This is a genomic window from Streptomyces ardesiacus (assembly GCF_003112575.1).
GTDB lineage: Bacteria > Actinomycetota > Actinomycetes > Streptomycetales > Streptomycetaceae > Streptomyces > Streptomyces ardesiacus.
On the sequence record NZ_BEWC01000010.1, the window covers coordinates 392648 to 448587 of the forward strand.

At 73.5% G+C, this 55940-nt stretch carries 56 protein-coding genes (2 of these 56 running past the window's edge); 39 read left to right on the forward strand and 17 right to left on the reverse strand.

The window, feature by feature from the left end:
• The 3 genes from Sdi02f_RS31720 to Sdi02f_RS31730 form a co-directional block, all read right to left on the reverse strand.
• On the reverse strand, positions 1-133 hold the start of the coding sequence (locus Sdi02f_RS31720) for a sensor histidine kinase (protein WP_031185911.1). The gene continues 1097 nt to the left of window position 1, outside the view; the window shows 133 of its 1230 coding nt (coding positions 1-133); it begins with the start codon at positions 131-133; its stop codon lies beyond the left edge, outside the window.
• A 151-nt stretch (positions 134-284) separates the two neighbouring features.
• The gene (pspAA, locus tag Sdi02f_RS31725) at positions 285-569 is read right to left on the reverse strand and encodes a PspA-associated protein PspAA (RefSeq protein ID WP_030405037.1); all 285 of its coding nucleotides are present in this window, start codon (positions 567-569) and stop codon (positions 285-287) included.
• Between the two features lie 21 nt (positions 570-590).
• On the reverse strand, positions 591-1388 hold the full coding sequence (locus tag Sdi02f_RS31730) for a PspA/IM30 family protein (RefSeq protein ID WP_267717258.1): 798 nt from the start codon (positions 1386-1388) through the stop codon (positions 591-593).
• Between the two features lie 284 nt (positions 1389-1672).
• On the opposite strand from Sdi02f_RS31730, the gene Sdi02f_RS31735 reads away from it, so the two are divergent.
• The 3 genes from Sdi02f_RS31735 (at position 1673) to Sdi02f_RS31745 (ending at position 4260) form a co-directional block, all read left to right on the forward strand.
• Complete coding sequence (locus Sdi02f_RS31735) at positions 1673-2311, forward strand: DUF3043 domain-containing protein (RefSeq protein WP_063788236.1); 639 nt, start codon at positions 1673-1675, stop codon at positions 2309-2311.
• 83 nt (positions 2312-2394) lie between these two features.
• Positions 2395-3096, forward strand: a complete 702-nt coding sequence (locus tag Sdi02f_RS31740; protein ID WP_030405034.1) for a class I SAM-dependent methyltransferase — start codon at positions 2395-2397, stop codon at positions 3094-3096.
• A 75-nt stretch (positions 3097-3171) separates the two neighbouring features.
• Positions 3172-4260 (forward strand): S1C family serine protease, encoded by a 1089-nt coding sequence (locus Sdi02f_RS31745; RefSeq protein ID WP_055467796.1) that lies wholly within the window; start codon positions 3172-3174, stop codon positions 4258-4260.
• 37 nt (positions 4261-4297) lie between these two features.
• Here Sdi02f_RS31745 and Sdi02f_RS31750 read toward each other — a convergent pair whose 3' ends face one another.
• Entirely contained in the window at positions 4298-4528 is a 231-nt protein-coding gene (locus Sdi02f_RS31750; protein ID WP_030405032.1) for a hypothetical protein, read from the reverse strand.
• A 174-nt stretch (positions 4529-4702) separates the two neighbouring features.
• Between Sdi02f_RS31750 and Sdi02f_RS31755 the strand changes: the two genes are divergently transcribed.
• On the forward strand, positions 4703-5902 hold the full coding sequence (locus tag Sdi02f_RS31755) for a bifunctional adenosylcobinamide kinase/adenosylcobinamide-phosphate guanylyltransferase (protein WP_030405031.1): 1200 nt from the start codon (positions 4703-4705) through the stop codon (positions 5900-5902).
• Here Sdi02f_RS31755 and Sdi02f_RS31760 read toward each other — a convergent pair.
• Complete coding sequence (locus Sdi02f_RS31760) at positions 5891-6610, reverse strand: class I SAM-dependent methyltransferase (protein ID WP_167458287.1); 720 nt, start codon at positions 6608-6610, stop codon at positions 5891-5893. The two genes, Sdi02f_RS31755 and Sdi02f_RS31760, sit on opposite strands and share 12 nt — an antisense overlap.
• Before the next feature lie 173 nt (positions 6611-6783).
• Between Sdi02f_RS31760 and cobT the strand changes: the two genes are divergently transcribed.
• Positions 6784-7842 carry a nicotinate-nucleotide--dimethylbenzimidazole phosphoribosyltransferase gene (gene cobT / locus Sdi02f_RS31765; protein ID WP_030405029.1) on the forward strand — a complete coding sequence of 353 codons (1059 nt, stop codon included), beginning with the start codon at positions 6784-6786 and terminating at the stop codon, positions 7840-7842.
• A gap of 467 nt (positions 7843-8309) precedes the next feature.
• Here the strand turns inward: cobT and Sdi02f_RS31770 are convergent, their stop codons facing one another.
• Positions 8310-9050 (reverse strand): hypothetical protein, encoded by a 741-nt coding sequence (locus tag Sdi02f_RS31770; RefSeq protein ID WP_031088029.1) that lies wholly within the window; start codon positions 9048-9050, stop codon positions 8310-8312.
• Positions 9051-9110: 60 nt separating this feature from the next.
• On the opposite strand from Sdi02f_RS31770, the gene Sdi02f_RS31775 reads away from it, so the two are divergent.
• A complete protein-coding gene (locus Sdi02f_RS31775; RefSeq protein WP_108934446.1) occupies positions 9111-9896 on the forward strand; it encodes an adenosylcobinamide-GDP ribazoletransferase in 786 nt (261 codons plus the stop codon).
• Between the two features lie 49 nt (positions 9897-9945).
• On the opposite strand, the gene Sdi02f_RS31780 is transcribed toward Sdi02f_RS31775, so the two are convergent.
• The gene (locus tag Sdi02f_RS31780; protein ID WP_030405176.1) at positions 9946-10767 is read right to left on the reverse strand and encodes an endo alpha-1,4 polygalactosaminidase; all 822 of its coding nucleotides are present in this window, start codon (positions 10765-10767) and stop codon (positions 9946-9948) included.
• Positions 10768-11018: 251 nt separating this feature from the next.
• Here Sdi02f_RS31780 and Sdi02f_RS31785 point away from each other — a divergent pair, with 251 nt between their 5' ends.
• The 7 genes from Sdi02f_RS31785 (at position 11019) to Sdi02f_RS31820 (ending at position 22000) form a co-directional block, all read left to right on the forward strand.
• Positions 11019-12560, forward strand: coding sequence for a leucyl aminopeptidase (locus Sdi02f_RS31785; protein WP_030405175.1), 1542 nt, complete (start codon positions 11019-11021; stop codon positions 12558-12560).
• A gap of 488 nt (positions 12561-13048) precedes the next feature.
• Positions 13049-14437 (forward strand): dihydrolipoyl dehydrogenase, encoded by a 1389-nt coding sequence (gene lpdA / locus Sdi02f_RS31790; protein ID WP_030405174.1) that lies wholly within the window; start codon positions 13049-13051, stop codon positions 14435-14437.
• Between the two features lie 63 nt (positions 14438-14500).
• Positions 14501-16243 carry a 2-oxoglutarate dehydrogenase, E2 component, dihydrolipoamide succinyltransferase gene (gene sucB, locus Sdi02f_RS31795; protein WP_108934447.1) on the forward strand — a complete coding sequence of 581 codons (1743 nt, stop codon included), beginning with the start codon at positions 14501-14503 and terminating at the stop codon, positions 16241-16243.
• 211 nt (positions 16244-16454) lie between these two features.
• Positions 16455-17078, forward strand: a complete 624-nt coding sequence (locus tag Sdi02f_RS31800) for a GntR family transcriptional regulator (RefSeq protein ID WP_030405172.1) — start codon at positions 16455-16457, stop codon at positions 17076-17078.
• A gap of 254 nt (positions 17079-17332) precedes the next feature.
• The gene (gene aceE / locus Sdi02f_RS31805; RefSeq protein WP_030405171.1) at positions 17333-20032 is read left to right on the forward strand and encodes a pyruvate dehydrogenase (acetyl-transferring), homodimeric type; all 2700 of its coding nucleotides are present in this window, start codon (positions 17333-17335) and stop codon (positions 20030-20032) included.
• 64 nt (positions 20033-20096) lie between these two features.
• The gene (locus Sdi02f_RS31810) at positions 20097-21107 is read left to right on the forward strand and encodes a helix-turn-helix transcriptional regulator (RefSeq protein WP_108934448.1); all 1011 of its coding nucleotides are present in this window, start codon (positions 20097-20099) and stop codon (positions 21105-21107) included.
• A gap of 371 nt (positions 21108-21478) precedes the next feature.
• Positions 21479-22000: a DUF4240 domain-containing protein gene (locus tag Sdi02f_RS31820; protein ID WP_108934461.1), complete on the forward strand. Its 522-nt coding sequence runs from the start codon at positions 21479-21481 to the stop codon at positions 21998-22000.
• A 23-nt stretch (positions 22001-22023) separates the two neighbouring features.
• Here the strand turns inward: Sdi02f_RS31820 and Sdi02f_RS31825 are convergent, their stop codons facing one another.
• Positions 22024-22905, reverse strand: coding sequence for a peptidoglycan recognition protein family protein (locus tag Sdi02f_RS31825; RefSeq protein WP_174843424.1), 882 nt, complete (start codon positions 22903-22905; stop codon positions 22024-22026).
• 65 nt (positions 22906-22970) lie between these two features.
• Here Sdi02f_RS31825 and Sdi02f_RS31830 point away from each other — a divergent pair, with 65 nt between their 5' ends.
• On the forward strand, positions 22971-24155 hold the full coding sequence (locus Sdi02f_RS31830) for a MarP family serine protease (protein WP_031087214.1): 1185 nt from the start codon (positions 22971-22973) through the stop codon (positions 24153-24155).
• Here the strand turns inward: Sdi02f_RS31830 and Sdi02f_RS31835 are convergent.
• The gene (locus Sdi02f_RS31835) at positions 24145-24678 is read right to left on the reverse strand and encodes a GNAT family N-acetyltransferase (RefSeq protein ID WP_174843422.1); all 534 of its coding nucleotides are present in this window, start codon (positions 24676-24678) and stop codon (positions 24145-24147) included. The genes Sdi02f_RS31830 and Sdi02f_RS31835 overlap by 11 nt on opposite strands.
• A gap of 72 nt (positions 24679-24750) precedes the next feature.
• Between Sdi02f_RS31835 and Sdi02f_RS31840 the strand changes: the two genes are divergently transcribed.
• Positions 24751-25695: a TIGR01777 family oxidoreductase gene (locus Sdi02f_RS31840; protein ID WP_051909031.1), complete on the forward strand. Its 945-nt coding sequence runs from the start codon at positions 24751-24753 to the stop codon at positions 25693-25695.
• 215 nt (positions 25696-25910) lie between these two features.
• Positions 25911-27314, forward strand: a complete 1404-nt coding sequence (locus Sdi02f_RS31845; RefSeq protein ID WP_053639180.1) for an NAD(P)/FAD-dependent oxidoreductase — start codon at positions 25911-25913, stop codon at positions 27312-27314.
• Between the two features lie 30 nt (positions 27315-27344).
• Here Sdi02f_RS31845 and Sdi02f_RS31850 read toward each other — a convergent pair whose 3' ends face one another.
• A complete protein-coding gene (locus Sdi02f_RS31850) occupies positions 27345-28811 on the reverse strand; it encodes an NsdA family TPR-like regulatory protein (protein WP_030403930.1) in 1467 nt (488 codons plus the stop codon).
• 234 nt (positions 28812-29045) lie between these two features.
• Between Sdi02f_RS31850 and lipB the strand changes: the two genes are divergently transcribed.
• The 4 genes from lipB to Sdi02f_RS31870 all read left to right on the forward strand — a co-directional run bounded on the left by lipB (position 29046) and on the right by Sdi02f_RS31870 (position 32238).
• Complete coding sequence (gene lipB / locus Sdi02f_RS31855) at positions 29046-29846, forward strand: lipoyl(octanoyl) transferase LipB (protein ID WP_030403931.1); 801 nt, start codon at positions 29046-29048, stop codon at positions 29844-29846.
• Between the two features lie 191 nt (positions 29847-30037).
• The gene (gene lipA / locus Sdi02f_RS31860; protein WP_030403932.1) at positions 30038-30991 is read left to right on the forward strand and encodes a lipoyl synthase; all 954 of its coding nucleotides are present in this window, start codon (positions 30038-30040) and stop codon (positions 30989-30991) included.
• Between the two features lie 244 nt (positions 30992-31235).
• Positions 31236-31451, forward strand: coding sequence for an SCO2195 family GlnR-regulated protein (locus Sdi02f_RS31865; RefSeq protein WP_030403933.1), 216 nt, complete (start codon positions 31236-31238; stop codon positions 31449-31451).
• Positions 31452-31533: 82 nt separating this feature from the next.
• The gene (locus Sdi02f_RS31870; RefSeq protein ID WP_030403934.1) at positions 31534-32238 is read left to right on the forward strand and encodes a DUF4191 domain-containing protein; all 705 of its coding nucleotides are present in this window, start codon (positions 31534-31536) and stop codon (positions 32236-32238) included.
• A 125-nt stretch (positions 32239-32363) separates the two neighbouring features.
• Here the strand turns inward: Sdi02f_RS31870 and Sdi02f_RS31875 are convergent, their stop codons facing one another.
• Complete coding sequence (locus Sdi02f_RS31875; protein ID WP_030403935.1) at positions 32364-32831, reverse strand: RDD family protein; 468 nt, start codon at positions 32829-32831, stop codon at positions 32364-32366.
• A gap of 220 nt (positions 32832-33051) precedes the next feature.
• Between Sdi02f_RS31875 and glnA the strand changes: the two genes are divergently transcribed.
• Positions 33052-34461: a type I glutamate--ammonia ligase gene (glnA, locus tag Sdi02f_RS31880; RefSeq protein WP_007388370.1), complete on the forward strand. Its 1410-nt coding sequence runs from the start codon at positions 33052-33054 to the stop codon at positions 34459-34461.
• Between the two features lie 185 nt (positions 34462-34646).
• Positions 34647-34907: an SCO2583/SCO2584 N-terminal domain-containing protein gene (locus Sdi02f_RS31885; protein WP_174843423.1), complete on the forward strand. Its 261-nt coding sequence runs from the start codon at positions 34647-34649 to the stop codon at positions 34905-34907.
• 77 nt (positions 34908-34984) lie between these two features.
• On the opposite strand, the gene Sdi02f_RS31890 is transcribed toward Sdi02f_RS31885, so the two are convergent.
• Positions 34985-35824 (reverse strand): SDR family oxidoreductase, encoded by an 840-nt coding sequence (locus Sdi02f_RS31890; RefSeq protein ID WP_053639181.1) that lies wholly within the window; start codon positions 35822-35824, stop codon positions 34985-34987.
• Positions 35825-35917: 93 nt separating this feature from the next.
• On the opposite strand from Sdi02f_RS31890, the gene Sdi02f_RS31895 reads away from it, so the two are divergent.
• From Sdi02f_RS31895 to pspAB, 3 genes are all read left to right on the forward strand, one after another.
• Positions 35918-36286: a winged helix-turn-helix transcriptional regulator gene (locus tag Sdi02f_RS31895; protein ID WP_030403938.1), complete on the forward strand. Its 369-nt coding sequence runs from the start codon at positions 35918-35920 to the stop codon at positions 36284-36286.
• A 66-nt stretch (positions 36287-36352) separates the two neighbouring features.
• Positions 36353-37267: a zinc metalloprotease HtpX gene (gene htpX, locus Sdi02f_RS31900; RefSeq protein ID WP_030403939.1), complete on the forward strand. Its 915-nt coding sequence runs from the start codon at positions 36353-36355 to the stop codon at positions 37265-37267.
• 37 nt (positions 37268-37304) lie between these two features.
• Positions 37305-37883: a PspA-associated protein PspAB gene (gene pspAB / locus Sdi02f_RS31905; RefSeq protein ID WP_030403940.1), complete on the forward strand. Its 579-nt coding sequence runs from the start codon at positions 37305-37307 to the stop codon at positions 37881-37883.
• A gap of 70 nt (positions 37884-37953) precedes the next feature.
• On the opposite strand, the gene Sdi02f_RS31910 is transcribed toward pspAB, so the two are convergent.
• The gene (locus tag Sdi02f_RS31910; RefSeq protein WP_030403941.1) at positions 37954-38268 is read right to left on the reverse strand and encodes a hypothetical protein; all 315 of its coding nucleotides are present in this window, start codon (positions 38266-38268) and stop codon (positions 37954-37956) included.
• A 174-nt stretch (positions 38269-38442) separates the two neighbouring features.
• Between Sdi02f_RS31910 and Sdi02f_RS31915 the strand changes: the two genes are divergently transcribed.
• Positions 38443-38802, forward strand: a complete 360-nt coding sequence (locus Sdi02f_RS31915) for an arsenate reductase family protein (RefSeq protein WP_031087227.1) — start codon at positions 38443-38445, stop codon at positions 38800-38802.
• Positions 38803-38830: 28 nt separating this feature from the next.
• Here the strand turns inward: Sdi02f_RS31915 and Sdi02f_RS31920 are convergent, their stop codons facing one another.
• Positions 38831-39703, reverse strand: coding sequence for an alpha/beta fold hydrolase (locus Sdi02f_RS31920; RefSeq protein ID WP_031087228.1), 873 nt, complete (start codon positions 39701-39703; stop codon positions 38831-38833).
• 109 nt (positions 39704-39812) lie between these two features.
• Between Sdi02f_RS31920 and Sdi02f_RS31925 the strand changes: the two genes are divergently transcribed.
• From Sdi02f_RS31925 to Sdi02f_RS31965, 8 genes are all read left to right on the forward strand, one after another.
• Complete coding sequence (locus Sdi02f_RS31925; RefSeq protein ID WP_037799960.1) at positions 39813-40289, forward strand: MarR family transcriptional regulator; 477 nt, start codon at positions 39813-39815, stop codon at positions 40287-40289.
• A gap of 132 nt (positions 40290-40421) precedes the next feature.
• Positions 40422-41453: a glutamine synthetase gene (glnII, locus tag Sdi02f_RS31930; RefSeq protein ID WP_030403945.1), complete on the forward strand. Its 1032-nt coding sequence runs from the start codon at positions 40422-40424 to the stop codon at positions 41451-41453.
• Between the two features lie 71 nt (positions 41454-41524).
• Positions 41525-42466, forward strand: coding sequence for a DUF6891 domain-containing protein (locus tag Sdi02f_RS31935; protein WP_108934452.1), 942 nt, complete (start codon positions 41525-41527; stop codon positions 42464-42466).
• Between the two features lie 340 nt (positions 42467-42806).
• Entirely contained in the window at positions 42807-43394 is a 588-nt protein-coding gene (locus Sdi02f_RS31945) for a winged helix-turn-helix domain-containing protein (protein ID WP_108934453.1), read from the forward strand.
• 85 nt (positions 43395-43479) lie between these two features.
• On the forward strand, positions 43480-44511 hold the full coding sequence (locus Sdi02f_RS31950; protein WP_108934454.1) for an NAD-dependent epimerase/dehydratase family protein: 1032 nt from the start codon (positions 43480-43482) through the stop codon (positions 44509-44511).
• Between the two features lie 52 nt (positions 44512-44563).
• Complete coding sequence (locus tag Sdi02f_RS31955) at positions 44564-45853, forward strand: sensor histidine kinase (protein WP_108934455.1); 1290 nt, start codon at positions 44564-44566, stop codon at positions 45851-45853.
• The gene (locus tag Sdi02f_RS31960; protein WP_030403950.1) at positions 45838-46491 is read left to right on the forward strand and encodes a response regulator; all 654 of its coding nucleotides are present in this window, start codon (positions 45838-45840) and stop codon (positions 46489-46491) included. The genes Sdi02f_RS31955 and Sdi02f_RS31960 overlap by 16 nt, the downstream gene beginning before the upstream one ends.
• 163 nt (positions 46492-46654) lie before the next feature.
• A complete protein-coding gene (locus Sdi02f_RS31965) occupies positions 46655-48118 on the forward strand; it encodes a DUF1996 domain-containing protein (RefSeq protein WP_031087235.1) in 1464 nt (487 codons plus the stop codon).
• 77 nt (positions 48119-48195) lie between these two features.
• Here the strand turns inward: Sdi02f_RS31965 and Sdi02f_RS31970 are convergent, their stop codons facing one another.
• On the reverse strand, positions 48196-48618 hold the full coding sequence (locus tag Sdi02f_RS31970; protein WP_053639185.1) for a hypothetical protein: 423 nt from the start codon (positions 48616-48618) through the stop codon (positions 48196-48198).
• A 135-nt stretch (positions 48619-48753) separates the two neighbouring features.
• On the opposite strand from Sdi02f_RS31970, the gene Sdi02f_RS31975 reads away from it, so the two are divergent.
• The 5 genes from Sdi02f_RS31975 to Sdi02f_RS31995 all read left to right on the forward strand — a co-directional run bounded on the left by Sdi02f_RS31975 (position 48754) and on the right by Sdi02f_RS31995 (position 53662).
• Complete coding sequence (locus Sdi02f_RS31975) at positions 48754-49272, forward strand: tetratricopeptide repeat protein (RefSeq protein ID WP_030403953.1); 519 nt, start codon at positions 48754-48756, stop codon at positions 49270-49272.
• Between the two features lie 68 nt (positions 49273-49340).
• The gene (locus Sdi02f_RS31980; RefSeq protein WP_031087239.1) at positions 49341-51272 is read left to right on the forward strand and encodes an amino acid adenylation domain-containing protein; all 1932 of its coding nucleotides are present in this window, start codon (positions 49341-49343) and stop codon (positions 51270-51272) included.
• A gap of 121 nt (positions 51273-51393) precedes the next feature.
• Positions 51394-52482 (forward strand): PDR/VanB family oxidoreductase, encoded by a 1089-nt coding sequence (locus Sdi02f_RS31985; protein WP_030403955.1) that lies wholly within the window; start codon positions 51394-51396, stop codon positions 52480-52482.
• A 56-nt stretch (positions 52483-52538) separates the two neighbouring features.
• A complete protein-coding gene (locus tag Sdi02f_RS31990) occupies positions 52539-53231 on the forward strand; it encodes a TetR/AcrR family transcriptional regulator (RefSeq protein WP_063829938.1) in 693 nt (230 codons plus the stop codon).
• The gene (locus Sdi02f_RS31995) at positions 53228-53662 is read left to right on the forward strand and encodes a hypothetical protein (RefSeq protein WP_108934456.1); all 435 of its coding nucleotides are present in this window, start codon (positions 53228-53230) and stop codon (positions 53660-53662) included. The genes Sdi02f_RS31990 and Sdi02f_RS31995 overlap by 4 nt, the downstream gene beginning before the upstream one ends.
• A gap of 10 nt (positions 53663-53672) precedes the next feature.
• Here the strand turns inward: Sdi02f_RS31995 and Sdi02f_RS32000 are convergent, their stop codons facing one another.
• Both Sdi02f_RS32000 and pulA read right to left on the reverse strand, forming a co-directional pair.
• Positions 53673-54032 carry a 5-carboxymethyl-2-hydroxymuconate Delta-isomerase gene (locus tag Sdi02f_RS32000; RefSeq protein ID WP_031087244.1) on the reverse strand — a complete coding sequence of 120 codons (360 nt, stop codon included), beginning with the start codon at positions 54030-54032 and terminating at the stop codon, positions 53673-53675.
• Positions 54033-54087: 55 nt separating this feature from the next.
• Positions 54088-55940, reverse strand: partial view of a pullulanase-type alpha-1,6-glucosidase gene (gene pulA, locus Sdi02f_RS32005; RefSeq protein WP_167458288.1) — the end only. 3562 nt of this gene lie beyond the right edge of the window; the window shows 1853 of its 5415 coding nt (coding positions 3563-5415); the start codon falls outside the window, past its right edge; its stop codon occupies positions 54088-54090.

The window sequence follows — 55940 nt, forward strand, 5'->3', positions numbered from 1 at the left end:
TCACGCCCTCGGGGCCGTGCGGGTCCACGAAGGAGCCCGCGACCATGCAGATCAGGACGGCCGCGGCGAGGGCGGTGTCCAGGGCGGAGGGGTGGGCGCCGATGGTGCAGCGGGCTCTCGCGAGGGTGCTCACGGTTTTTTACGGTAGCCGGAGTGGGGTGCCGTACGAGGGCCCCTCGTACGGCAAACGCCCTGCCCGGGGGCTGCGCCTCCGGCAGCCCCCACTGCGGCCCTCAACGGGCCTCGTCCTCAAGCGCCGGAGGGGCCGGGTGGGCCGGCCCGGGTCACGCGCCGTCCGGGATCAGGCCGTCGTCGCTCAGCAGCTCCCGTACCTCCTCCAGGGTCGCGTCCGGGGACGGGAGGATGAGGTCCGAGGGCTCCAGGGAGTCTTCGGGGAGCGGCTCGCCCAGTTCGCGGACCTTGGCCAGGAGGGCCTGGAGGGTCGCGCGGAAGCCCGGGCCGTCGCCGTTCTCCATCTCGGCCAGGAGTTCGTCGTCCAGCTCGTTGAGCTGCGTGAGCCGGCCGTCGGCCAGTCTCAGCTGTCCCTCCCCCATGATCCGTACGATCATGTCGGCCCTCCTAGGCGTGGGCTACTGCTTGTCGAAGCGCGGGGTGTCCTGCGGCTGCTGCTGGGACTGCGAGGAGGTCTGGCCCTGCCCCTGGCCGCCCTCGATGGCCTGGCGGTCGGAGCTGCTGCCCCCGGCCAGCTCGGCCTTCATGCGCTGCAGTTCCAGCTCTACATCCGTACCACCGGAGAGGCGGTCCAGCTCGGCCTGGATGTCGTCCTTGTGCATGCCGGACTGGTCGTCGAGGGCGCCGGAGGCGAGCAGTTCGTCGATGGCGCCGGCCCGGGCCTGGAGCTGGGCGGTCTTGTCCTCGGCCCGCTGGATGGCCAGGCCGACGTCGCCCATCTCCTCGGAGATGCCGGAGAACGCCTCGCCGATGCGGGTCTGCGCCTGGGCCGCCGTGTAGGTGGCCTTGATGGTCTCCTTCTTGGTGCGGAAGGCGTCCACCTTGGCCTGGAGGCGTTGGGCCGCGAGGGTGAGCTTCTCCTCCTCGCCCTGCAGCGTGGAGTGCTGGGTCTCCAGGTCGGTGACCTGCTGCTGGAGCGCGGCGCGCCGGGAGAGCGCCTCGCGGGCCAGGTCCTCGCGGCCCAGCGCGAGCGCCTTGCGGCCCTGGTCCTCCAGCTTGCCGGACTGGGACTGGAGCTGGTTGAGCTGGAGCTCCAGGCGCTTGCGGCTGGTGGCCACGTCGGCGACGCCGCGGCGCACCTTCTGGAGCAGCTCCAGCTGTTTCTGGTACGAGTAATCGAGGGTCTCGCGCGGGTCCTCGGCCCGGTCAAGGGCCTTGTTGGCCTTCGCGCGGAAGATCATCCCCATACGCTTCATGACACCGCTCATGGGCTTCGCGCGCCCCCTTCTGACCGACTCCAGCTCCAGCGACTGCAACAGAACCCACAGTACGGGCCCTACCTCCATTACCGCACTGTTCGGGGACGGATGCGCTCATCCCCAAGGACGACTGTGCGCGTTCCCCGTCCGGCGCAGGGAGTAGGTGCTTCCCGGGGTTGTCCGGAAATTACCGGTGTCCGGGCCCCTGCCCACCGACCGCTCCGTACTTCCGCTCTGTCCCCTTACAGACGTCCGGCGTTGCCGGATCGTTCCCCACCGGGCTGGGGTCCACACCCCGGTACCCCGTACCCTTGGGTTTTGTGTTCCGTAGCCGTGCCAAGGATGAGAAGGCCCAGAGCGCCGTCAGTGCGCAGGTGACCGACTCCAAGCAGCCCCGTGACCCGCAGGCCCCCAAGGGCAGGCCCACACCGAAGCGCAGTGTGGCCCAGTCCCAGCGCCGCAGCGTCGCCCATACGCCGATGACGCGCAAGGACGCCGCCAAGCGGCAGCGCGAGGAGCGGCGGATCGCGATGGCGCGGCAGCGCGAGGCGCTGGCGAAGGGCGACGAGCGGTACCTGCCGGCCCGCGACAAGGGCCCGGTCCGCAGGTTCGCGCGCGACTTCATCGACTCGCGGTTCAACATCGCGGAGTACTTCCTGCCGATGGCCGTGGTCATCCTCGTGCTGAGCATGATCCGGGTGGCCTCGCTGCAGAACATCGCACTGCTGCTGTGGCTGGTCGTGATCGTGCTGATCGTGCTGGACTCGATCGTCACCGGCTTCCGGCTCAGGAAGCGGCTCGCCGAGCGCTTCCCGGACGAGCGCAGGCGCGGCGCGGTCGCCTACGCGCTGATGCGTTCGCTGCAGATGCGCCGCCTCCGGCTGCCGAAGCCCCAGGTCAAGCGCGGGGAGCGGCCCTGAGCACGACGCCGTTCACCGGGGACGCGGCCGAGGCCCGGACGGCAGCACTGTCCGGGCTTCGCAACGTCGTACGGCAGGAGCTGGTGGCCCGGCAGTTGGACGAGCAGATAGCCGGGCGCTTCGCCGTGGGCAGGCGGCTGCGCGTGCTCGACGTCGGGATGGGCCAGGGCACCCAGGCGCTGCGGCTGGCCCGGGCCGGGCACCAGGTGACCGGCGTGGAGCGGGACCCCGCGGTGATCGCGGTCGCGCGTGAGGCGCTGGCCGGCCAGCCGGAGGGCATCCGGGAGCGGATGCGGATCGTGGAGGGCGACGGCCGGGACACCGGCGTGCACTTCCTGCCGGGCAGCTTCGACGTGGTGCTGTGCCACGGGGTGCTGATGTACGTCGAGGAGCCCGACCCGCTGCTCGCGGGGCTGGCGCGGATGCTGGCGCCCGGCGGCCTGCTGTCGCTGGTGGTGCGCAACGGCGACGCGCTCGCGCTGCGCCCCGCTCTGCACGGCGACTGGGCGGGCGCGCTGGCCGCCTTCGACACCACCGACTACCGCAACCGCCTGGGCCTCGACGTCCGCGCGGACCGGCTGTCGACGCTGACGGCGAAGCTCGCGGGCATCGGCGCCCCGCTGCACACCTGGTACGGCGTGCGGGTCTTCACGGACACGGCCCCCGACGGCACCACGCCGCCCGACGACCTCGAGACCCTGCTGGCCGCCGAGGAACGGGCCGGCCGGACCGACCCGTACCGCTCGGTGGCGGCGCTGCTCCACCTGTGCGGGGTGCGCGGCTGACGGGCGCCGTGCGGGCCTCGCCCGTCCGGGTGTTCACGAGGGGCCGGTTGCCCGGGGCGCGGTGAGACTCGGGGCATGGACACTTCCCGCGCCCGTCTGCCCCGGCTGCTCGCTCCGCTCGCCGTCCTGACCTGCTCCCTGCTGCTGCTCGGCGGCTGTTCCGACGCCGGTTCGGGGACCGGCCGGGCCTCGGGGAGCGCGCGGGAGGGCGACACCGCGCAGGCCGCGGCGCCGCGCGCGGCCGGCGATCTGCAGGCCGACTACGAACGGGTGATCAAGGACGTCCTGCCGTCGGTGGTCCAGATCCAGGCGGGCGACTCGCTGGGGTCGGGGGTCGTGTACGACGACCAGGGCCATGTCGTGACCAACGCGCACGTCGTCGGGAAGAGCAAGTCCTTCCGCGTGACGACGGCCCGCAACGAGGGCGTCCTGGGTGCGAAGCTCGTCTCCTCCTACCCGGAGCAGGACCTGGCCGTGATCAAGCTGGACCGGGTGCCCGACGGGACGAAGGCGGCCCGCTTCGGGGATTCCGCGAAGGTCGAGGTCGGCCAGATCGTGCTGGCGATGGGGTCGCCGCTCGGCCTGTCCTCCAGCGTGACGCAGGGCATCGTGTCGGCGACGGGGCGGACCGTCACGGAGGGCAGCAGCGGGGGCGGCACGGGCGCGACCATCGCCAACATGGTGCAGACGTCGGCGGCCATCAACCCCGGCAACAGCGGGGGCGCCCTGGTGAACCTGGACGGGCAGGTGATCGGCATCCCGACGCTGGCGGCGACCGACCCGGGCCTCGGCGACAGCGCGGCGCCCGGCATCGGGTTCGCGATCCCGGCGTCGATGGTGACGACGGTGGCCGGTCAGATCGTCAGGGACGGCAAGGTCACCGACTCGGGCCGGGCCGCGCTGGGCATCACCGCCCGGACGGTCGTCGACGAGACGTACCGGCCGGCCGGTGTGGCCGTCGTCGAGGTGCGCAAGGGCGGGCCCGCCGCCGACGCGGGACTGCGCGCCGGGGACATCGTGGTGAGGCTCGGGGACACCGACATCACCACCGTCACCTCACTGTCCGAGGCCCTGGCGTCGATGCGGCCGGGCGACCGGACGAAGGTGACCTACACCCGCAACGGCGCCGAGCACACCGCCGAGGTGACGCTGGGCGAGCAGTGACGGGGAACCGACCGCCCCCGCCCGCCCGGCCCCCGCGTCAGGCCTCGGCCTCGGCCTCCGCCTCCTCGGCGTGCAGGCTCATCGGGCCGTAGATCTCCGTGGTGTCCTCGAAGAGCCGCACCTGGTCGGCGCCGCCCGCCCGGAGGTCCTTCCAGTGCTCCCCGATCCAGGACTCGGCGTCCCCCTGCGTGGTGAACTCCTCGGGCTGCACCGCGGGCTGGACCTCCGTCCCGCCGGCCGTCTCGAACCGCCACGTCCATGCCGCCATGTACGCCTCCCAGATGTGAGCACATGCAGAGCGGAAGCCGGATTCCTGGTCCGGCCCCCGCCCGCAGCCTATGCGCTGAAGCGGGCCCGCCGTAGAAGGTCCCCGGACGCGCGGGGTGCGCTCGTGTGGGGGCTCGGGCGCGCACGTCGCCGGGCGACCGGTGAAAATCGGTGCGTGGACGTGACTCTGCTCGGCACCGGTGCCCCCGCGGGACTGCCCCGCCCCGACTGTCCCTGCGCGGCCTGTGCCGCGGCTCAGGGCGAGGACACGCGCGCGGCGACCGCGCTGCTGGTGGACGGGGCGCTGCTGCTCGACCTGACGCCGGGCGCGGCGTTCGCCGCCGCCCGGGCCGGGCACTCCCTGGCCGGGGTGCGGCAGGTGCTGCTCTCGCACCCGCACGACGGTCCCGCCGTGGAGGTGCCGGCCGGGCTGCCGCAGCCGGGCCGGGTGCCGGACGGGCGGGAACTGGCGCTGCTGACCGGGCACCGGGTGCGCGCGGTGGCGCTGGACGCGCCGGGCACCGGGTACGCGGTGACGGGCCCGGACGGCGGGCGGCTGCTGTACGTGCCGCCGGGCGGCGCCCCGGCCGGTCTGGAAGCGCCCGCGGAGCCCTACGACCTGGTCCTCGCGGACGTCGTGGGGCGGCCGGACGCGCTGGCGAGGCTGCGGGCGGTGGGCGCGGCGGGACCGACGACGGACGTCGTCGCCGTCCACCTGGACCACGACGTGCCGCCCGGCCGGGAGCTGGCGCGGCGGCTCGCGGCGGCCGGGGCGCGGGCGGTGCCGGACGGGACGACGCTGGCGGTGGGCTCGTACGAGGACGTGCCCGACGTACCCCGGCGCACCCTCGTGCTGGGCGGCGCCCGGTCGGGCAAGTCGGTGGAGGCGGAACGCCGGCTGGAGTCCTTCCCCGACGTCCTCTACGTCGCCACCGGCGGCTCCCGCGGCGGCGACACCGAATGGGCGGCCCGGGTCGGTGCGCACCGGGAACGCCGCCCCGGCACCTGGCGGACCGCCGAGACCTGCGACCTGGTCCCCCTCCTGAAGGACGAGGGCCCGCCCCTCCTGATCGACTGCCTGTCCCTGTGGCTGACGGACGCGATGGACGCGGTCGGGGCGTGGGACGACGCGGAGTGGGCGGACGGCGGCGAACGGGCGCTCAGGGACCGGGTGCGGGAGCTGACGGAGGCGGTCCGCACCACCCGGCGCACGCTGGTGGCGGTGTCGAACGAGGTCGGCTCGGGCATCGTCCCGGCCACCGCGTCCGGCCGCCGCTACCGCGACGAACTCGGCCGCCTGAACGCGGCGTTCGCCGCCGAGTGCGAGCAGGTGCTGCTCGTGGTGGCGGGCCAGGCGCTGGTGCTACGCGGCTGAGGCGTCCTTGCGGGCGACGACGCGGTGGGCGCGGGTGCCGGTGAGCACGGTGCAGCCCTGGGCCACGAGTTCGGCGTTCAGTCCGACGGGATGGACGGGGAACAGGCGACGCGGGTCGGCCACGTCGATGAGCAGGTACCCGCCGGGCCGCAGCACCCGCAGCGCGCCCCGCAGTTCGGCGCGCGGGTCCGCGACCTGCTCCAGGTATTCGAAGAGGCTGACGACGTCGTAGCGCTCCCGCAGCCGCGCGATGATGTGATGATCCGTCAGCCGCCCGACGAACGCCTCCTCCACCCGTTCCCCGGCGCGGGCCCGCAGCACGCGGTGGGTGGGGTCGAGGCCGTCGAAGGAGGTGTACGGGAAGTGCGCCCGGGCGGCCAGCGGGAAGTCGGCGTCCCCGGTGCCGACGTCCAGCCAGCTCTCGGGGTCGGGACAGCGGCGGAGCATCGCACGGGCGGCCAGCCCGTGCCTGAGCCGGACACCGGCCCGGACCACGGGGTGCCGGGCGGCGGACGTGAGCGGCGGGTTGCGGAAGACGTGCCGGCAGTCCGCACACCGTTCGATCGACGACCGGCGGGGCGCGCCCTGGCGCGGCCCGTCACCACGCGGCCGCGCACGCAGCCGCCGCGAGCCGCACCAGGGGCAGTCCTGGCGGTACGGCCCGTACGGCGGGACGGGAGGCACCGAGGGGGCGGAGGGTCCGGACACGGGCGGCTCCCGACACGAGACGAGGGTGTACGAGGGGACGTACACGAGGGACCTACGACAATCCAGTCAAAACGTTACGTAGGTGATCGCCGTACCGGGCGCAACGACGCAGCCCGGGCGCGCTGCTCACGGGCCCTCCTTCGGGTTCGGCCGGGGCCGGTACTGTTCGGCGAATGAGCTCGCTGAATCTCGACGACTTCACCGACCTGATCGAGCGCCCCGACGGCGGGGTCCGCCGCGACGCGGAGGCGCGCCGGGAGCGTCAGGCCGTCCCGCCCGGGACCCTGGGCCGCCTGGACGACCTGGGCGAGTGGCTGGCGGCGGCCCAGTCCGCCGTACCGGTACGGCCCGTCGTACGGCCCCGGGTGGTGCTCTTCGCCGGTGACCACAAGGTCGCCGAGCTGGGAGTCTCGGCGCGGCCCGCGGGCGGCGCCGGCGAGCTGGTGCGCGAGGTGCTGGCGGGGAACCGGCCGGTGTCGGTGCTCGCCGGGCGCCTGGACGTGCCCGTACGCGTCGTCGACATGGCCCTGGACTGCGACCCGGAGTCCCTGCCGGCCGAGGTGGCGGGGCACCGGGTGCGGCGCGGCGGCGGACGCATCGACGTCGAGGACGCGCTGACGCCGGAGGAGGCGGAGGCCGCCTTCCGGGCCGGGATGGCGGTGGCCGACGAGGAGGCCGACTCGGGCACGGACCTGGTGGTGCTCGGCGACCTGAGCGTGGGCGGTACCACGGCGGCGGGCGTCCTGGTCGCGGCCCTGTGCGGAACGGACGCGTCGGTCGTCACCGGCCGGGGCGGGCTGCCGATCGACGACCTGGCGTGGATGCGCAAGTGCGCGGCGATCCGCGACGCGTTGCGGCGCGCGCGGCCGGTCCTCGGCGACCAGTTGCAGCTCCTCGCCACGGTCGGCGGCGCGGACCTCACCGCAATGACGGGCTTCCTGCTGCAGAGCGCGGTGCGCAAGACGCCGGTGATCCTGGACGGCGTCGTGACGGCCGCGTGCGCGCTGGTCGGGCAGCGGGTCGCCTTCCGGGCGCCGGACTGGTGGCTGGCCGCGCACGACAGCGGGGAGCCGGGGCAGGCGAAGGCGCTGGACCGGATGGCGCTGGAGCCGCTGCTGACGCAGGGCGTGAAGGTGGGCGAGGGGGTGGGCGGACTGCTGGCCCTGCCCCTGGTGCAGGCGGCGGCGTCGCTGGCGGCGGAGCTGCCGGAGGTCTCCGACGGGAGCGAGTGAACCCCGGTTCAGGTGAACGGGGTTCGGTGAACCGGGGATTCTTGGTTGCCCGGGGGTGGGCCACGGGGCCCGGCGTTGACCGGTGCCCGGGGGGTGTGCGGGCGCGGGGTCGGATCGCGAGCCCGGCGCAGCGGGGTGCCGCTGCGCCCACCCGTGCCGCCCCAGCGGCACGACTGCCCGCAGCTGGGGGGGGCGTGGCGACTGCCCGCAGCTGGGGGGGCTACGGTCGGCAGCCGCGTACGGCGAGAAGGGGACGTGTCGGGGGGTGTCCGCCCGCAGCGGTTGGCGCGTCAACGGAGTCCACTTCTGTGGCCGACCGATTCCGCGCCGTTCCGAGGACGGACACCCCCCGACGCGGCCCCGACCCACAACGCACCCCACCGCGCACCGCGCACCCCCACCGAACCCGCACAGGCGCCGCAGGCACCCGCACCCCCACCCACCCCGCACAGGCGCCGCAGGCATCGTCACCGCGGATCCGGACGACCGCCGATCCAGTCCTGGACGATGCGGCGCGGGCCGGACCAGCGGCGGTCGTGGCGGTAGGCGCGCAGGCGGGCCTTCGCGCGGGCGCGCGGGCGGTGGGCGTAGAAGCGGCGGGCCCACGGGGAGCCCGGCCGGGCCAGGCGGACCGCTCCGATCAGGGCGATCACGGGCACGATCACCCCGAAGACCGCCAGCCGCGCCTTGCCCTTGGCCAGGGCGAGGAGGGAGAAAAGGAAGTTGCCCGCGACCGTCAGGATGACGTTTATGCGGTCCTGCGACTCGCCCTGGGACACGCCGTCCACACCGAAGGGCGTGAAGCCGGCGAGAACCAGCCCGACCAGGGCCGCGGTGAGCACCACGACCTCCACGCTCTGGCGCCCCGCCTCGGACCAGTAGACGTCGTCGAGGTGCAGGATCAGCGCGAACTCGTCGAGGACGAGCCCCGCCCCGATGCCGAAGACCACCGCCGCGAGCGCCGGCCCGAACCCCTGCCGGCCTCCCGCGACCGCGGCGAAGCCGCCGATGACGGTGAGCACCACGCCGGGGACCACGTGATGGATGTGCACCCCGCCCGCCTCGACGTTCCCGAAGGGCCCCTTCCCCGCCCGGATCAGACGGGTGACGACCCGGGTGACCACGAACGTCAGCACGAACGCCGTCAGCGCGAGGAGCAGCGGCAGCTTGCCCGGTTCCACGATGTTGCGCTGCCACCACTCTCCCATATGCGCACTTTATCCCCGGGGCCCGTCAACGCCCCGGCGTCCGCCGGGTAGTCTGCGCCGGTGTTCAGGACCCCCTCCCCCGACGGCCTCCGTTTCGCCTTCGGCACCCTCACCGTGCTCCCGGTCAAGGTGACCCGCTGGGACCGGGCCGCCGCGCGCGGCGGCATGCTGTGCGCGCCGCTGGCCGGGCTGACCGTGGGGGTCCTCGCCGCGTGCGCCGGGCTGCTGCTGCTCGCGCTGGGCGCCGGGGGCCTGCTCGCCGCGGTCGCCACCGCCGCCGTACCCGCCGTACTCACGCGGGGACTGCACCTGGACGGGCTCGCCGACACCGCCGACGGACTGGGCAGCGGCAAGCCCGCCGAGGACGCCCTGCGGATCATGAAGCAGTCGGACATCGGGCCGTTCGGCGTGCTCGCCCTCCTGTTCACGCTCCTGGCCCAGGTGGCCGCCCTCGCCCAGGCCTACGACGCTTCGTGGACGCGCGGCGCGCTCGCCGCCGTGGTGTCGGCGACCGCCGCCCGGCTGGCGCTGACGACGGCGGCCCGGGCCGGAGTGCCCGCCGCCCGCCCGGAGGGACTGGGCGCGGCGGTCGCCGGGGTCGTCCCGGCCGGCCGGGCGTCGGCCGTGGCGGCGACGGTCGTCGTCCTGGCCGCGGCGGTGGCGGGTGCGTGCCTGGGCCCCTACGACGCCCTGCGCACGGCGCTCGCCGTCGTGGGCGCGGTCGCCCTCGCCGAACTGCTGCTGCGGCACTGTGTCCGCCGCTTCGGCGGCGTCACGGGCGACGTCTTCGGCGGGGTGGCGGAGACGGCGGCCACGACCGCGCTGGTGATCCTGGCTCTGGCCTGACGAGCGGCGACGCCCGGGGCCCGCCGTCCGGGGGCCGCCGGGGCGCCGCTCAACAGGCCTCGCGCCACGCGTCCAGTTCGTACTTCTTCAGCATCGAACTGAGCCGCAGCTCACGGGAGTCGGCGCAGAAGCGTTCCGTCGGCAGTTCGTACTCGACGTGGAAGACGGCCTTGTCCGCGTCGACGAACGGCCGGTTGTCGGCGCACTCGCCGTACTGGGCGCACTGCTCGTTGACGGCGAAGTCGAAGTCGTCCACCAGCTCCGGTATCTGGTCCAGGTCGTTCTTCAGGCCGACGGCCATCCCGCGGTCGTGGGCGAGCTTCGCGACCAACCGGTTGTAGCGGAGCTGGTCGTCGGCGGTGAGCGGGAAGCCGGTGTCGTTCTTGTAGCCGTCCATGTTGTCCGGCTCGACGGCGTCGAAGCCCTTGTCGCGGCACATGTCGAGGCGCTCGGCCATCAGCGGCTCCAGGACGTCCGTGGCACGGATGTCCAGCCACCGCTCGCCCTCCCAGCCGTTGCCCTTGCCCAGCACCTCGGCCGGGAAGTCGTCGGCGTCGGGCCGGAAGTCCTCCCAGGCGCCGGTGGAGACGTAGCAGATGACCTTGCGCCCGTCCTCGTGCAGACCGGCGACCGTCGCCTTGTCGTGGTCGAAGCCGTCGATGTCGTAGACCGGTACGTCCACGGACGTGTCCAGTTTGCCGCTGAGCTGCCACTGCCAGGCGGTGCCCGGCGTGGGCCGCCAGCGCCCGCCGGCCCCGCCGTCGGCGCTGTCGGCAACGTCGGCGCTGTCGGCACCGCTGTCGCCGGGTGCCGAGGTGCACCCCGCGAGCAGCAGCAGGAGGAGGGCTGTCGACAGGACCGGGCGTCTCACGGGGGGTGCTCCAGAGTGCGGTTGGGGTGGGCGGCGTGCCCCCGCAATGATCTCCCATCCGCGGTCCGGCGCGGAAACCGCGGCCCCGCGGGAGGGAGCGCGGCCGGGGTCGAGCGTAGGCTCGTGCCGAGTGTTCGCCTGCCCAGGCGAGGACCGCAACGCAGGAGGGATCTAGGGTCGGATGTCGGGCCCGGTCGACCCACCCGCATTCGGCCACACCAGACTTCATACGGAAGCGAGATTTCACCACCGTGACTGCTCTCACTCTCTCCACCGCCGCGGCGCCCGGCCTCCGGGCCGACGCGATCGTGATCGGTGTCGCCAAGGGCTCGAACGGCCCGTCCGTCGCACCGGGCGCCGAGGCCGTGGACAAGGCGTACGACGGCCGGCTCGCCGGCGTCCTGGAGACCCTCGGTGCCTCGGGCGCCGAGGGCGAGGTGACGAAGCTGCCCGCGCCGTCCGGCTTCAAGGCGCCCGTCGTCGTGGCGGTGGGCCTCGGTGCCGAGCCCGACAAGGACGCCGGCTTCGACGGGGAGGCGCTGCGGCGGGCCGCCGGCGCGGCCGCCCGTGCCCTGGCCGGCGCCAAGAAGGCCGCCTTCGCCCTGCCGCTCGCCGAGGCCGCCGACGCCGGCGCCGTCGCCGAGGGCGTGCTGCTCGGCGCGTACGCCTTCGACGCGTACAAGGAGTCCGCGAAGGAGACCAAGGGTGCCAAGGGCGCCAAGGGCAACGGCAAGGCCCCGCTGGCGGAGGCCGCGCTGCTCGGCGGCAAGCCCCGCGACAAGGCGTACAAGGCCGCGATCGAGCGTGCGGCGGCCGTCTCCGAGGAGCTGAACCGCGCCCGCGACCTGGTCAACACCCCGCCGAACGACCTCGACCCGGAGGCGTTCGCGGCGGTGGCGCAGACCGCCGCCAAGGAGCACGGCATCAAGGTGCAGGTGCTCGACGAGAAGGCGCTCACCAAGGGCGGCTACGGCGGCATCCTCGGCGTCGGCGCCGGTTCGGCGTCGGGTCCGCGGCTGGTGAAGCTGTCGTACACCTCGCCCAAGGCCAAGAAGTCCCTCGCCTTCGTCGGCAAGGGCATCACCTACGACTCGGGCGGCATCTCGCTGAAGCCGGCCGGCCACAACGAGACGATGAAGTGCGACATGGCCGGCGCCGCCGCCGTGTTCGCCGCGGTCGTCGCCGCCGCGCGGCTCGGCCTGGAGGTCAACGTGACCGGCTGGCTGGCGCTGGCCGAGAACATGCCGTCCGGTTCCGCGACGCGTCCGGGCGACGTGCTGCGCATGTACAGCGGCAAGACGGTGGAGGTGCTCAACACCGACGCCGAGGGCCGGCTCGTGCTCGCCGACGCGCTGTGGGCGGCCTCGCAGGAGAAGCCGGACGCGATCATCGACGTGGCGACCCTGACCGGCGCGATGATGCTGGCGCTGGGCAGCCGGACGTACGGCGTCATGGCGAACGACGACGCGTTCCGCTCCGCGGTGTACGAGGCGGCCGAGGAGGTCGGCGAGCCGGCGTGGCCGATGCCGATGCCGGAGCACCTGCGCAAGGGCCTCGACTCGGCGACCGCCGACATGGCGAACATGGGTGAGCGGATGGGCGGCGGTCTGGTGGCCGGTCTGTTCCTGCGGGAGTTCGTCGGCGAGGGCATCGCCTGGGCCCACCTGGACATCGCGGGTCCGGCCTTCAACGAGGGCGCGCCGTTCGGGTACACGCCGAAGGGCGGTACGGGAACGGCGGTGCGGACGCTGGTGCGGGTTGCCGAGCTGGCGGCCGCGGGTGAGCTGGGCTAAGGACGCCTGAGGGGTGCCGGGCGCGGGCGACTGCGCGGCTGCGGGTCCGTCGTGGCCGGTCGCGCAGTTCCCCGCGCCCCTTTGGCCGGTCCTCCGGGCACCGCCCGCGGAGGCACCGCACGCCACCGCGCCCACGCGCCCCAGCCGCAGATCGACACAGCCCCGCGCCCCTCGGCCGGCCCTCCGGGCACCGGCCGCAAAGGCACCGCACACCGCAGCGGCCACCCTGCCCAGCCGCAGATCAGCACAGTCCCGCGCGCCCGGCGGGGTCGTGCCGCCCTCGGTGGCACGTTCCGCCCGCTGCTCCGCTCACATGAACGTGGGGTGTCTCACACCCCGGCCCGGCGTCTCGTTCGGCTCTCACAAGTGCGAAGATGGAGCCCGGCAGGACAGGGCCCACCCAAGGGCCGAGAACAAAGAGCGGCCGGACACCAGCCGCCGACCGGTCACTGGAGACCGGCGTGGCGCACATGCATGGAGGACGTGACGTGGCGAACGACGCCAGCACCGTTTTCGACCTAGTGATCCTCGGCGGTGGCAGCGGTGGTTACGCCGCGGCCCTGCGCGGGGCTCAGCTGGGCCTGGACGTCGCCCTGATCGAGAAGAACAAGCTTGGCGGCACCTGCCTGCACAACGGCTGCATCCCCACCAAGGCCCTGCTCCACGCGGGCGAGGTCGCCGACCAGTCCCGCGAGAGCGAGCAGTTCGGCGTCAAGACGTCCTTCGAGGGCGTCGACATGGCGGGCGTGCACAAGTACAAGGACGAGGTGATCGCCGGTCTGTACAAGGGCCTGCAGGGTCTGGTCGCCTCCCGCAAGATCACCTACATCGAGGGCGAGGGCCGGCTCTCCTCCCCCACCTCCGTCGATGTCAACGGTCAGCGCGTCGAGGGCCGCCACGTCCTGCTCGCCACCGGCTCCGTGCCGAAGACGCTGCCGGGCCTGGAGATCGACGGCAACCGGATCATCTCCTCGGACCACGCCCTCACGCTCGACCGCGTGCCGAAGTCCGCGATCGTGCTGGGCGGCGGCGTCATCGGCGTCGAGTTCGCCTCCGCGTGGAAGTCCTTCGGTTCCGAGGTCACCGTCATCGAGGGCCTCAAGCACCTGGTCCCGGTCGAGGACGAGAACAGCTCCAAGCTCCTGGAGCGCGCCTTCCGCAAGCGGGGCATCAAGTTCAACCTGGGCACCTTCTTCCAGAAGGCCGAGTACACCCAGGACGGCGTCAAGGTCACCCTCGCCGACGGCAAGGAGTTCGAGGCCGAGGTCCTGCTCGTCGCCATCGGCCGCGGACCGGTCTCGCAGGGCCTGGGCTACGAGGAGAACGGCGTCGCGATGGACCGCGGCTTCGTCCTCGTCGACGAGTACATGCGGACCAACGTCCCGACCATCTCCGCCGTCGGTGACCTCGTCCCCACCCTCCAGCTCGCGCACGTCGGCTTCGCCGAGGGCATCCTGGTGGCGGAGCGGCTCGCCGGTCTGAAGACCGTTCCGGTCGACTACGACGGCGTGCCGCGGGTGACGTACTGCCACCCGGAGGTCGCCTCCGTCGGTCTCACCGAGGCCAAGGCGAAGGAGGTCTACGGCGCGGACAAGGTCGTCTCGATCAAGTTCCCGCTCGGTGGCAACGGCAAGAGCCGCATCCTGAAGACCGCGGGCGAGATCAAGCTCGTCCAGGTCAAGGACGGCGCCGTGGTCGGCGTCCACATGGTCGGTGACCGCATGGGCGAGCAGGTCGGCGAGGCGCAGCTCATCTACAACTGGGAGGCGCTGCCGGCCGAGGTGGCCCAGCTCATCCACGCCCACCCGACGCAGAACGAGGCGCTCGGCGAGGCCCACCTGGCGCTGGCCGGCAAGCCGCTCCACATGCACGACTGACCGCATCGGTCTTCGGGCGCGACGACACAGACTTCCGCACTTTCGTAAGGAGCAACCGAAACCATGGCGGTTTCCGTAACCCTTCCGGCGCTCGGCGAGAGCGTCACCGAGGGCACCGTCACCCGTTGGCTGAAGGCCGAGGGTGAGCGCGTCGAGGCCGACGAGCCGTTGCTCGAGGTCTCGACGGACAAGGTCGACACCGAGATCCCGGCGCCCGCCTCCGGCGTGCTGTCCTCCATCAAGGTCGCCGAGGACGAGACCGTCGAGGTCGGTGCCGAGCTGGCGCTGATCGACGACGGCAGCGGCGCCCCCGCCGCCGCCCCGGCCCCGCAGGCCGAGCCGGTCGCCGAGCCGGCCCCGGAGCCCGCTCCGGCCGCCCCCTCCACCGAGCAGGCCGCCCCGGCTCCCGCTCCCACGGCCGACGCCTCCGCCGGTGGCGGTTCCGCCGAGGGCACGGACGTCGTCCTGCCCGCGCTCGGCGAGTCCGTCACCGAGGGCACCGTCACCCGCTGGCTGAAGTCGGTCGGTGACAGCGTCGAGGAGGACGAGCCGCTGCTGGAGGTCTCGACCGACAAGGTCGACACCGAGATCCCGGCGCCCGCCTCCGGCACCCTGCTGGAGATCGTGGTCGGCGAGGACGAGACCGCGGAGGTCGGCGCCAAGCTCGCCGTCATCGGTGCGGCGGGTGCCGCTCCGGCCGCGGCCCCGGCGGCCCCCGCCGCCCCGGCGCAGCCCGAGCCCACCCCGGCTCCCGCCCCGGCGGCTCCGGCCGCTCCGGCTCCCGCCCCGCAGGCTCCGGCGGCTCCCGCCCCGGCCCCTGCCGCGGCTCCGGCCCCGGCCGCACCGGCCGCACCGGCCGCCGCGCAGCCGGTGGACGACGGCGCCTACGTCACCCCGCTGGTGCGCAAGCTCGCCGCCGAGAACGGCGTCGACCTGTCCACCGTCAAGGGCACCGGCGTCGGCGGCCGTATCCGCAAGCAGGACGTGGTCGCCGCCGCCGAGGCCGCGAAGGCTGCCCCGGCTCCGGCTGCCGCCGCCCCCGCCGCGCCCGCCGCGAAGAAGGCCCCCGTCCTGGAGGCCTCCCCGCTGCGTGGCCAGACCGTCAAGATGCCGCGCATCCGCAAGGTCATCGGCGACAACATGGTCAAGGCGCTGCACGAGCAGGCCCAGCTGTCGTCGGTCGTCGAGGTCGACGTCACCCGCCTGATGAAGCTGCGCGCCCGTGCCAAGGACGCGTTCGCCGCGCGTGAGGGCGTCAAGCTCTCGCCGATGCCGTTCTTCGTCAAGGCCGCGGCCCAGGCGCTGAAGGCGCACGCGCCGATCAACGCCAAGATCAACGAGGCCGAGGGGACCATCACCTACTTCGACACCGAGAACATCGGTATCGCGGTGGACTCCGAGAAGGGCCTGATGACCCCGGTCATCAAGAACGCCGGTGACCTCAACCTGGCCGGCATCGCCAAGGCGACCGCCGACCTGGCGGGCAAGGTGCGGGCCAGCAAGATCAGCCCGGACGAGCTGGCCGGTGCGACCTTCACCATCTCCAACACCGGTTCGCGCGGCGCGCTGTTCGACACGATCATCGTGCCGCCGGGCCAGGTCGCCATCCTCGGCATCGGTGCCACGGTCAAGCGTCCGGCCGTCATCGAGACGGAGGAGGGCACGGTCATCGGCGTCCGCGACATGACGTACCTGACCCTGTCCTACGACCACCGTCTGGTGGACGGCGCCGACGCCGCCCGCTACCTGACGGCGGTCAAGGCGATCCTGGAGGCGGGCGAGTTCGAGGTCGAGCTCGGCCTGTAGTCCTCCCCCGCCAGTGGGCCCGTACGGAGCCCCCGCCCGGAACCTTCCGGGACGGGGGCTCCGTCGTGTTCCGGGCGTGGCACGCTGTGTAAGTCTCGTCTCACCTGCGTAAAAGCGCGCCCATGCGCCCTTCCCGCCCGCCGTGACGGCCGTATTGTCTAAACGTCAGCCGCCCCAGGGTCCGAAAGGGGACCCTCTCGAAGGAGCTCCCATGACCGCGCCCGTCGTCCACTCGCTGCGCGAACAGATCCGCGAGCACATCCTGGAAGGGATCATCAGCGGACGCTGGCAGCCGGGCGAGCGGATCGTGGAGCGCAGGATCGCCACCGAGCTGGAGGTCAGCCAGACGCCGGTGCGGGAGGCGCTGCGGGAGCTGGAGTCGCTGCGGCTGATCGAGTCGGCGCCGAACAAGGGCGTACGGGTGCGGAACCTGACCGCCGCCGACCTGGAGGAGAGCTACCCGGTCCGGGCCGGCCTGGAGGCCATCGCGGCGGAGCTGGCGGCGGACCGGCTCGCCGTGGACTGCTCGGCCCTGGAGCCGCACGTCGCCGCGCTGTACGAGGCCGACCGCGTCTCCGACGGCACGGGCCAGGTGCGGCACACGGTGGGCTTCCACCGCGAGCTGGTGCGGGCCGCGGGGAACTCGGTGCTGCTGCACACGTGGGAGGGGCTGGGGATCGAGGTGTTCACGGCGCTGTCGATACGGTGGCTGGGGACGGTGCAGCAGTCGTACGCGGAGGAGCACGAGGAACTGGTGGCGGCCTTCCGGCGCCGGGACCCGCGGATCGCGGAGATCGTCAAGTCCCATGTCCTGGGCTGCGCCCCGCGCCCCTGACGAACGAGCCGCACCCCGCTCACCTGCAGAAACCTCCGTGAACAAGGTCACCCCGTGCCACCGCCGGAGGCACCCCGTGCCGACTTTCTCGTGATCAAGAGGTTTTGCTTCTCAACCCTTTGATCGATCATCGATCAGGGAGTTACAGTCACGCTTGGACTCCCACCGGAGCCCAGCCCTGTCCTGCCAAAGACCTAGGGCACCCCGAACCCTTGCCGATGAGGGAACCCCCTTCGACTGAGGAAGGCGGCGACATGACGACCGACCCGAAAGCCATCCAGCCGAGCGAGCTCGACCAGCTCCCGGACCGCGACCCCGAGGAGACCGCCGAGTGGCAGGCCTCCCTGGACGCCGTCACCAAGGCGGCCGGGCCGCACCGTGCCGCGTACCTGATGCGCCGCACGCTGGAGCGCGCCGAGGGCGCCGGCCTCGCGCTGCCCAAGCTGCTGGAGACGGACTACGTCAACACCATCCCCACCTCCGCCGAGCCCACCGTGGACGGCGACGAGGCGATGGAGCAGCGGATCACCGCCTGGAACCGCTGGAACGCGGCGGCGATGGTGACGCGCGGCAGCAAGTACGGCGTCGGCGGCCACATCGCCACCTTCGCCTCCGCCGCCTGGCTCTACGAGACCGGCTTCAACCACTTCTTCAAGGGCAAGGAGGGGGACGGCTCCGGCGACCAGCTCTACGTCCAGGGCCACGCCTCCCCCGGCATCTACGCCCGGGCCTTCCTCGACGGCCGCCTGTCCGAGGAGCACCTGGACAACTTCCGCCGCGAGGCCGGCGGCAACGGCCTGCCGTCCTACCCGCACCCGCGCCGGCTGCCCTGGCTGTGGGAGTTCCCCACCGTCTCCATGGGGCTCGGCCCGATCTCCGCGATCTACCAGGCGCGGTTCAACCGCTACCTGACCAGCCGCGGCATCAAGGACCTCACCAACTCCCACGTGTGGGCGTTCCTCGGTGACGGCGAGATGGACGAGCCGGAGTCCACCACCGCGCTCACCCTCGCCTCCCGCGAGGGCCTGGACAACCTGACCTTCGTCATCAACTGCAACCTGCAGCGCCTCGACGGTCCGGTCCGCGCCAACTTCAAGATCGTGCAGGAGCTGGAGGCCCAGTTCCGCGGCGCCGGCTGGAACGTCATCAAGTCGCTGTGGGGCACGGCCTGGGACGAGCTGTTCCAGCTCGACACCACCGGCGCGCTCGTACGCCGGCTGCGCGAGGTACCGGACGCGCAGGTGCAGACGTACCAGACGCGCGACGCCGCCTACATCCGCGAGGACTTCTTCGGCAAGGACCCGCAGCTCGCCGAGATGGCGAAGCTCCTGTCCGACGACAAGATCCTCGAGTGCTTCCACTTCTCGCGCGGCGGCCACGAGTCCCGCAAGGTGTACGCCGCGTACAAGGCCGCGCTCGCCCACAAGGGCGCGCCGACCGTGATCCTGGCCCAGACGGTCAAGGGGCACACCCTCGGCACCGGCTTCGCGTCGAAGAACGCCAACCACCAGATGAAGAAGCTCTCGGTGGACGAGTTCAAGGACATGCGCGACCTGCTCGGCCTGCCGATCGCGGACAGCGCCTTCGTCGACGGCGTGGTCCCCTACGCCCACCCGGGCGCCGACTCCCCCGAGGTCCGCTACCTCCAGGAGCGCCGCGCGGCCCTCGGCGGTCCGGCCCCGGCCCGCCGCGTGCACCCGCTGGCTCCGCTGCCCGCGCCCGCCGACAAGGCGTTCGCGGCCTTCGACAAGGGTTCCGGCTCGCAGAGCGTGGCCACCACGATGGCCTTCGTCCGCCTGGTCAAGGACCTGGTCCGCGACAAGGAGACCGGCAAGCGCTGGGTGCCGATCGTCCCGGACGAGGCGCGCACCTTCGGCATGGAGAGCCTCTTCCCGTCCCTGGGCATCTACTCGCCCAAGGGCCAGACGTACGAGCCGGTCGACCGCGACCAGCTGATGTACTACAAGGAAGCCAAGAACGGCCAGATCCTCAACGAGGGCATCACCGAGGCCGGTTCGATGGCCGACTTCATCGCCGCGTCCACCGCGTACGCGACGCACGGCGAGGCGATGATCCCGTTCTACATCTTCTACTCGATGTTCGGCTGGCAGCGCACGGCCGACCAGATGTGGCAGCTCGGCGACCAGCTCGGCCGCGGCTTCCTGGTCGGCGCGACGGCCGGCCGCACCACCCTGACCGGTGAGGGCCTCCAGCACGCCGACGGCCACTCCCCGGCCATCGCGGCGACCAACCCCGCCGCCGTCACCTACGACCCGGCGTTCGCGTACGAGATCGCGGCGATCGTCAAGGACGGCCTGCGCCGCATGTACGGCGAGGCGGCCCCGGGCGAGGACCCGAACGTCTTCTACTACCTGACGGTCTACAACGAGCCGATGCCGCAGCCGGCCAAGCCGTCCGGCGTGGACGAGGGCATCGTCAAGGGCCTGTACCGCTTCAACACGGCGGAGACGGCGGGCCTGACCCCGGCCGCGAACGCCCCGCGCATCCAGCTCCTGGGCTCCGGCACGGCGATCCACTGGACGCTCAAGGCACAGCGGCTGCTCGCCGAGGAGTGGGGCGTGGCCGCCGACGTGTGGTCCGCGACCTCCTGGACGGAGCTGCGCCGGGACGCCATGGACGCCGACGCGGCGCTGCTGCGCGGCGAGGAGCGGGTGCCGTACCTCCGCCGGGCGCTCCAGGGCGCCGAGGGTCCGGTCCTGGCGGTCTCCGACTACATGCGTCAGGTCCCGGACCAGATCGCGCAGTGGGTCGAGCAGGACTACTCGTCGCTCGGTGCCGACGGCTTCGGCCTGTCGGACACCCGGGACGCCGCCCGCCGCCACTTCGGCGTGGACGCGGAGTCCATCGTGGTCGCGGCCCTGGCCCAGCTCGCCAAGCGCGGCGAGGTCAAGGCGACGGCCGTGAAGGAGGCGCGCGAGCGCTACGGCCTGTAGTCCCAGTGAGAGGAGGCCCCCGCCGCGGCGGGGGCCTCCTTGCGTTCTCCTGCATGATGTGGGGATGCGTGCTGCCCGCCTGATCAAGATGGTGCTGCTCCTCCAGTCCCGCCCGGCCATGACCGCCGCGGAGCTGGCCCGGGAGCTGGAGGTGTCGGAGCGGACCGTGACGCGGGACGCGCAGGCGCTGTCGGAGGCGGGCGTGCCGGTGTACGCGGAGCGGGGCCGGGTCGGCGGGTACCGCCTCGTCGGCGGCTACCGCACCCGGCTGACCGGGCTGGCGCGGGGCGAGGCGGAGGCGCTGTTCCTGTCCGGGGTCCCCGGGGCGCTGCGGGAGATGGGCCTGGAGGACGCGGCCTCGGCGGCCCGCCTGAAGGTGTCGGCGGCCCTGCTCCCCTCCCTGCGGGACGCCTCGCGTACGGCGGCCCAGCGGTTCCACCTGGACGCGCCGAGCTGGTTCCGCGAGCCCGAGACGCCCGAGCTGCTGCCCGCGGTGGCGGACGCGGTCTGGGACGACCGGCGGGTCGCCGCGCGGTACCGGCGCGGGGAGGAGGAGGTCGTACGGGAGCTGGAGCCGTACGGGCTCGTGCTGAAGGCCGGCGTCTGGTACCTGTGCGCGAGGGTCGCGGGGACGTCGGACGGGCCGTTCCGCGTCTACCGCGTCGACCGTTTCACGGCGGTGGAGGCGGGCGGGGAGCGCTTCGGCCGGGACGAGGACTTCGACCTGCCCGCGTTCTGGGCGGAGCGGGCGGAGCAGTTCGCGCGGTCGATCCTGCGGGCCGAGGTCGTGGTGCGGCTGTCGCCCCGGGGCGTACGGGAGCTGCCCCGCGCCGTCGACGCGCCGACCGCCCGGGAGGCGCTGGAGGGGGCGGGGGCGGCGGACGCGGACGGGTGGGTGACGGTGACGCTGCCGGTGGAGTCGGAGGAGGTCGCGCACGCGCAGCTCAGGGGTCTCGGGCCGGAGGTGGAGGTGTTGTCCCCGGCACCCCTGCGGGAGCGCTTCGCTCGGGATGCGCGGAGGTTGGCCGAGCTGTACGGGGGTGACGGTTCGGCCGGGGGTACGGCCCCGCGTTGACCGGTGCCCGGGGGGCGCGGGGTCGGATCGCGAGCCCGGCGTAGCGGGGTGCCGCTGCGCCCACCCGTGCCGCCCCAGCGGCACGACTGCCCGCAGCTGGGGGGGGGCGACGCGGCGGGGCAGCCGCGTACGGCGAGAAGGGGACGTGTCGGGGGGTGTCCGCCCGCAGCGGTTGGCGCGTCAACGGAGTCCACTTCTGTGGCCCACCGATTCCGCGCCGTTCCGAGGACGGACACCCCCCGACGCGGCCCCGACCCACAACGCACCCCACCGCGCACCCCCACCCACCCCGCACAGGCGCCGCAGGCAAACGCACCCCGGCCCCCACTCCACGTGCGCCGCCCGCGTGCAGGGACGATGCTGGAGCCGTGATGGACGAGACGGAGTTCTGGGAGCTGATCGACGCCACCCGGGAGGGTGCGGACGGGGACGCCGAGGAGCAGGCCGACCTGCTCGTGGAGCGGCTGCTCGGCATGGACCCGGACCTCGTGCTCGACTTCGCCCGTCACTTCGAGGCCCGCTACAACCGCGCCTGCGCCTGGGACCTGTGGGCCGCCGCGTGGGTACTGCTCGGCGGGGCCAGTGACGACGCCTTCGACTTCTTCCGCTGCTGGCTGATCGGCCAGGGCCGCGAGGTGTACGAGGGCGCGGTGCACGACCCCGACTCGCTCGCCGAGCTGCTCGACGACTTCGACGACGAGCTGGACGGCGACGGCGAGGAGCTGGGCTACGCGGCCGACGAGGCCTACGAGCAGCTCACCGGCACGGTCGCCCCGGACCTGGGCATCGCGCCCGCCCCCGCGGAGCCGCTCGGCACCCCGGTCGACCTGGAGGACGACCGCGCCTTGGCCGAGCGCCTGCCCCGCCTGTGGGCCAGGTTCGGACCGGAGTGACGCGCACCGCCCGCCCCCGGCGGTCAGGCGCGCCCCTGGAGACGGGCCGCCGTCTCCCTGATGTCCCCGAGGCGGGCCGCGAGGGCCGCTCCCGGGCAGCTCGTCGCGTAGCCGTCGTCGTGCCCCGCGACGGCGGGCAGCATGGCGGTGGCGCCCGCGGCGAACCGGCTGAGCCCGTTGCTGGAGACCAGCGCGACCTTCGCGCGCGGGTCGGTGCCGCTCTCGCCGAGTTTCCAGGCGGCCACGGCGGCGATCGCGTCGGTCAGCTCGTCGGGCACGGGCACGCCCGCGGTGTAGGTGCCCAGGGCCGCGATCCCGGTGGTGCGGTGGTTGAAGCCCTGGGTGTGGGCGCCGGTCACCGCGCGGTCGATGCCGCCGGCGCGGCCCTCGTAGACGGTGCCGCAGCGGTCGATGACGAAGTTGTAGCCGATGTCGTCCCAGTCCCGGGCGCCGGTCTGCCCCTGGTACACGCCGCGCAGGATGGCCGGCACGTCGGCGCAGTCGTAGCCGTTGGGCGTGTCCGTGTGGTGGACGAAGACGGCGACGACCTCGTCGTCGTAGCGGGGCGCGGGCTGGGCGCGGGCGGCGCCGCCCAGCCAGACCGACCGGGGCACGATGTCGGGCCGGGGCGCGGTGTGCCGGCCGGTGGCGGCGGCCGGAGCGGCGGACTGCTCGTCGGCCGCCCGTTCCACGCCGCCCGCGCACAGGAAGAGCGCGGCGACGGCGGCCAGCCCGGGCAGGGCGCCGAGCAGCGCCCGTGCCGCAGCCGGCAGGTGCGCGGCGCCGGGTATGCGGGAGGTACGGCGCTCCCGGGCCCGGCGCGGTCCTCGCAAGACTGGCATGGTCCTACTGTCCGGCGGATCCGGTCTGTCCGCGATGTGTGGTGTGCCACCCGGTGGAACCATCGTCCCGGTGCACGACGTTTTCACGGTTGACCGCACACGTGCGCTCCGGCAGAAAGGCGGTTCGCGTGGACCTGCTCGACCTCGTGCTGGCGCTGGTGGTGCTGGCCTACGCGGCGTCCGGATACCGGCGCGGGCTGGTGGCCGGCTGTGTGTCGCTGGCCGGCTTCGTCGGCGGCGCGGTGCTCGGCGTGTGGCTGCTGCCGTGGGTGACGGACCAGGTGGAGCGCGGCTCGACCGGGGCGACGGTGGCCGCAGTGGTCACGGTGCTGCTGCCGGCGATGGTGGGACACGAACTCGCGGGACGCCTCGCGCTGCGGCTGCGCAGGGAGCTGGACGCCGGCCCGCTCCGGGTGGCCGACGGCGTCGGCGGGGCGGTGGCGAACGCGGCGGCGGCGCTGATCGTGGCGTGGGTGGCGGCGAGCGTGCTGGCGGCCTCCTCGTCCACGCTGCTCACCTCGGCGATCCGGGAGTCGAGCGTGCTGGGCGCGGTGCACCGGGCGATGCCGGCCACCACCCCCGCGTGGTTCTCCCGGGCGACGACCGCGCTGGCCGACGCCGGCTTCCCGCAGGTCTTCAACCCGTTCGAGCAGGAATCGGCCGCCGAGGTGGCCGAGCCCTCCGGCGACAGCGTCACGCCCGCGGCCACCCGGGCGGCCAAGCGCAGCACGGTGAAGGTGGAGGGCGTGACCGGCACCCAGGGCCGGGAGGGCAGCGGCTTCGTGTACGCGCCGGAGCACGTGATGACCAACGCCCACGTGGTGGCCGGCATCGACGCCCCGAGCGTCCGGGTCGGCGGTGTGGGCCCGGCGTACGAGGCGCGGGTGGTGCTGTTCGACCCGGACAAGGACGTGGCGGTGCTGTACGTCCCCGGTCTGAAGGCGCCGGTGCTGCGGTTCGACGAGGACGCCGCGCGCGGCGACGCGGCGGTGGTCGCGGGCTATCCGCAGGACGGCGCCCTGGACCTGCGGGCGGCGACGGTGGCGAACCGGATCCGTGCCACCGGCCAGAACATCTACAACGACGCGAGCGTGACCCGGGAGATCTACTCGGTCCGTTCCACGGTCCGCCCCGGCAACTCGGGCGGACCGCTGCTGACCACGGACGGCCGGGTGTACGGCGTGGTGTTCGCCCGTTCCACCTCCGACCCGGAGACCGGCTACGTGCTGACGGCCGCCGAGGTGGCCCCGCAGGCGCGCGAGGCGGCGGACGCCACGCGGGCGGTGGACACCGGCGCGCCGGTCACGTCGTGAGCGCGGCCCCGGCCGGACCGTCCGGCCCGCCCGGACCGGTCAGCATCCTTCCCATCAGCACGTCGTCGACGTACCGCCCGTCGAGGTGGAACTCCTCGGGCTGCACGCCCTCGACGACGAAGCCCTCCGACTCGTAGAGCTTCCGGGCGGCCGTGTTGTGGCCGAGGACCCGCAGGGTGATGCGGCGGAAGCCCTTGTGCCGGGCGTCTTCGACGGCGGCCCGGACCAGGGCCCGCCCCACGCCGTGGCCGCGGGCGGCGCCGGAGACGGCGAGGCCGCGGATCTGGCGGACGTGGGTGTTGGAGGCCAACGGGGTGGGGAAGCCGAGGCGGACGTAGCCGACGACGGCGCCGTCGAGTTCGGCGACCAGGTGGGCGTCGGGTCCGCAGGTGTCGCGGAAGAAGGGGTCGTCCGGCGCCGGCGGGGGCGAGACGGCGTGCAGGTAGGACCAGGTCTCGAGGTCGATCGCGTGCAGCGGCTGCTCGTCCTCGGGCCTGGCGGGGCGTATGTACGGCGCTGGCATGACGGTCACTGTACGACGCGGTGCCGGGGACCGTTCCGTGGTTTTCGCCCGCCCACCCGGCAGGATGGGCCCATGAACGACGTACGCGTGGACGGCTGGCACGAGGACGGACGCTCCGGCACGGGACGTTCCCGCATCGCGGTGGCCGGCGCGTCCGGTCTCATCGGCGGGGCGCTGGCGCGGTCCCTGACCGCCGACGGGCACGAGGTGGTGCGCCTGGTGCGGCACGCGCCCGGCGGCCCGCACGAGGTCCGCTGGGACCCCGAGAACGGGCGGGTGGACGCGGCCGGGCTCGACGGCTGCGACGCCGTGGTCAATCTGGCCGGGGCCGGGGTGGGCGACCGCCGCTGGACCGACGCGTACAAGACCCGCATCCGCAGCAGCCGGGTGCACGGCACGACGGCGCTCGCGGAGGCCGTGGCCGCGATGGAACGGCCGCCGCGGGTCTTCGTCAACGGCAGCGCGATCGGCTTCTACGGCGAGACCGGCGACCGGCCCGTGGACGAGAGCGCGCCCGCCGGAGAGGGCTTCCTGCCGGGCCTGTGCGTGGAGTGGGAGGCCGCGGCGGCCCCGGCCCGGGAGGCGGGCGTGCGGACGGTGCTCGTCCGTACCGGGCTGGTCGTGGCCCGCGGGGGCGGTGCCTGGGGGCGGCTGTTCCCGCTCTTCCGGGCGGGGCTCGGCGGGAAGCTGGGCGACGGGTCGCAGTACTGGTCCTTCGTGGCGCTGCACGACGAGGTGGCGGCGATCCGGCACCTCCTGGACCGGGAGGACCTGTCCGGCCCGTTCAACCTGACCGCCCCTCAGCCGGTGACCAACCGTGCGGTGACGGTGGCCATGGGCCGGGTGCTGCACCGCCCGGCGCCGTTCGCGGTGCCCGCGCCGGTGCTGCGGGCGGTGCTCGGCGAGATGGCGGGCGACGTGCTGGGCAGCGCCCGGGTACTGCCGGCCCGCCTGCTGGAGTCGGGCTTCCGCTTCGCGTTCCCGGAGATCGACGGGGCGATCCGGGCGGCGCTGTAGGCGCCCCCGGTGGCGTACCGGACCAGCACCGGGGCAGTACGGCCACCGCACCGGACCGGATCACAGCCGTATGCGACCGGTGTGCGACCGTGTACCGCCTCCGTGCGACTCCCCTTGACCGTTCCCGACCTTAACCTCGTGTCGAACTCGGGTATTCCTCAAGCCTGTTGGGGGCATGACGTTCCCAGCGGCCGCGCAACCTCGAGGAGGGGCACGTGCTTGAGCCCGCGTACCAGGCGGACGTCGTCGTCGTGGGGGCCGGGATCGCCGGACTCGCCGCGGCGGAACGGCTGACCAGCGCAGGAGTGACGACCACGGTCCTGGAGGCCGCCCATGCGGTGGGCGGCCGGATGGCCACCGAGAAGGTCGACGGTTTCCGGCTCGACAGAATCGGACAGCTGCTGTCCACGGCCTGTCCCGAACTGCGCCGCACCCCCGGGCTCGACGGCCTCGCGCTGCTGCCGTTCGCCCCCGGGGTCCTGCTGCACAGCGAGGGGCGGCACCATCGCGCGGGCGCTCCGGCGGGCGTACGAAGCGCGCGGGGCGCACTCCACGCGGTGCGCGCCCTCGCGAGCGCCCCCCGCTCGATGCCGGCGCCCCGGCGGGCGGGACACACGCCCGGAGCTCCCGGCGGGCCCGCCGCCGCGCCCCGCACCCGCGCGGGCGCCCCGCTCGGCACCGCCGTCGACCAGGCCCGGCTCGGCGCCGCGCTGGCCCGGCTCGCGCACACCCCGGCCGAACGGCTGCTGGCCCGCCCGGAGCTGCCCGCCGCACGGGCCCTGGCCGCCCGCGGGCTGCCGGGCCGCACGATCGAGGGCTTCCTGCGGCCGCTGCTCGCCGCCCTGCTGTACGACCCGGACCTCACGACCTCCAGCCGGTGCGCGGACCTGGCGCTGCGCGCCTTCGCGGGCGGGCGGCTGGCGCTGCCGGAGGGCGGCGCGGAGGCCCTCCCGGAGCACCTGGCGCGGTCGCTGCCGCCGGGCACCGTGCACACGGGGGTGCGGGTGACCTCGGTGGCGACCAACGCCGTGACCACCGCGGAGCACGGGGTCATCCGCTGCCGGGCCGTCCTGGTGGCGACCGACGCCCGCGCGGCGGCCGAGCTGCTGCCGGGCCTGAGGGTGCCGGACTTCCACCCGGTGACGGTGGTCCACCACACGACCGACGAGCCGCCGGCGACCGGCGCGTCCCTGCTGCTCGACGCCGATCGCGGCGGCCCGGTCGCGCACACGGCGCAGATCAGCCGGGTGGACCCGTCGCGCGCCCCCGCCGGCCGCGTCCTGGTCTCGTCGACGGTCCTCGGCGCTCCCCCGCCCGACCTCGACACCGCCGTACGCATCCACCTGTCCCGCCTCTACGGCACCCCGACCGCCCGCTGGGAGACCCTCGCCGTGCACCACACGCCCGAGGCGGTGCCCGCGATGCGCCCGCCGCACGACCCGCGCAGGCCGGTACGGCTGCTGGCCGGGCTGTACGTGTGCGGCGACCACCGCGACACCAGCAGCGTCCAGGGGGCCCTGCACTCGGGCCACCGGGCCTCGGCGGCGATCCTGTCCGACCTGGGCGCGGACCGGCCGATGCACTCGGCGGAGGCCCTGGGCCCGGCTCGGGCGGCCTGACGGCGTCCCGGGACGGCCCGCGCGGCCCGTCTACCCGAGGGCGGCCACCTTGTCCCGGTACCCCCGCACGGGTGCCGCGTCCCGGTACGGCTCCAGGCGGCGTTCGAAGTCGCGGACGTACTCCGTGGCGCGCACGGAGCGCATCTCGGCCGCCTGGCCCGCCGCCTCGGCGGCGAGCTGGCAGGCCTGGTCGAGTTCGCCGAGGCCGAGCCGGGCGGTGGCGAGCACGACCCGGCTGAAGAGGCGGCTGCGGGCGTAGACGGGGGAGCGCAGTTGCAGCGAGCGCTCCGCGTGCTGGGCGGCGGCGCGGAACTGCTGCAGGTCGCGGTGGCAGTGCCCGAACTCGTCGGCGAGCTGTGCCTCGTCGAAGAAGCGCGCCCAGTGCGGCACCTCGTCGCCGGGCCGGGCGGCCTCCAGCGCGCGCTCGGCCCGCACCAGGGCCGCGGTGCAGGCCCGCACCTCGCCGAGGACGGCATGCGCCCGCGCCTCCGCGGCGTGCAGCAGCGTCTGCACGACGGGCGGCGCCGAGGTCCCCACCCCCTGCTGCGCCACCCGCGTGAGCTGCACGGCCTCCCGCCCGTGCCCCAGGTAGACGGCCTGCCGGCTCATGGTGACCAGCACGTACGAGCCGTACGCCCGGTCCGCCGCCGCCTGGGACAGCCGCAGCGCCTGCACGAAGTAGCGCTGGGCGAGTCCGTGCGCGGCGATGTCGTACGACGTCCAGCCGGCCAGCCGGGTCAGGTCGGCGGCGGCGGCGAAGAGGCGCCGGCCGGTCTGCTCGCCGTAGGTGCCGCGCAGCATGGGCTCCAGCTCGTGCTCCAGGTAGCGCACGAGGGCCTGGCGGGCGTGTCCGCCGCCGTACCGGTCGTCGAGGCTGCGGAACAGCTCGCCGACCGAGCGCAGCGCGGACAGGTCGCCGCCGCCGACCCGCTGTCCCGGGCCGCGTTCGGCCTGGGCGGCCCGGCGTCTGGAGGGGTCGAGCGGGACGGCGGGCCTCGGGGTCGCGGGGCGGCCCTGGGCTGGGATGCGGACGGGCACCTCGGCGCGGGCCACCTTCTCGTCGGCGCGGCCGATCAGCCAGTCGCGGCTGGGCACGACGAGCCCGGCCGGGGTGAAGGCGATCTTCCGCAGCTCGGCGTGACTGCCGGAGTCCTTGCGCCACAGCCCGCCGACGATGTCGACCGCCTCTTCGGGGCTCCCGGCGAACTCCAGGCCCGCGTAGACGGGCGCGCACGCGTCCAGGCCGAGGTCCTGGGCGCTCAGGCGGCGGCCCAGGCGCCGGGTGAAGACCTCGGCGATCAGGGCCGGGGTGGTGCCGCGGGGCTGCTGGCCGCGCAGCCACCGGGTGACGGACGTCTTGTCATATCTCAGGTCCAGGCCGTGTTCGAGGCCGAGCTGGTCGACGCGACGCGCGAGACCCGCGTTCGAGAAGCCCGCTTCGGCGATGAGCGCGGCGAGCTGGCGGTTGGGGGTGCGCTGCGCGGGTCGTTCCGTCATGGTGCGGTGCGGTCTCCTGCCTTCCGGGCGTTCGATTGCCCGGAGCGCCTGTGAGCAGCCCTTATGGCCTCGTGAACGGCGTGAATGTAGCGGAGAGTAAGCACCCGATCGCACAATTCGCCCGGCATTCATCCGATCGTGTGAGGATTGCCCGCCCGGCTGACGACGCGCGGACGGTCGTACAGTGGCGTGGGCACGCTTCGTGCCTTACGACCTTGCAGGGAGGCACGTGCCGTGAGTGAGCTGCGCTTCGTCCGGATGGGGTTCGGTGCCGAGCGCGTCGAGTACCAGGAGGCGTGGGACGAACAGCGCCGGGTGCACGCCGCGCGGTTCGCCGACGAGGTCCCCGACACCGTGCTGCTCCTCGAACACCCGCCGGTCTACACCGCCGGCCGGCGCACCGCGGACAGCGAACGGCCCCTGGACGGCACCCCGGTCGTCGACGTGGATCGCGGCGGCAAGATCACCTGGCACGGCCCGGGCCAGCTCGTGGGCTACCCGATCCAGAAGCTCCCGCGCCCGGTCGACGTGGTGGCCCACGTCCGGCGCCTGGAGGAGGCCCTGATCCGCACCTGTGCGGAGTTCGGTCTGGAGACCACCCGCGTCGAGGGCCGCAGCGGCGTCTGGGTCCTCGGCGACCCGGTCGAGCAGCGCCCGGCGCTCGGCGGGCTCTCCCTGGACTTCGACCCCCGGCTGACCGACGAGGAGTTCGACCCCCGGCTCAACGGCCCCGAGTACGCCCCGTCCAACGCGGGCCAGCGCCGGGAGGACCGCAAGATCGCCGCCATCGGCATCCGGGTCGCCAAGGGCGTCACGATGCACGGCTTCGCGCTGAACGTGAACCCCGACAACAAGTGGTTCGACAAGATCATCCCCTGCGGCATCCGCGACGCGGGCGTCGCCTCCCTGGCGAACGAACTGGGCCGCGACGTCACCATCGAGGAGGTCCTCCCGGTGGTGGAGCGCCACCTGCGGGACATCCTGGAGAACGCGGAACTCAAGCCCCGGGTGATCGAGAAGGCACCGGCGGCATGAATACGGCCCGGCGCGCACCCGGCGCCGAGGGCATAAATCCACCCCGTCCGGCGTTTGGGGACGGGGCCCGTCAGGGCCGGAGCGGGGGCCTGGGGGCGGCAGCCCCCAGCAAGGCCAGCACCACCGCCGACCAACAAATCAACGGGCGTACCCTGAAGAACGCCGAAGAATCAATCGCTAGGGAGCCGGTCGTGTCCGCAGTCGCACCCGACGGACGCAAGATGCTGCGCCTGGAGGTCCGCAACAGCCAGACCCCCATCGAGCGCAAGCCCGAGTGGATCAAGACCCGGGCGAAAATGGGTCCCGAGTACACCAAGATGCAGAACCTGGTGAAGAGCGAGGGCCTGCACACGGTCTGCCAGGAAGCCGGCTGTCCCAACATCTACGAGTGCTGGGAGGACCGCGAGGCGACCTTCCTCATCGGCGGCGACCAGTGCACCCGGCGCTGCGACTTCTGCCAGATCGACACCGGCAAGCCCGAGGCACTCGACCGCGACGAGCCGCGCCGCGTGGGCGAGTCCGTGGTCACGATGGACCTGAACTACGCCACCATCACCGGCGTCGCCCGCGACGACCTCCCCGACGGCGGCGCCTGGCTGTACGCGGAGACCGTGCGCCAGATCCACCAGCAGACCGCCGGCCGCGAGGCCGGCCGCACCAAGGTCGAGCTGCTGGCCCCCGACTTCAACGCGGTGCCGGAACTGCTCCGCGAGGTCTTCGACTCCCGCCCCGAGGTCTTCGCGCACAACGTCGAGACGGTCCCGCGGATCTTCAAGCGCATCCGCCCCGGCTTCCGCTACGAGCGCTCCCTGAAGGTCATCACGGACGCCCGCGACTACGGCCTGGTCACCAAGTCGAACCTGATCCTCGGCATGGGCGAGACCCGCGAGGAGATCAGCGAGGCGCTGAAGGAACTGCACGAGGCCGGCTGCGAACTGATCACCATCACCCAGTACCTGCGCCCGTCCGTGCGCCACCACCCCGTGGAGCGCTGGGTCAAGCCGCAGGAGTTCGTGGAGCTGAAGGAGGAGGCCGAGCAGATCGGTTTCTCCGGCGTGATGTCGGGCCCGCTGGTGCGGTCCTCGTACCGGGCGGGACGGCTCTACGGCATGGCCATGGAGCAGCGCCGGTCCGCCACCGTGTGAATTCCCGCACAAGCGCCTACTCGCCAGTAATGGCCGAGACGCCGCGGCCCCGACCGTCCTCGCTGATGAGGGCACCGGTCGGGGCCGCGCTCCCGTTCCGGGGCCCGGCGACGCGGATTCATGTCCGTTTGACCGGCGGGTCACGCCCTGGTAACACCAATCAGTGACCCTGGAATCACAGCACGTACACCACCGCGTACACCCGTCTCCGTACCCGGAGCCGTACCGAGGGGGGACCTTCACCATGCAGGCCGCGCCCGTTCGCGTCACCGCAGTCCGTGCCACCGCCATCCCGTCGTTCACCACCGCCCTGCGGGCCGTCGAGTCGCTGCTGATGAGCGGCGGCCAGCGCACCGCCCGGCGCAACGCGTGGAACTCCGTTCTGGAGGACCGCCGCCGCGCCAAGGACCGGATCGAGACGGAGCGCGCGATGCGGCAGTCCGTCGTCGGCCGCCCCTGAGCCCTGGATCCGGCCCTCCCGCCCTCCCGCCCGCCGGGCACTGCCGTCGTCGGCGCTTTCGGGGGCACGTAGACTTCGTGCCATGGCGAGGAAGGAACCTGCAGCGGACGCTGCGAATCCCGGGCGACTGAAGCAGATCGCTCTGACCTACAAGATGACCCGCAAGGCCGACAAGAAGATCGGTCTTGTGCTCGCGGGTGTCGGCATCGTCGTCTTCGGTGTCCTCCTCGGGATCGGTTTCTTGATCGGTCACCCCATCTATCTCGGCATCCTGGGCCTGCTGCTCGCCTTCCTCGCGACGGCGATCGTCTTCGGGCGCCGGGCCGAGCGGGCGGCCTTCGGGCAGATGGAGGGACAGCCGGGCGCCGCGGCGGCCGTACTGGACAACATCGGCCGGGGCTGGACGACCACCCCCGCGGTCGCGATGAACCGCAACCAGGACGTGGTGCACCGCGCGGTCGGCAAGGCCGGCATCGTGCTGGTCGCGGAGGGCAACCCGAACCGGGTGAAGTCCCTGCTCGCCGCCGAGAAGAAGAAGATGAACCGCATCGTCGCCGACGTCCCCGTGCACGACCTGATCGTGGGCACCGGCGAGGGCCAGGTCGAGCTGAAGAAGCTGCGCACGACCATGCTCAAGCTCCCCCGCGTCCTGAGCGGCCCGCAGGTCACCGTGACCAACGACCGGCTGCGCGCCCTGGGCGACCTGATGAGCAACATGCCGCTGCCCAAGGGCCCGATGCCCAAGGGCATGCGGATGCCCCGGGGCGGCAACCCCAGGCAGCGCTGACCCGCGGCACTCCGAGACGCCGGTACGGCGAGGGGGGCGGCCCGATCACCCGGGCCGCCCCCCTCGCCGTACCGGCGTCCTCGCATGCGTGGCGCGTGCCGGAGTCGGACGGTGGATCTCCGCGCTCAGACGCGGATCTCCACGGTGCGCGCCAGCCGGTCGTGCAGGCCCCGGCCGTCGCGGTCCCAGATCAGCGCCGGGAGGGCGAGGCACAGCAGGACCGAGCGCAGCAGGGCGCGCGGCGGGCTGGGCCGGCCGGTCGTGAGGTCCACGACCCGCAGGCCGAAGAGGCGCTTGCCCGGTGTGGAGCCGATCGTGCCGACGGTCAGCACGCTCAGCACGAAGAAGATCAACAGGGTCCAGTTGCTCGCCGTCTGCCCGTAGCTGCCCGTGATGAGGCCGTATGCGATCAGGGCGCACAGGGCCCAGTCGACGGCCAGCGCGCCGATCCGCCTGCCCGGGCGGGCGAGGGAACCCGGTCCCTCCTCGGGCAGACCGAGCTGCTCGCCGCGGTGTCCCAGATCGGCACCGGCCTCTTCGATGGCGGCGCGGGGGCCGGAGAGCCACGAGCCGATTGCTTGCCTGTTGTCCACCCGACCACGGTACTGCGCCCGTATACAGGCCCGGAACGGTGGGGTGTGACCGTTCCCGAAACGGCCTAGGCTGGGGAGGCGGCCGGTTAACTTCTGCGAAACAAACGGGTCACGCCCGAGAAATCACCCGTCCCTAGGGTCGAGGAAGCGTGTGCCACCCGCACTGGCCGCACGAACGATCTACCAACCCGGCGGGACGGTCGGGAGTAGGAGGAGCTGGATGTTCCAGAACGCCGACGACGTCAAGAAGTTCATCGCGGACGAGGACGTCAAGTTCGTCGATGTCCGGTTCTGCGACCTGCCGGGCGTCATGCAGCACTTCACGTTGCCCGCCGAGGCGTTCGACCCCGACGACGAGCAGGCCTTCGACGGATCCTCGATCCGCGGTTTCCAGGCCATCCACGAGTCGGACATGTCCCTGCGCCCCGACCTGTCCACCGCGCGTGTCGACCCGTTCCGCCGGGACAAGACACTCAACATCAACTTCTTCATCCACGACCCGATCACGGGCGAGCAGTACTCCCGCGACCCGCGGAACGTGGCGAAGAAGGCCGAGGCGTACCTGGCCTCCACGGGCATCGCCGACACGGCGTACTTCGGCCCGGAGGCGGAGTTCTACGTCTTCGACTCGGTGCGCTTCAAGACCGCCGAGAACGAGTCCTTCTACCACATCGACTCCGAGGCCGGCGCCTGGAACACCGGTGCCCTGGAGGACAACCGCGGCTACAAGGTCCGCTACAAGGGCGGCTACTTCCCGGTCCCGCCGGTCGACCACTTCGCCGACCTGCGTGCCGAGATGTCGCTGGAGCTGCAGCGGTCCGGCCTCCAGCTGGAGCGCCTGCACCACGAGGTGGGCACCGCCGGCCAGGCCGAGATCAACTACAAGTTCAACACGCTGCTGGCCGCCGCCGACGACCTGATGCTGTTCAAGTACATCGTCAAGAACGTGGCCTGGCGCAACGGCAAGACGGCGACCTTCATGCCGAAGCCGATCTTCGGTGACAACGGCTCGGGCATGCACGTCCACCAGTCGCTGTGGACGGGCGGCGAACCGCTCTTCTACGACGAGCAGGGCTACGCCGGCCTCTCCGACACCGCCCGCTACTACATCGGCGGCATCCTCAAGCACGCCCCGTCGCTGCTGGCCTTCACCAACCCGACGGTGAACTCCTACCACCGCCTGGTGCCGGGCTTCGAGGCCCCGGTGAACCTGGTGTACTCGCAGCGCAACCGCTCCGCCGCGATGCGCATCCCGATCACGGGCTCGAACCCGAAGGCCAAGCGCGTCGAGTTCCGTGCCCCGGACGCCTCCGGCAACCCGTACCTGGCGTTCTCCGCGCTGCTGCTCGCCGGCCTGGACGGCATCAAGAACAAGATCGAGCCGGCCGAGCCGATCGACAAGGACCTCTACGAGCTGGCTCCCGAGGAGCACGCCAACGTGGCGCAGGTGCCGACCTCCCTCGGCGCGGTCCTCGACCGCCTGGAGGCCGACCACGAGTTCCTCCTCCAGGGCGACGTGTTCACGCCGGACCTGATCGAGACGTGGATCGACTTCAAGCGCGCCAACGAGATCGCCCCGCTGCAGCTCCGTCCGCACCCGCACGAGTTCGAGATGTACTTCGACGTGTGACCGGCCGGGCCCGGGTCCGGGCCCGACGTCGTGCCGTCCGGCGCCCCCGTTCCCTCTCCCGGAGGGTGCGGGGGCGCCGTCGTGCGCGGCCGGCCTGGCCGAAAACCCTTCACAGGGTGCGGACGGGCCGGGATCATGTCTCTTGGACGACAGTTCGAGTCAGGGGGACGGGGAGAGTGCCGGAGATGCCGGAACGCGACGACGAGGAGCGCGAGTACGACCTGAGGTGGGCGGACGGCGCCGACCACAAGGAGCCCTCGGCGCGGGCCCGGATGCTCGCCGCGCGCTGGAAGGAGAACCCTCCCGGCCCGGTCCCCTTCCGTGCCGACCCCGACCACGTGGGCTCCGGCCGCCGGTCGTCGTGGGTGTCCACCGCCGTTGTCCTCGGCTGCGTGGCGGCGGTGATCGTGCTGCTCGGTTACCTCAATTTCAGGGCGCCCTACTGAGGACGCACGGACCGGGGCTCCTTACGCATGACGCACGGACCAGGGCGCGCCGACGCCGCCGCCCGGTCCCCGCGGTCTCAGCGGAAGGCGCCGACGTTGCGGGCGGCCCAGTCGGCGAAGGGGCGCGGGGCGCGGCCGAGGACGCGCTCGACGTCCGGGCCGACGCGCTGCTCGGCCGGGCTCGGGGAGCCCAGGATGTCGAGGGTGTCGTCGGCGAGTTCCGCCGGCATGCTGCGGGCCATGGCGGCCCGGGCCTCCTCCCGGGTCAGTTCCTGGAACGCCACGGGCGCGCCCAGCGCGGCGGCGAGGGCCTCGGTCTGCCCGCGCGGAGTGATCACCTCCGGACCGGTCAGCTCGTAGGCGGCGCCGGTGTGCCGGTCCTCCAGCAGGCAGGCCGCCGCCACCGCGGCGATGTCCGCCGGGTCGACGACCGGCACGCCGACGTCGCCGAAGGGCGCGGCGACGACCCGCCGCGCCCGGACGGACTCGGCCCACCACAGGGCGTTGGAGGCGAAGCCGCCCGGCCGCAGGACCGCCCAGTCCAGGCCGGACTCCCGCACCGCGTCCTCCAGCGCGCGCATCGCGATCCGCGTCGTCCCGAAGGGCCGGGTCACGACGCCGAGCGTGGAGAGCAGGACGACGCGGCGGACCCCGCTCTCCACGGCCTCGCCGACGATGTCGGCGGGGTTGGCCCCGGTGGCGTGCAGGTCCCCGGACAGCAGCAGGAACAGCGACTCTGCTCCGGTCAGCACGGGCCGCAGCCCGGCCGGCTCGGCGAGGTCGGCCACCACGTGGCGGGCTCCGTCCGGCACCGCAGCTGGATGCCGTGACACCGCCGTCACCTCCTCGCCCGCCGCTGCCAGCGCCCGCGTCAGCGGCCGTCCGATGTTCCCGGTGGCTCCGGTCACCACGATCATGAGCAGCTCCTTGTCGGATCTCCTGTGTGGATCTTCACGCTAGGAGCAGCGGCTAACTTCTGGTAAGGACGTACCTCTGGGTAAGCTCAGGACATGACGGAAGGCCTGCAGCACAGGGACGCCGGGACCGGTGAGCGGTATGACGTGTTTCACACCGACTGCCTGGCGCGCGACGTGGTGGACCACGTGACCAGCAGATGGGGCGTCTGGGTGCTGATCGCCCTGCGACGCAGCGACCTCCGGTTCTACGAGCTGCGGGAGAGCATTCAGGGCATCAGCGAGAAGATGCTCGCCCAGACACTGCGCCTGTTGGTCGGGGACGGCCTGGTCTGGCGGGAGGTCGAGCCGACGACGCCGCCCCGGGTCACGTACGGGCTGACCGCGTTCGGCCGGGACGTCGGGGAGCCGCTGACGGAGCTGTTCGACCGCGTCACCCGGCGGCTGTCGCCCGGGGAGCAGTAGCGTTCCGGGGTCCTTCCGGGTGCACACTGGACATCGGGACGAGTGCCCGACTGCGAGGTGATGCAGATGCAGAGCCGCTTCCAGAGTGACCGGCGGTTGACCGTGCGCATGGGGATCACACTGTTCCTGCTCGGTCTGTTGTATGTGGGCTTCGTGGCCGCGCTGGTCGCGGTGCTGAAGTCCTTGGTGCTGGTCGTGGTGATCGTGGCGCTGGTGTTGGCGGCGCAGTACTGGTTCTCCGACCGGATCGCGCTGTTCGCCATGCACGGCAGGGTCGTGGAGCGGGACGAGTATCCGGAGCTGCACGGGGTGGTGGACCGGCTGGCGGCGATGGCCGACATGCCGAAGCCCGTGGTCGCGGTGTCGGGGATCGACATGCCGAACGCCTTCGCGACCGGCCGCAATCCGGACAACGCGGTCATCTGCGTCACCTCCGGCCTGTTGCGGCGGCTGGAGCCCGCGGAGCTGGAGGGCGTGCTCGCGCACGAGCTGTCCCACGTGGCGCACAAGGACGTCGCGGTGATCACGGTGGCGTCGTTCCTCGGCGTGCTCGCGGGACTGATCGTGCGGTTCGCCTTCTACTCCCAGCTCTTCGGGGGACGCCGGGACCAGAACACGATGGCCGCACTGGCCGTGATCATGGGTGTCTCCATCGCGGTGTACACGATCAGCTTCCTGCTGATCCGGGCCCTGTCCCGGTACCGGGAGCTGGCGGCGGACCGCGCCGCGGCCCTGCTCACCGGGCGCCCCTCGGCCCTGGCGGCGGCCCTCACCAAGGTCACCGGCGACATCGCGCGCATCCCGACCAAGGATCTGCGCACGGCCCAGGCCTTCAACGCCTTCTACTTCACCCCGGCCTTCGGTGCCGAGCCCGGCCTGAGCCGGTTCTTCGCCACCCACCCGAGCCTGGAGCAGCGGCTGGAGCAGCTGGGCCGGATCTCCACCGAGCTGGGCGAGGCGACGGCACCGGGCAAGGCCTGAGACGCGGGCGGCCGCGGAAAGGACGGACGACACGGGCATGCGACTGCTGGACATCCTGCTCGGGCGCTCCCGGGCGGTGGCGCCCGATCTGGACCGGCTCTTCGCACTGCCCTCGGCCGCGGTGGGCCTGGAGGCCGCGGCCGGCTTCCGGCCGACCGGGCAGGGGGCGGTGTGCTTCGCGACGGTCGAGGGCGCCGCCTTCGAGCGCACGCACCGCGAGATCCGCGACCTGCTGGACGCGGACGCCGGCCGGGTCCCGGTGGAGCTGACCCACGACGACTACGGCTACTCCTGGCTCGTCTCGCAGCGCTCCCCGGGCGAGCTGCCGCTGCTGGTGAACGACCTGCACGCGGTGAACAGCACCCTGGAGGCGGGCGGTTTCGGGCCGCGGCTGCTGTGTTCCCTGGCCGGTTTCGTGGACGACGCCGACCGGCGGCTCGCCCTCGTCTACCTCTACAAGCGGGGCACCTTCTACCCCTTCGCTCCCCTGCCCGGCGAACGGCAGCGGCGGGACAACGCGCTGGAGCTGCGCGTCCGGGCGGCGCTCGCCGACGAGTTGCCGGTGGAGGACGACCTGGGCCGCTGGTTCCCCGTGTGGGGGGCGCCCGGGCTGTGACCCGGACCGCCCCCCGGTTCCGGACGCGGGCGCCGGGCGCCGCCGAAGGGCACGGCACCCGGCGCCCCGCTCACCGCGAGTACCGCATCAACGCCCGCACCATGTGGCAGGTCGTGTCCGACGGCGGGTGGACCCCGATGGCCAGCGCGGCGCTGCGTATCCGCTCGTTGCGCGCCTGACGGGGGAGGTAGACGCCGGAGTCCAGCAGGGCGATGGCGAGCCGCATCGCCTTGAGCCGGCGGTTGTGCGTGATGTACCACTCGCGGGGACGGCCCGCCGGCAGCGGACGCTTCTCCACGGGTTCGTACGGCAGGTCGAGCAGGACGGGCCGCTTGGCGGTGGACTGGGTCGGCAACGGCTTCGGCTTCAGTGCGGCAGCGGGCACGGGCATCCTCCTGTCGCGGTCGGGGCGCCGTCCGGACTTCCCGGCGACACCCTCGAACACTGCTTCTATTTTACTGCCCACCACTGACAAAAGCCCCTGCCCACAAGGGCTTTCGGGGCCGCTGGGGCGCGCGTGGCGAACGGGTTCCGGCGCCCTCCGGCTACCGTGTGCGCCATGGAGATCTGGATCAATCCGGCCTGTTCGAAGTGCCGCAGCGCGCTCAGCCTGCTCGACGCGGAAGGGGCCGACTACACCGTCCGCCGCTACCTGGAGGACGTGCCGAGCGCGGACGAGATCCGCGAGGTGCTCACCCGGCTCGGCCTCGAACCGTGGGACATCACCCGCACCCAGGAGGCGGCCGCCAAGGAACTGGGCCTGAAGGACTGGCCCCGGGACGAAGCGGCACGCGACCGCTGGATCGCCGCACTCGCCGAACACCCCAGGCTGATCCAGCGCCCGATCATCACGGCGGACGACGGTACGGCCGTGGTGGGCCGCACCGACGAGGCGGTCCGCGACGCCCTGTCCCGCTAGGCGGGGCAGGGCGGGCGGGGCGTGGCGCTCAGCCGGCCGGGGCGGCGAGGAAGTCGCCGAGGCGGCGGCCCAGCCCGGGCGGGGCGGAGTGCGGGAGCGCGTGGTGGGACACGTCCGGCACGACGTCCACCTCCGCGTGCGGCAGCGACGTCCGCGCCCGGGCCGCCACTTGGGCGGGGTCGTGCGTCCTGCTGTCCCCGGCCAGGAGCAGCAGGACCGGCGTGTCCAGGGCGCGCAGCGCCTCCGGGGCCGGGCGCGGTCCGGTCACCGGCCTGCGCTCGGGGAAGCCGGCGGCGGCCTCCTGGAGGGCGAGCCAGTCGGCGTCGAGCGGGACCCCGCCGGTCTCCCAGTCCAGGAAGGCCCGGACCCGGCGGGGCGTGGGCCGCAGCAGCATCGGCAGCGCCCGCAGCAGGTAGGCCGCCCTGAACCCGGCGAAGCACTGGGTCGGGTCGAGGAGGAACAGGCGGCGCACCCGGCCGGGCGCGTGCACGGCGTAGTGCAGGGCGGTCCAGGCGCCGTAGGAGTGGCCGCCCAGGTCCGTCTCCGTGATGCCGAGGCCGTCGAGGAGCGCGTCCAGCCAGGTGGTGAGGTCGGCGACGGTCCGCAGGGGACGGTCGCCGGACGGCGTGCTGCGGCCGGGGGCGCCGATCAGGTCGACGGCGTGGACGCGGTGGGTGCGGGACAGGTCGGCGGCCTGGGCGTACCAGGACGCGGAGGTCGCGGCACCACCGCCCGGGAGCAGGACGAGGGGGCGGGCGCCGGCCGGTCCGCTCACGTGGACGTGCGTCTCGCCGAAGGGGGTGGGCACGGTCACCGACCCGGTCCCGGCGGGCCACTTGGCCATGACCTTGTCGTAGGCGTCGTGGAAACGTCCGGCGTCGTACGGACCGCGTGCGCTCATGAGCGGTGCCCCCTGTCTCGATTGCTCCCTGTTCCTGCCCTGCCCACCCGGTAGTATCTCGCCCAGCGAGATACTTGTCGAGCGAGACGAAGCCGGAGGAGGGGTTCGCATGCCCGACCAGGGGCCGGAGATGGAGATCGTCCACCTGCTGCGGGCGGTCACCGTCGAACTGGGCGCCCACAGCGGGCGGTTCGCGCAGCGCAACGGGATGCACCCCACCGACGTACGCGCGCTCGTCGTGCTCATGGACGCCGCTCGCGCTGGCGAGGCGATGACCGCCGGCCGCCTGGGCGGCGCGCTCGGGCTGAACTCCGCGGGGACGACGGCACTGGTCGACCGCCTGGAGCGGGCCGGACACGTACGGCGGGTGCGGGACGAACGGGACCGGCGCAGGGTGACCGTCGAGGTCGACGAGCGGGCCGTCGCGCTGGGCTGGTCCCACTTCGGACCGCTCATCGGGCGAGCGGTGGAGCTGCTGCGCGGATACGACGAGCGGGAGCTGGCCGCGATCAGGGACTTCCTGGCCGGCGTGCGGGAGGCGGCCGAGGGCGACACGGGTGAGCCCGGCCACAACGGCTCCGGGTAACACGGGGTTCACACCCGGGCAACGGTCGGGAAATCGCCCGTTGACACGCTGCACGGCAGGAGACGCGGCGCCCCGCCGCCCCAGCGCCGCAGCACCCGCGAGTGCGCCCAGACCCCGAAGGATGTGGCCCCCGTGACCTTCAAGGCCGAGTACATCTGGATCGACGGCACCGAGCCGACGGCCAAGCTCCGTTCCAAGACGAAGATCATCACGGACGCCCCCGCCGGCCTGGACGCCCTGCCCCTGTGGGGCTTCGACGGGTCCTCCACCAACCAGGCCGAGGGCAACTCCTCGGACTGCGTGCTCAAGCCGGTCTTCTCCTGCCCCGACCCGATCCGCGGCGGCGACGACGTCCTGGTGCTGTGCGAGGTCCTCGACACGGACCTGACCCCGCACCCGAGCAACACCCGCGCCGAACTGGCCGAGGTCGCCGAGCGCTTCGCCGCGCAGGAGCCGGTCTTCGGCATCGAGCAGGAGTACACCTTCTTCAAGGGCTCCCGTCCGCTCGGCTTCCCCGAGGGCGGCTTCCCGGCCGCGCAGGGCGGCTACTACTGCGGTGTCGGCGCGGACGAGATCTTCGGCCGCGACGTCGTCGAGGCGCACCTGGAGAACTGCCTCAAGGCCGGTCTCGGCATCTCCGGCATCAACGCCGAGGTCATGCCGGGCCAGTGGGAGTTCCAGGTCGGCCCGCTGTCCCCGCTGGAGGTCTCCGACCAGCTGTGGGTCGCCCGCTGGCTGCTCTACCGCACCGCCGAGGACTTCGAGGTCTCCGCCACCCTCGACCCCAAGCCGGTCAAGGGCGACTGGAACGGCGCGGGCGCGCACACCAACTTCTCCACCCGGGCGATGCGCGAGGGGTACGACGCGATCGTCACCGCCTGCGAGTCGCTCGGCGAGGGCACCAAGCCCCTGGACCACGTCAAGCACTACGGCGCCGGCATCGACGACCGCCTCACCGGCCTGCACGAGACCGCCCCGTGGAACGAGTACTCCTACGGCGTCTCCGACCGCGGCGCCTCGGTGCGCATCCCGTGGCAGGTCGAGAAGGACGGCAAGGGCTACATCGAGGACCGCCGTCCCAACGCCAACGTCGACCCGTACGTCGTCACGCGCCTGCTCGTCGACACCTGCTGCACGGCGCTGGAGAAGGCCGGCCAGGTCTGAGCCCGGGCCGCCCGCTCCCGGCCGCCCCGCCCCCGGGCCGCGTTGTCGGTGGCGCGTGCCAGGGTGGGGGCATGGAGATCGACGGGTCCCTCGCCATCAAGGTCGAGACGGAGAGCGGGCGGACGCACGCCCGGGTCCGGGCCGCGGAGCTGCGGGAGCTGGTGACGCGCATCGGCCGCGCCGGCGACCGCTTCCTGGTCGTGCAGCGGATACCGGACATCCCCGACGTGTTCGCGCAGGTGTGGCACGAGGCGGGCGGGGAGTACCGGCTGGAGCACCGGGCCGCCGCGGACGCGTTCTTCGGTGCCGGCCTGGGCGATCCCGGCCGTGTGGCGGACCTCCTGACCGGCTGGGCGCGCCGGGAGCCCGGCTGGGACGAGGGCGTCGCCTGGGAACCGGTCGACCTGGGGCCCGAGGAGGACGTCCCGGAGCTGCCGGAGGAGGTCCGGCAGGAGGTCGAGCCGCTGCTCCGGAAGCTGCTGCGCTGCGGCTACGACGGCCGCGGGACGCTCGCCGAGGCGGCGCGGGACTACCGGGACCCGGACGCCGCCGACGGTGCACTGCCGGTGTCCGGCGCCCAGGCCCGGCGGCTGGTGGACCGGCTGTGGCTGGAGCGGCTGGCCGAGCAGGAGACCTGGGGCGCGGAGACCACCGACCCGGAAAGGCTCACCCGGGTCTTCCGCGCCCTGGACGCGGCCGGCATCACCGCCCGGGAGAACTTCGCCTGCTGCCGGGGCTGCGGCACGGCGGAGATCGGCGCGGAACGCGAGGGGGCCCGGGGCTTCGTCTTCTTCCACCGGCAGAGCACCGAGGCCGCCGCCGAGGGGTACGGACTCGTGCTGCACTACGGCAGCTTCGAGGGCTCCGACGGCTCCGAGGAGACGACGACGGCCGTCGGGCACGAGGTCGTGGCGGCGTTCGCGGGATCCGGGCTGTCCACGGAGTGGGACGGCGATCCGGGCCGGGCGATCGCCGTCACCCCGCTGAACTGGCGCAAACGACTGGAGGGATGAGTGGACGGCCGTCCGCTTCCGGCCAGGCGGCGTCCACACACTGAGAGGACCCTCCTCTCCCCCGCCGCCGTCTGCTTCAATGAGCCCATGGCCAGCTTCCGGAAGTACGCAGCGACGGGTCGCCATGACCTCGAGCCCTTCTGGCCTTCCCGTCAGCACGACGACTTCGACCGGGTGTGTTGCCGCGCGACGACCGCGCCGGCCCTCCAGAAGCCGTAATCCCCCAGGCCTCTGCGCCTGCCGCCGGTGCGCACGACGTACGTCCCGCGACGCGCCCGACCACGAACTCGCGCCCGTCGCACCTCCCGACGAACCTCTCGCGCGAAAGAGCTGACGTCTCATGGCGACCACCCGTTCCCTGTCCACCGTCACCCTCGACTCCCCCACCGTCCTCCCCGACTCCGGCGGACCCCGGCACCGGTTGCGCGCCGTCGCCCCGGACGAGGTGCCGGACGTCGCGGACCTGCTGCCACCGGGCGCCACCTGGCTGCCCGCGCCCCCGCACACCCTGCCGGCGCTGCCGGGCCACCCGCCGATGGTCGGCTACCTCGTCCTGGTCCCGGCCGACCAGCAGCCGCCGTTCCAGGGCCCGGTGCCCGCCCGGGCGCAGGGCCCGGGCCGGGGCCGGGGGGAGGACCCGCTCGTCCGGATCGATCCCGCACGGCGCACCGCCGCCGTGGACGGGCGCGAACTCGACCTGACGTACCTGGAGTTCGAACTGCTCGCCCACCTCGTCACCCACCCGAACCGGGTGCACACCCGCGACCAGCTGGTCACGACGGTGTGGGGTTACGGACACGTGGGCGACGGCCGCACCGTCGACGTGCACGTGGCGCGGCTGCGCCGCAAGCTCGGCGCGGAACACCGGCAGACGATCCAGACCGTGCGGCGCGTCGGCTACAAGTACACGCCGCCCACCGGCCGCTGAGCCACCGGGCCGCCCGGCCCCGGGTCCGTCTGCCGTCGGCAGAGTCCCGTTCCCTCCGGCCGCCGCACCCGGCACAGTGACCGGCATGAGACTACTGGTGCTGGGCGGTACGGAGTTCGTGGGGCGGGCCGTGGTCGAGGCGGCCCTCGGCCGGGGCTGGGAGGTCACCGTCCTGCACCGCGGACGGCACGCCCCGCCGCCCGGGGTGCGGGCGCTGCACGGCGACCGCACCGCGTCCGACGGGCTCGCCGCCCTGGACCGGGGCACGTGGGACGCCGTCGTCGACACCTGGTCGGCGGCGCCCCGCGCGGTGCGGGACGCGGCGCGGCTGCTGCGGGGCCGCGCCGGACGGTACGTGTACGTGTCGAGCTGCTCCGTGTACGCCTGGGCGCCGCCCCCCGGGTACGCCGAGGACGCCCCGCTCGTCGAGGGCGCCTCGGCGGACGCCGGACGGCTCGACTACGCCCGGGACAAGCGGGGCGCCGAGCTGGCCGCCTCGGACGCCTTCGGCGCGGACCGCTCGGTGCTGGTACGGGCCGGGCTGATCCTCGGCCCGTACGAGAACATCGGCCGGCTGCCGTGGTGGCTGAACCGCGTCGCCCGCGGCGGCCCCGTCCTCGCCCCGGGCCCCCGGAACCTGCCCCTGCAGTACGTCGACGTCCGCGACCTCGCCGGCTGGATGCTCGGCGCGGTGGAGCGGGAGCTGGACGGACCCTACAACCTGGCCTCCCCGCCCGGGCACACCACCATGGGCGGCCTGCTCGACGCCTGCGTCGCGGCCACGGGCGCCGCCGCGGAGCTGCGCTGGACCGCCCCCGAGACCGTCCTCGCCGCCGGCATCGAGCCGTGGGGGGAACTGCCCGTGTGGACCCCGCCCGGCAGCGATCTGCACGACGCCCTGCAGAGCGGGGACGTCTCCCGGGCGCTGGCGACGGGTCTGGCCTGCCGGCCCGTCACGGACACCGTGGCCGACACCTGGGCCTGGCTGCGGGACGTCGGCGGCACGGCACCGCTGCGCCCGGACCGGCCGCCGGTCGGCCTGGACCCGGAGCGGGAGGCGCGGGTCCTCGCCCGCGTCGGCGGATACGGCGGGGGTGTACCTGGCACCACCCCCTGACCGGGGTGCCCGGCCCCGTGCCCCGCGCCGCCGTCTCCGGGAGACTGACGCCATGAGCATCGAGACGAAGAGCGGCACACGGCGGACCCGGACTCCGGAGCGGGTGCGGACACCGGCACGGAACCTGGCGCTGTCGGCGCTGCGGGGGCTGGCGCTCGCGTTCGTCTCCCTGCCCGGCGCGGTGCTGTGCTTCTGCCTGACCCTGGTGTCCGTCGCCCTCGTCCCGATCGGGGTCGGCATCGTCACCACGCCGTGGGTGCTGACCGGCGTGCGGATGTTCGCGGACTGGCGGCGGCTGCTCGCCGCCGAGTGGGGCGGGGTGCGCATCCCGCGGGCCTACCGGCCGCTGCCCGAGGACGCCAACCCGTGGGCGCGCACCTTCGGGATGCTCCGTGACCCGGCGACCTGGCGGGACTTCCGCTGGCTCCCCGTCGACATGACCGCGGGCTTCGTCACCGCGCTGCTGGCCTTCGTGCTGGCGGTCTACCCCCTGGAGGGGTTCGTGATCGCGGCCGGGCTGTGGCGGGCCTGGGACGACACCTACTGGTACGGCTTCGTGCCCGTGTCGGACCAGATCACCGGGCTGTACGCGGCGGCGCTGGGCGCCGTCCTCCTCGTCGCCGCGTTCCGGCTCTCCCCGCTCCTGCTGAAGGCCCACTTCCGGCTCACCGGCGCGGTCCTCGGCTCGGGCCAGACCGAACTCGCCGAGCGGGTACGGGTGCTGACCGAGACCCGGCGCGACGCCGTCGACACCTCCGCCGCCGAGCTGCGCCGCATCGAGCGCGACCTGCACGACGGGGCACAGGCCCGGCTGGTGGCCATGGGCATGGACCTGGGCACCATCGAGGCGCTGATGGAGAAGGACCCCGCCAAGGCCAGGGAACTGCTGGCGCAGGCCCGCCGCTCCTCCGCCGACGCCCTGACCGAGCTGCGCGAACTCGTGCGCGGCATCCACCCGCCGGTGCTCGCCGAACGCGGCCTGGGCGACGCGGTGCGCGCCCTGGCACTGCGGCTGCCGGTCACCGTCGAGGTCGAGGTGGATCTGCCGGGCCGGGCCGAGGCACCCGTGGAGTCGGCCGCCTACTTCGCCGTCAGCGAGGTGCTCACCAACGCCGTGAAGCACTCCGGCGCCGACCGGATATGGGTCGACGTCCACCACGACGCGGGGCTGCTGCGGGTCTCGGTCACCGACAACGGCAAGGGCGGTGCCGTGATCGGCGCGGGGTCGGGCCTGGCCGGGGTGGAGCGGCGACTGGGTACATTCGACGGCGTCCTGGCCGTCAGCTCGCCCGCGGGCGGCCCCACCATGGTCACCATGGAGATCCCTTGCGCGTTGTCCTAGCCGAAGACCTGTTCCTGCTGCGCGACGGGCTGGTCCGGCTTCTCGAGGCCCACGACTTCGAGATCGCCGCGGCCGTCGAGACCGGCCCCGAACTCACCCGGGCCCTGGCCGAACTGAAGCCGGACGTCGCCGTGGTCGACGTCCGGCTGCCGCCCACGCTCACGGACGAGGGCCTGCAGTGCGCGCTCCAGGCCCGCCGCGACCGGCCCGGGCTGCCGGTGCTGGTCCTCTCGCAGCACGTCGAGCAGTTGTACGCCCGCGAGTTGCTGGCCGACGGGAGCGGCGGGGTGGGGTACCTGCTGAAGGACCGGGTCTTCGACGCGGAGCAGTTCGTGGACGCCGTACGGCGGGTGGCGGCGGGCGGCACGGCGATGGACCCGCAGGTCATCCAGCAGCTCCTCAGCCGGCGCGCGGCGGAGGACCGGCCGCTGGAGCGGCTCACCCCCCGGGAGCTGGAGGTGCTGGAGCTGATGGCGCAGGGCCGGACCAACGCGGCGATCGCCGGCCGGCTCGTCGTCACGGAGCGGGCGATCGCGAAGCACACGGCGAACATCTTCGCGAAGCTGAGCCTGGAGGTCTCGGACGACGACAACCGCCGTGTCCTGGCGGTTCTGGCCTATCTGGACCGGGGCCGCTGATCTCGTCCCGGGTCCCGCACGTCCCACGGGACCCGGCAATTCCCCGCACGGGTGAACACCTCGGGAGCGGCTTCCGTATGGAGGGGAGCCGCTTCGCTCCTGCCGGGCGCCCTCGACGCCCCGCGAGCGATGCCCCCCCCCGCAAGGAAGTCAGAGGAGTTCCATGGGACGCAACACGAGAAAACGCCGTATGCCGCTGGCCACCAGGATAGTTGCCGGGGCGGCGGCCCTGGCGGTCGGCGGGGGCGGGCTGGTCTGGGCCAACTTCTACGCTTCGGCGCACGAGGAGCACGGGCGCCACGACCGGACCAGGTCGGCCGCCGCGCAGGTGGCGACGATCGACTGCCCCGACGTCGGTCAGAAGATCCGCGACGTGCCGCACCGGGCGCGCGGCGAGGTGGACGGGGAACTGGCCGCGATGGACAGCCAGATCACCGACGCCTACCAGCGTCTGGCCACCACGCGCCGGGCGCAGGCCGGTGACGCGCAGTTCGTCCAGAACGCCATTCTGGGCCCGCTCAAGGACCGGCGGAAGGCGCTCATCGACCGGATCAAGCTCGAGATCAACCGGGCCGGCGGCAAGGCCGACGACAGCCTGGACGAGCTGGCCGCGTGCCAGGGCCGCCCCGCCGACCAGCAGAACGGCGGCGGGCAGAACGGCGGCGGCCAGGACCAGGGCGGCGACGACAACGGCAACGGTGTCGCGGGCCCGGTCGCCGAGGACTTCGTCGACATCAACGACGTCCCGCCGAACTCCCGCGACAGCCGCAACGGCCTGGCCGCCGACGGCGACGGCGGCTCCACCGGCACCTTCACCACCGACTGCGGCGTCAACGAGAACAACCTGTTCAACAGCGACAACCTGATCGCCGCCCCGGGTGTCGACAACGGCGCCCACCACACGCACGACTACGTCGGCAACCAGGACAACGACGCCTTCTCCAGCGACGAGGACCTGGCGAACGCGGACACCACGTGCCAGAACCAGGGGGACAGGTCCACGTACTACTGGCCGGTGCTGCGTCTTCAGGACGGCACGGAGGAGTTCGACGCGAACGACCAGGGCGGTGGCGCCGAGGGCAACATCGGCAAGATCCTCAAGCCGGCCGAGGCCCGGATCAGGTTCGTCGGCAGCCGGCAGGGCGACGTGGTCGCGATGCCGAAGTTCCTGCGCGTCATCACCGGTGACGCCAAGTCCTTCACCAACGGCGACGCCAACGCCAACGCCTCCTGGAGCTGCTCCGGCTTCGAGGACCGGCAGGTGACGGACAAGTACCCGCTGTGCCCCGACGGCAGCCAGGTGCTGCGCACGGTCAACTTCCAGAGCTGCTGGGACGGCCAGAACATCGACAGCGCCAACCACCGGGACCACATGGCCTTCGTCCAGGAGGACGGCTCCTGCCCGGACGGCTTCCGGGCCGTCCCCCAGCTGCAGATCCGCCTCGCGTACGACATCCCCGCGCCGACCGTGGAGAACGGCCAGGTGCGCGCCCCGTACGCCGTGGACAGCTTCCCGGAGCAGTTGCACAAGCCGATCACCGACCACAACGACTTCATCAACGTCATGGACGACGGCCTGATGAACAAGGTGGTCGACTGCATCAACCGCGGCGAGGACTGCCGATAGCGGTGCGGGCCCGGCAGCCGGAAGGGGCCGGTGGCGGATGTCCGCCGCCGGCCCCCTGCGTGTCCGCGTACGCCCGGTCAGCCGCCGTGCCCGGCCGAGTGCCCGCCGCCGCCGTGCCGGACGCCCCGCTCCAGGGTTCCTCCGAGCCGGCCCCGCAGGTCCGCCACCACGTCCTCGTGGCCGACGGCGACCCACTTGCGGCCGACGAGGTAGTAACCGCCGTAGTCCTTCGCGGTGTTGATCCACTCGCGCTGGCCGCGGTCGGTGGCGAAGGTGGCGAGGACGTACTTCTCCTCGCCCGTCCCGCACAGGGCCTGGCGGACGGTGTCGGCGTCGGTCTGCAGGTCCGGGGCGCACCTGGCCTCGGCGGCCAGGTGTTCCAGGCTGCCGGTCGCCGTCTCGGGCACGGCGGCCCCGCCGCCCCCGTCGGCGCCGCAGCCGGTCAGCGCCAGGACCGCCGCCAGGGCGGCCGGCGCGAGCATCGGTCGGGTCAGCCTCATGTGTTCCTCCGGTCCGCCGGTGCGGCACGCCGCACCGAGCCCCCGTGCGGGGCTCTCGTCATCGATACGGGCGCGGGACGCGAACTGCTCAGGAAGCCGGGTGCTCCCGTGCCGGGACCGTGCGAGAGTGACGGGGTGGACCAGGACTGGGAAGAGCGCGTGACGGCCGCCTGGGCGGCATTCGACGACTACGCCGAGGAGGACGCCGCCGACTTCCGTGCGGTCGTCGACGCCCTCGCCGACGAGTTGCCGCCGGACAGCCCCCTCGGCCTGTTCGAGCGGGCCTGCGCCTGGGACTCCACGGGCCACTCCGACCGGGCGGTGCCGCTGTACCGCGAGGCGCTGGAACGCGGGCTCGGCGAGATCAGCCCGTACAAGGGGCGCCGGGCGAAGATCCAGCTCTCCAGTTCCCTGCGCAACACCGGGCACCCGGAGGAGGGCGTGAAGCTGCTCTCGCCGGAACTGCTCGCGCCGTCGGACGAGTTGGACGACGCCGTGCGCGCCACGCTCGCGCTGTGCCTGTCGAGCATGGGCCGCGACCGCGAGGGCCTGTCCCTGGTGCTCGGGGCGCTGGCGCCCCATCTGCCCCGGTACCAGCGGTCGATGGCCGCCTACGCGCGGCTGCTCGTGGAGGAGGAGCCGGACGTCGGGTAGCGCGTGGCGCACCCCCGCGCGGCGCGGCCCCACGGTGACCATCGTGCCGTTCGCTCGTTCTGCTGAACGTGCAGCCACAGGATGTCGCCCCGCGCCCCGGACCGTCCTCCGCCTCGTCGGCCGATCCGGTCGTCGACGTCGAGCAGGCCGAGGCCGCGCTCGTCGAGCACTACCCGCGCCTGGCCCGGCTGGCCTATCTGGTGCTGCCGCCGGGCCTCGGCCGGGGCCGCCGCGTCCTGACCGCGCACGCCCTCGCCCAGCGCGCCCTGCCCCGCGGCCGGACGACGGCACCCCTGATCCCGGCCCAGTCGACCGGCCGGGCGACCGACCCCGGGTACGCGCTGGTGCGGCTGCGGGTGGTGCGTACGGCGCTGGACGCGGGGCTGCCGCTGCGGCGGCGGGGGTGGCCCCGGCGGTCCCAGTTCCCGCCGCTGCTGCCCCGCGTGCGCGGCCTCAGGCTCTTCCCCCGCTCGGGCGGCGCCGACGAACTCGCCCTGGACCAGCGGCTGTCCGCGCTCTCCGCCCCCGGCCGGGCGGCGTACGTGCTGCGCGGTCTGGAGCGGCTGCCCGACGACGCGGTGCGGCAGGTGCTGACGGCCGCCGGGGTGACCGACGCGGACGCCGCGCTGCGGGAGGCCGACGGGGTGCCGGGGCAGTACGAGCTGCTCGGCTCCCCCGAGTTCGACCCGTGCTCGTTGCAGGCCCGCCCGACCGATCTGCTGCGCCGGCGGCAGCACACGAAGGCCGCGCTGGTGGCCGGGGCGGCGCTGGTGGTGTGCGGGGCGCTGCTCGGGCTGCCCGGGGACGGCTGGGGGCCGGACGGTGCCGCCGCCCCGCCCTACGCGCGCAACCCCGCGGCCGAGGCCGCCCTCGACCCCGGCCGGCTCACCCGCGTCGCGCCCGCCGTGTGGGAGACGTCCGCGCGCACGGACTTCTCGGTGTGGCCGGCGCGCGGCGGCCTCACCGGCGACCGGGAACTGCTGCGCCGCGCCCTGGCCGTCTGGGCCCGGCCCGGCGAGGGCGTGGGGGTCTCCGCGACGCCGGGGACCCCGACGGGAGGTCCGGCCGGTCCGCCGCAGCTGCTGTACGCCGGGGACGTGGACAACGCGCGCGTGGTGATCCTGCACGACGGGCTGCGTCTGGTCCGGTACGCCGAGCCGAAGGACGGTTCCGCCGGTGCCGCCCTGGACTTCGCGCGGACCGACGGGGCCGGGCGGGCCACGGCGACTGCGGTGGTGCTGGGCCGGGCCGACGGCAACGTCCGCTATCTGACGGCGCCCTGGGTGACGGGGGCGGAGGCGCGCGACCTGGCCGCGCCGGGCTCCGGACCCAGGGAGCTGACGCTCACCGACGGCGTCACCTCGCCGCTGGCCAGCCCCGTGCAGCAGCGGTCCGGCGCGTGCACGTCGTGGAACGTGCTGGAGCTGGCCGACGGTTCGGACACCCGGGTGGTGACCGACCTGGGCGAGCTGGTGCCGGCCCGGCTCACCACCGGGCGCCCCGGTTCCGCGAAGGACGCCTCGGGCGCGAAGGCGCGGGCCGCCTGGGCGCCGTACGCCTGCTCGCTGGGCACGGTGCGCGGGCAGGGGGTGCGGTCGGTGAACGCCTGGGGGTTCGCGGCGCAGCCGCTGCCCGACGGGACGGGGTCGGGGGACTGGGTGTGCACCCGTGCCGACACCTGGCGCGGTGAAGGGGCCCGGGTACTGGCGCAGTTCCGGACACCGGGCGGGGCACAGGGCGCGGTGGCGGCGAAGGCGCAGGACGTGCCGGCCTGCGGCGAGCGCGACCCGCACGTGCTGGCCGGGGTGCTGTGGAAGTCGCAGGGCGGGCACTGGTACCTGCTCGCCGCGGGCGGTCCCGGCACGACGTCGGTCGAGGCCACCGGCGGCATCAGCGGCTCCGCCGACGGCAACCTGCTGACGGCGAAGGCCGAGCAGGGCGCGCGCGCCGAGCTGAAGGGCACGCTGGAGAACGGGCGGACGATCGGCGGGCTGCACTAGGGACCGCCCTTCCCGCTGGGTGACAGGGCTGCACCGGGGCCCCTCCCGCTAGTTGACACTGGCGTCAACAAGTACCGGCCGAAGGGTTCCCCAGGGGGCTACCGGTCAGTACATTGACGCCATGTCCAACAAGCCTGTCCCGTTCCCGGCACGGCTGCGGAAGCCGGTGCCCCTGCTCCTGGCGGCCGGTGCCGCCCTCGTCGTCGGCCGGGCGGTGCGGCGCCGGGCCTCCGGCGCACGGCCCGGGAGGGGGTCCGCCGCGCGGCCGCCGTCCTCGGGGCGCCCGGAGACCCGCCCGCTGACGCTGCTGGTGACCGCGCACGAGCGGCTGGCCGACGGGGTGGTGCTGTTGCGCCTGGAGGGCACCGGCCTGCCGCGCTGGGAGCCGGGCGCCCACCTGGACCTGGTGCTGCCCTCGGGTCTCGTACGGCAGTACTCGCTGTGCGGCGACCCGGAGGACACCTCGTCGTACACGGTGGCCGCGCGGCTGGTCGAGGACGGGCGGGGCGGCTCGCGCGAGGTGCACGAGCAGGTGCAGGAGGGGACGGAGCTGGAGGTGCGCGGTCCGCGCAACCGTTTCCCGCTGGTCGAGGCGCCGGCCTACGCCTTCGTCGCCGGGGGCATCGGCATCACGCCCGTGCTGCCCATGCTGCGGGCGCTGCCGGAGGACGCGCGGTGGCGGCTGCTGTACGGCGGACGGACGCGGGCGTCGATGCCGTTCCTGGAGGAGGTCGAGAAGCTGGACCCGGAGGGCGGGAGGGTCACCGTGGTCGCCGAGGACGAGGAGGGGCGGCCGGAACTCGGCGCCTTCCTGGCGGACCTGCCCGAGGGTGCGGCCGTGTACTGCTGTGGCCCCGAGGGCCTGATGGCGGCCGTGGCGGAGCGCCTCCCCGAGGGCGCCGCCCTGCACCTGGAGCGGTTCGCGCCGCGTACGACGGCCGACGGGGACGGGGAGTTCGAGGTCGAGCTGCGCCGCAGCGGGCGCACACTGACGGTGCCCGCCGACTCCTCGGTGCTGGCCGCCGTGCGCGCGGAGCTGCCGAACACCCCGTACTCGTGCGAGCAGGGCTGGTGCGGGACGTGTCAGCAGAAGGTACTGGAGGGCGAGATCGACCACCGGGACGAGCTGCTGACCGACTCGGAGCGCGGTGACTCGATGCTGATCTGCGTGTCCCGGTGCCGCGGTACACGGCTCGTGCTCGACATGTGAACACCGATGTCCGGTCCGGCCCGTTCGGGGCCGGATTCGATCGGTAAGGTGTTCGTATGACTACCGGGGTACGCCGCAGGATGGGCGTCGAGGAGCGGCGGCAGCAGTTGATCGGCGTCGCGCTCGAGCTGTTCAGCCGCCGTTCGCCCGACGAGGTCTCCATCGACGAGATAGCGTCGGCCGCGGGCATCTCCCGCCCCCTGGTCTACCACTACTTCCCCGGCAAACTCAGCCTGTACGAGGCCGCGTTGAAGCGCGCGTCGGACGACCTGGCGGCCCGGTTCGTGGAGCCGGGGCAGGGCCCGCTGGGGGCGCGGCTGCTGCGCGTGATGGGCCGCTACTTCGACTTCGTGGACGAGCACGGCCCGGGTTTCTCCGCCCTGATGCGCGGCGGTCCGGCCGTGGGCTCGTCGACGGCCAACGCGCTCGTGGACTCCGTACGGCAGTCCGCGTATGTCCAGATCCTTTCGCACCTGGACGTCACCGAGCCGCCCGCGCGCCTGGAACTGGTCGTCCGCTCCTGGATCTCGCTCGCCGAGTCGACGGCGCTGATCTGGCTGGACGGACGCCGCATCCCGCGCGCCGAGCTGGAGGCGCAGCTCGTGCAGGACTTCGGTGCGCTGCTCGCGGTGGCCGCCGCCCACGACGAGGAGATGGCCGCCCTGCTGCGCCGCGTCACCGCCGACGAGCCGGCCGACGGTCCCTTCGGCGAGCTGGTGGGCCGGCTGCTCGCCCTGACCGCCCGGTGAGCGCCGAACGGACGTGGGGCCTGGTCGTGGAGACGACCGTGGGCACCGGGGAGCGCAAGCACACCGAGGCCCAGGTGGTGACGCACGTCACCGGGTCCCGCCAGGAGGCGCTCGCGGAACTGGAGCGACGGGCCCGGAGCTACTCCCCCGCCCACCCCCTCAGTCCCCGGCGCCGTCGTCTGCTGCGGGTCGGCGACGGGTTCCTGCTCGTCGTGGACGGGGCCTGGCAGTCGTTCGTCACCCGGTTCACGGTGGCGGAACTGCTGGAGGACTCGGCGGCGCCGCACGTCCCCGCACCCGTGACCGAGGCGCCCCCGGAGCCGGTCGACGAGGCGTCCCCGCCCGCACCCGCCGCGCCGCCGCGGTCCGAGCTGGACGAGGACGGGGTGCCGGTCCGGCCGGCCTGGCTGGGCCGCCGCGACCTGACGTGAGGCCCGGGACCTACGGGGTCTCGAACTTCCGGTAGGACGGGTCCAGGTCCCGGACCTCGGCGGAGACGTGCAGGGCGAGGCCGTCGCCCGGCTCGGCGTACTGCCGTACCAGTTCCAGCACGGCCTCGGTGAGGCGCGCCTTGGTCTCGTCGGTGCGGCCCGCGAGCAGCCCGAGCGTGACGTGCACGACGGCGTGCCCGTCGGTGTCCGGGCCGACCACCGTGTCCTCGGTGCGACGGAACTGCGTCTTGCACGCCGGCGGCTTCGCGGCCGCGATCTCGACGACGGCCTCGTGCAGGGCCCGCGCGAAGGCGGGCCGGTCGAAGTCGCCGGCGAGCCGGTCGGAGTAGTCGACGGTGATCTGCGGCATGAGCCCTCCCGTTGCGTGAACAGCAGGGCTCACCCTAACCGCAGCCCCCCGGCCGTCAGCCGGCCCGCTGGAAGACGGCGACGGTGCGGGCCGGCACGGTGAACGTGCCGGTCTTCGCCGCGTACCCCGACTCCTTCACGACCGCGTCCGCGCCCGCCGCCTGCACCGGGTGCAGCCGGTAGCCGGTCCCGGCCGCCGCTTCGACGTGCTGCTCCTGCCGCTGGGGCGTGGCGTTGAAGACGACCACCAGGTCACCGAGGCGCAGGGTGATCACGCCGGGCGTCTCGTCCTTGCCGGAGAGCGGGAAGGAGAGCCGGGACTGCACCTGCCCGGCCGTGGCGAGGGAGAAGTCCTTCTCCCCGCTGCGGATCCGCAGCAGGTCCCGGTACGCCGCCGAGGCGCTGGTGATCTGCGGGCAGCCGACCTGCACCGTGGTCAGCAGGGGCTTGGCGTAGGGCCACTTGTCCTGGTTGTCGGCGGCCGGCGGGAGGCCGCGGCCGAAGCCGTTGCCGTCGGCGCAGTTCCAGTGCAGGGCGTTGAACCAGTCGCCGCTGTCGTAGGAGTTGCGGTCCAGCGACTTGGAGCGCAGCAGGTCGGTGCCCGCCTGGGAGAGCGCCGGGCCCTGCGAGAGGGAGGCGGTCGCCATCGCGAGGACCTGCATGCGGGCCCGGTCGTCGGCGGACGTGTCGCGCGGCAGCTTGAAGGCGAGCGCGTCGAACAGGGACTCGTTGTCGTGCGCGTCGGCGTAGGCGAGGGCGTCGCCGGGTGCCGCCGCGTAGCCGGCGGGGGCGCCGTTGTAGTCGACCTCGGAGCCCTTGACCTCCTTGCCGTCGGTGTCGGTGAAGGTGTAGTCGGCGAGGTTGCCGGTCAGCCCGACCTTGATCAGGTCCTGGTAGTGCAGCAGGCGGGCCTTCTGCTCGGCCTCGGTGCCGTTGGCCCGGGACCCGTTGGGGTCGGTGTAGAGGCCGGAGGCGAAGCCCTGCACGCCGGGGTCCTCGTCGAAGGGGCCGCCGCCGCGCACGGCGTCGCGGGCCCGGTCGGAGAAGGTGGCGATGCCGGTGCCGGCCATGTTCTTCTGGGTGGCCTGGACGAAGCGGGCGTCGTCGGCGATCTCGCCGAAGTTCCAGCCCTCCCCGTACAGGACGATCTTCTTGCCGTCGACGCCGTCCTTCTTGGGCGTCAGCTCGTCCAGGGCCTTCCTGACCGCGAGGATGTTGGCCTTGGGGTGGTGGCCCATGAGGTCGAAGCGGAAGCCGTCGACCTTGTACTCCTTGGCCCAGGTGACGACCGAGTCCACGACGAGCTTGCTCATCATGGCGTTCTCGGTGGCGGTGTTGGAGCAGCAGGTGCTGTTCGCGACCGAGCCGTCGGCGAGCAGCCGCTGGTAGTAGCCGGGCACGATCCGGTCGAGGACGCTGGTCTTCGCCTGTCCGCTCGCGGCCGTGTGGTTGTAGACCACGTCCATGACGACGCGCAGGCCGTCGTCGTTGAGGGCCTTGACCATCTTGCGGAACTCGACGGTGCGCCCGGTGCCGTCCGGGTCGGTGGCGTAGGAGCCCTCGGGGACCGTGTAGTGGTACGGGTCGTAGCCCCAGTTGAAGGCGTCCTTGGCGGCGGCCTTCGTCACGCACTCCTGCTGCTGGTCGGAGTCGGCCGGGAGGGCGGCGAGGTCGCAGTCGGGCGCCGTCTGCTCGGACTTCCTCTCGGGGACGGTCGCGATGTCGAAGGCGGGCAGCAGGTGCACGTAGGAGGTGCCGGCCTCGGCCAGCTCGCGCAGGTGCTTCGAGCCGTCGCTCTTCTTGTCGGTGAAGGCGAGGTAGGTGCCCCGGTGGTCCGCGTCGGCCGTCGGGCCGGCGACGGAGAAGTCGCGGATGTGCAGCTCCTGGATCTGGGCGTCCCTCAGCGGCA

Coding starts and splice junctions, on each gene's coding strand:
- pspAA (WP_030405037.1), bottom strand. CDS start 569: ATGATCGTACGGATCATGGGGGAGGGACAGCTGAGACTGGCCGACGGC.
- Sdi02f_RS31730 (WP_267717258.1), bottom strand. CDS start 1,388: ATGAAGCGTATGGGGATGATCTTCCGCGCGAAGGCCAACAAGGCCCTT.
- Sdi02f_RS31745 (WP_055467796.1), top strand. CDS start 3,172: ATGGACACTTCCCGCGCCCGTCTGCCCCGGCTGCTCGCTCCGCTCGCC.
- Sdi02f_RS31750 (WP_030405032.1), bottom strand. CDS start 4,528: ATGGCGGCATGGACGTGGCGGTTCGAGACGGCCGGCGGGACGGAGGTC.
- cobT (WP_030405029.1), top strand. CDS start 6,784: ATGAGCTCGCTGAATCTCGACGACTTCACCGACCTGATCGAGCGCCCC.
- Sdi02f_RS31770 (WP_031088029.1), bottom strand. CDS start 9,050: ATGGGAGAGTGGTGGCAGCGCAACATCGTGGAACCGGGCAAGCTGCCG.
- sucB (WP_108934447.1), top strand. CDS start 14,501: ATGGCGGTTTCCGTAACCCTTCCGGCGCTCGGCGAGAGCGTCACCGAG.
- Sdi02f_RS31800 (WP_030405172.1), top strand. CDS start 16,455: ATGACCGCGCCCGTCGTCCACTCGCTGCGCGAACAGATCCGCGAGCAC.
- aceE (WP_030405171.1), top strand. CDS start 17,333: ATGACGACCGACCCGAAAGCCATCCAGCCGAGCGAGCTCGACCAGCTC.
- Sdi02f_RS31810 (WP_108934448.1), top strand. CDS start 20,097: ATGCGTGCTGCCCGCCTGATCAAGATGGTGCTGCTCCTCCAGTCCCGC.
- Sdi02f_RS31820 (WP_108934461.1), top strand. CDS start 21,479: ATGGACGAGACGGAGTTCTGGGAGCTGATCGACGCCACCCGGGAGGGT.
- Sdi02f_RS31825 (WP_174843424.1), bottom strand. CDS start 22,905: ATGGTTCCACCGGGTGGCACACCACACATCGCGGACAGACCGGATCCG.
- Sdi02f_RS31835 (WP_174843422.1), bottom strand. CDS start 24,678: ATGCCAGCGCCGTACATACGCCCCGCCAGGCCCGAGGACGAGCAGCCG.
- Sdi02f_RS31840 (WP_051909031.1), top strand. CDS start 24,751: ATGAACGACGTACGCGTGGACGGCTGGCACGAGGACGGACGCTCCGGC.
- Sdi02f_RS31850 (WP_030403930.1), bottom strand. CDS start 28,811: ATGACGGAACGACCCGCGCAGCGCACCCCCAACCGCCAGCTCGCCGCG.
- Sdi02f_RS31865 (WP_030403933.1), top strand. CDS start 31,236: ATGCAGGCCGCGCCCGTTCGCGTCACCGCAGTCCGTGCCACCGCCATC.
- Sdi02f_RS31870 (WP_030403934.1), top strand. CDS start 31,534: ATGGCGAGGAAGGAACCTGCAGCGGACGCTGCGAATCCCGGGCGACTG.
- glnA (WP_007388370.1), top strand. CDS start 33,052: ATGTTCCAGAACGCCGACGACGTCAAGAAGTTCATCGCGGACGAGGAC.
- Sdi02f_RS31885 (WP_174843423.1), top strand. CDS start 34,647: ATGCCGGAACGCGACGACGAGGAGCGCGAGTACGACCTGAGGTGGGCG.
- Sdi02f_RS31890 (WP_053639181.1), bottom strand. CDS start 35,824: ATGATCGTGGTGACCGGAGCCACCGGGAACATCGGACGGCCGCTGACG.
- Sdi02f_RS31895 (WP_030403938.1), top strand. CDS start 35,918: ATGACGGAAGGCCTGCAGCACAGGGACGCCGGGACCGGTGAGCGGTAT.
- htpX (WP_030403939.1), top strand. CDS start 36,353: ATGCAGAGCCGCTTCCAGAGTGACCGGCGGTTGACCGTGCGCATGGGG.
- pspAB (WP_030403940.1), top strand. CDS start 37,305: ATGCGACTGCTGGACATCCTGCTCGGGCGCTCCCGGGCGGTGGCGCCC.
- Sdi02f_RS31915 (WP_031087227.1), top strand. CDS start 38,443: ATGGAGATCTGGATCAATCCGGCCTGTTCGAAGTGCCGCAGCGCGCTC.
- Sdi02f_RS31920 (WP_031087228.1), bottom strand. CDS start 39,703: ATGAGCGCACGCGGTCCGTACGACGCCGGACGTTTCCACGACGCCTAC.
- Sdi02f_RS31925 (WP_037799960.1), top strand. CDS start 39,813: ATGCCCGACCAGGGGCCGGAGATGGAGATCGTCCACCTGCTGCGGGCG.
- Sdi02f_RS31935 (WP_108934452.1), top strand. CDS start 41,525: ATGGAGATCGACGGGTCCCTCGCCATCAAGGTCGAGACGGAGAGCGGG.
- Sdi02f_RS31945 (WP_108934453.1), top strand. CDS start 42,807: ATGGCGACCACCCGTTCCCTGTCCACCGTCACCCTCGACTCCCCCACC.
- Sdi02f_RS31950 (WP_108934454.1), top strand. CDS start 43,480: ATGAGACTACTGGTGCTGGGCGGTACGGAGTTCGTGGGGCGGGCCGTG.
- Sdi02f_RS31955 (WP_108934455.1), top strand. CDS start 44,564: ATGAGCATCGAGACGAAGAGCGGCACACGGCGGACCCGGACTCCGGAG.
- Sdi02f_RS31965 (WP_031087235.1), top strand. CDS start 46,655: ATGGGACGCAACACGAGAAAACGCCGTATGCCGCTGGCCACCAGGATA.
- Sdi02f_RS31970 (WP_053639185.1), bottom strand. CDS start 48,618: ATGAGGCTGACCCGACCGATGCTCGCGCCGGCCGCCCTGGCGGCGGTC.
- Sdi02f_RS31985 (WP_030403955.1), top strand. CDS start 51,394: ATGTCCAACAAGCCTGTCCCGTTCCCGGCACGGCTGCGGAAGCCGGTG.
- Sdi02f_RS31990 (WP_063829938.1), top strand. CDS start 52,539: ATGACTACCGGGGTACGCCGCAGGATGGGCGTCGAGGAGCGGCGGCAG.
- Sdi02f_RS32000 (WP_031087244.1), bottom strand. CDS start 54,032: ATGCCGCAGATCACCGTCGACTACTCCGACCGGCTCGCCGGCGACTTC.